This is a genomic window from Kitasatospora sp. MBT66 (genome assembly GCF_000710405.2).
Lineage (GTDB): Bacteria > Actinomycetota > Actinomycetes > Streptomycetales > Streptomycetaceae > Kitasatospora > Kitasatospora purpeofusca.
In genome coordinates this window covers 98280-146098 of the sequence record NZ_JAIY01000010.1, presented here as the reverse complement: position 1 = coordinate 146098, position 47819 = coordinate 98280, and the positions used below count along the sequence as shown (strand labels likewise).

Here is a 47819-nt window from a genome sequence, read left to right as displayed (position 1 = left end):
CCTCCTCGTGTCGCGGGGCGGCCCGGTCAGGCGTCGTAGCGGTCGACCTTGAACGGCCGGCTGCCCTGGGCCTCGGCCTTGAGGCCGGCCGCGCGGCCCTTGAAGGCGCGTTCGGTGTCGAGGTCGTGCTCGGCGAGGAACTCCATCGTCGCGGTGTGGACGGCGCCGATCACCGGGTGCGAGACATTGAGCGCGTTGTCGGCCATGGTGCGGGTGTCCCAGGGCTGGCCGGCCCAGATGTGCCGCAGGCCGAAGGGTTCGGGCAGGCCGAGGCCGCCGCCGAGCCAGGACAGCAGGCTCGGCATCCGGTAGAAGGGGGCGCGGACGGCCTGCCGGACGACCTCGTCGTTGTCGATCAGCGGGAGCTTGACCGTGCGCTCCTCCCAGAACCGCACGGTCTTGGCGACGGACTTCTCCTTGTCCTTGGGCTTGTCGAAGAAGTAGCCGTTGATCGGGCCGAGCGCGAAGGCCGCGACGGTGACGTTGAGGGTGTTGGCGAGCAGGGCGACGGTGACGGTGAAGGTCAGCACGAGCTTGCCGTCGTGGGTGATGAACTGGGTGGCGAGGTAGTGCCGGGGGCCGCCGCCGAAGGTCTGCTTGTCGGCGATGGCCTGGACGGCGAAGTCGCGCATGTGGTCGCCGTCCATGTCGGCGCTGCCGGGACGGCTGATCTCGTCGGCGTTCTCGCCGACCTCGAAGACCACCCACTGCTTGATCCGGACATCGGGGATGCCGCTGTTGGCGACCTCGCTGATGCCGAGGGCCTTGAGGTGGCCGGAGATCTTGCGGACGAGGTCCCAGGGGTGGAACTGGCGGAAGTCGATCTGGCCCTCGGCGGGGCGCAGGGTGTCGATGAGCTTCCACTCGCCCCAGCGGCGGCCGGCGCCGAGGATGCCCTTGGGTCCGGCGTAGTGGTGGACGTTGGTCTCCTGCTCGGACTCCAGCCGGCCGAGTTTGGCGCGCAGGTCGGCGGCCTTCTTGTCGAGGTCGTCGCGGGGGACGGCCATCGGGACGGTCGCGGCGACCGCGTTGCCCTCGACGAGCTGCAGCCAGCGGCCGCGCAGGTCGAGGGCGGTGCGGACGACGATGCGCTTGGCGAGGTACCAGCCGACGACCGGGGCCAGCATGACGATGCGCAGGTAGAGGCCGAGGATGCCGCCGGCCGGGGGCTTGATCGCGAGCAGCACGGCGACGGCGGCGGCGAGGAAGAGGACGACGCCCCCGTACACGCCGGCGTTCTTGGGGTTGTCGCGCTTGAGCCAGGCGCGGAGCTGGAAGGCGCCGAGCCAGATCAGGGTGCCGGGCAGGAAGAGCAGGCCGGTGACGACGGAGACGGTGGACAGCTGCCGGTCGCGGCCGCGGCGGATCTCCTCCGCGGCGAGGCAGTGCTCGACGACCTGGCGGGTGTCGACGCCGAAGGCGGGCACCAGGGGCTTGCGGTCGCCGTTGAGCGCACGGGAGATGAGCGCCTTGCTGAAGGCCTCGCCGAAGTTGGGCGCGAAGAGGGCGAAGCGGCCCTTCTTGGCGGTGGCCCCGTCGAGCTTCCCGGCGTCGCCCGTGAGTTCGGCGTCGCGGTACGCGGCCGAGGAGAGCGCCTGGGTGCCGGCGGTCTGCGGGCCGGCGTCGGTCCGGGGTATCTGCGCACCCGGGGTCATGTCGAGTGTGGTCACGGTGGCGTCCCCTCCTCCCCTTGTCCTGCGGCAGGGTACCGCGCCGGGGTACCGGTGCGCGGATGATCGTCTGAACTGGCGTCACGAACGGGCCACGTCGGGCCCGTGGGGCATGATGCCCACGTTTCGGCTGTTCGACGCGCCCCGGGGCCCTTCGGCCGGGAGGGATGGGGCACGATGGGCGGTATGGAGAGCGATGCGCTGACGGATCCGGTTCTGGTCTTCGACGGGGACTGCGCGTTCTGCACGACGTGTGCGACCTGGGCCGAGCGGTATCTGCGGCAGACACTGGCGTCGGGCGGCTGGGAGGCGGTGCCGTTCCAGTTCGCGGACCTGGCGGGGCTGGACGCCCTGGCCGGGGGGCGCGGCGAGGTGTCGTGGGAGCGCGCGGAGCGCGAAGTGCTCTGGGTGACGCCGGCCGGCCGGGTGTACGGCGGGGCGCAGGCGGTGGCGCGGCTGCTGATGCGTTCGGGCGGGGCGTGGGCGTACCTGGGCGGGGTGCTGGCGCTGGCGCCGGTGCGGCCGGTGGCGGGGCTGGTGTACCGCTGGGTGGCGCGATACCGGCACCGGATGCCGGGTGGCACGGCGGCCTGCGCGCTGCCCCGGAGGTGACGGCGGGGCGCTGACGGCGGGGCACCGGCAGCCGGGCCCCGGCAGTCGGCGGTTCAGTCGTCCTGGTCGGCGAAGCGGGCGGCGAGGGCGGCGGGCATGGGTTCGTGGCGCAGGTGGGAGCGGGCGAACTCGGCGGTGCCGTGGGTGAGCGAGCGCAGGTCCACGGGGTAGCGGGCGAGTTCGAGTTCGGGGACCTCGGCGCGCAGCAGGGTGAGGCCGGGGCCGGCGGTCTCGGTGCCGAGGACGCGGCCGCGGCGGGCGGAGAGGTCGCCGAGGACGGCGCCGAGGTAGTCGTCGGGCAGCAGGACGCGGACGGCGGCGACGGGTTCGAGCAGCCGGATGACGGCGTGTTCGGCGGCGTCGCGCAGGGCGAGGGCGGCGGCGTTCTGGAAGGCGGAGTCGGAGGAGTCGACGGAGTGTGCCTTGCCGTCGGTGAGGGTGACCCGGATGTCGACGAGCGGGTGGCCGGTGGCGACGCCCTTGGCGAGCTGGGCGCGGACGCCCTTCTCGACGGAGGGGATGAAGTGCTTGGGGACGGCGCCGCCGACGACGTGCTCCTGGAACTCGAAGCCGGAGCCGGCGGGCAGGGGTTCGACCTCCAGTTCGCAGATGGCGTACTGGCCGTGGCCGCCGGACTGTTTGACGAGGCGTCCGTGGCCGGCCGCGGCGGTGCCGAAGGTCTCGCGCAGGGCGACCTTGTGGGGGACGGTGTCGACGTGGACGCCGAGGCGGTTGCGGAGGCGGTCGAGGAGGGTCTCGGCGTGGGCCTCGCCGGTGCACCAGAGGACGAGCTGGTGGGTGTCGGGGTTCTGTTCGAGGCGCAGGGCCGGGTCCTCGGCGGCGAGCCGGGCGAGGGCCTGGGAGAGCTTGTCGTCGTCGGCCTTGCTGTGGGCCTCGACGGCGATCGGCAGCAGCGGGTCGGGGAGCGGCCAGGTGTCGAGTTCGACGGGGTGGCCGGGTTCCTGGACGGTGTCGCCGGAGCGGGCGGTGGTGAGTTTGGCGACGCAGACGAGGTCGCCGGCGACGGCGTGCGGGACGGGGCGCTGGAGTTTGCCGAAGGGGCTGGTGAGGGCGGTGACGCGTTCCTCGGCGTCCTGGTCGGCGGGGTGATGGGGGCCGGTGAGGCGGATCCGGGTGTCCGGGCGCAGGGTGCCGGCCCAGACGCGCAGCAGGCTGACGCGGCCGACGTAGGCGTCCCCGGTGACGCGGACGACCTGGGCGGCGAGGGGGGCGTCGGGGTCGCAGGCGGGGCCGGGGCGGGTGCGTTCGGTGGGGTCGGGGAAGGCGTCGGCGATGAGGTCGAGGAGTTCGGTGGCGCCGAGGCCGTGCTCGCTGGTGGGGACGGCGGGGTGGAGGGCGCAGCTGAGGACTTCGCGGCGCAGGCCTGCTTCGAGGGCGTCGGTGTCGAGGGTGTCGCCGGACAGGTACTGCTCCATGAGGGTGTCGTCCTGGCCGGAGATGGCTTCGACGAGGCTCTCGCGGGCGGGCCCGGTGTCGGGGAGGGGGTCGGTGCGGCCGTAGGTGTGGCCGTTGAGGAGGTCGACGCTGCCGTCGGGGCGGCCGTCGTGGTGGACCGGGAGGAAGAGCGGCCGGAGGGTGTCGGGGCCCAACTCGAAGGCGTCGTGGCAGGCGGTGAGGATCTCGTCGAGGCTGCCGCGGGCGATGTCGAGTTTGGCGACGGCGACGGCGCGCGGGATGTTCTCGGCGGCGCACTGCCGCCACAGGGCGCGGGTGGGGGCGGTGACCGGGTCGGTGGCGGAGACCACGAAGACGGCGGCGTCGGCGGTGTGCAGGGCGGCGTGCAGGTCGGCGGCGAAGTCGGGGTGGCCGGGCGGGTCGATCAGGTTGATCTTGACGCCGCGCCATTCGAGGGGGAGCACGGAGAGCTGGACGGAGCGCTGCTGCTGGTGCTCGAAGGGTTCGTGGTCGGAGACGGTGGTTCCGTCGGCGACCTTGCCGGGGCGGCCGACGGCGCCGGCGGCGAGGGCGAGGGACTCGGCGAGGGTGGTCTTGCCGACACCGGCGCAGCCGACGAGGACGACGTTGCGCAGGTCGCGCGGTCCGGTGACGGCGGGGGCCTGGCCGGCCCGGGCGGTGCTGCGGTCGGGCATCGGGGTCTCCTCCCGTCGCGCCGGGGGCTGTCGGTGAAAGTCTAGGGTCGACGGCGTCGGGGGGCGCGCGAGCGGTCGGTGGGCGGGGAGTGTCGGCGGGCGTGGCTACGATGGGTGCGCCGGGCGGGCTGATCCGTCGGGTCGTCTGCCGCATTCTCCGCCGCAGGCGGGTACCAGGGAGATCGGAGCGGTCGGGAAGGCCATGCTCAACAAATACGCGCGTGCCTTCTTCACACGTGTCCTGACCCCGTTCGCCGCGTTCCTGATCCGGTTGGGTGTGAGCCCGGACACCGTGACGCTGGTCGGTACGGCCGGTTCGGTGGCGGGCGCCCTGGTGTTCTTCCCGCGCGGGGAGTTCTTCTGGGGCACCATCACGATCACGCTGTTCATCTTCTCGGACCTGGTGGACGGGAACATGGCGCGGCAGCTGGGCCGGACCAGCAAGTGGGGGGCGTTCCTCGACTCGACGCTGGACCGGGTCGCGGACGCCGCGATCTTCGGCGGCCTGGCCATGTGGTACGCGGGCAAGGGCGACAACGACCTGCTGTGCGCGGTGGCGGTGTTCTGTCTGGCGAGCGGGCTGGTGGTGTCGTACACCAAGGCGCGGGCCGAGAGCCAGGGCCTGCCGTGCGACGTGTCGGGGCTGGTGGAGCGGGCCGAGCGGCTGGTGATCAGCCTGGTGGCGGCCGGTGTGGCGGGTCTCGCGACGTTCGGTGTGCCGTACGTGGAGTGGCTGCTGCCGGTGGCGCTGTGGCTGGTGGCGGCCGGCAGTCTGGTGACGGTGGTCCAGCGGATGGTGACGGTGCGCCGCGAGGCGTTCGAGGCGGACCGCGCGTCGGCCGGAAGCTGAAGGGGGCGGTGCCGCGGTGAAGGAACGAGTGGTGGACCGGCTGGTGTACTCGGCGTACGCGGCGGGCTGGGCGGTGCTGAGGCATCTGCCGGAGCCGGCGGCGCGGGCGCTGTTCGACCGGCTGGCGGACTCGGCGTGGCGGCGGCGCGGCAAGCGGGTGCTGCAGTTGGAGGCGAATCTGCTGCGGGTGTGCCCGGACGCGGACGAGGCCCGGCTGCGGGAGCTGTCGCGGGCCGGGATGCGTTCGTACATGCGGTACTGGCAGGAGTCGTTCCGGCTGCCGGTCTGGGGCCGCGCGCGGGTGCTGCGGGACGTCCGGGTGGACGGTTTCGAGGAGCTGCGGGAGGTGCTGGAGTCGGGGCGGGGCGCGGTGGTGGCGCTGCCGCACATGGGCAACTGGGACCTGGCGGGGGCCTGGGTGGCCTCGCTGGGGTATCCGTTCACGACGGTGGCGGAGCGGCTGAAGCCGGAGCGGCTGTTCGACCGGTTCGTGGCGTTCCGCGAGAGCCTGGGCATGGAGGTGCTGCCGCTGACCGGCGGCTCGGTCAACGTGGTGGGCACCCTGGCGCGCCGGCTGCGGGCCGGGAAGCTGGTCTGCCTGGTGGGGGACCGCGACCTGTCGGAGGCGGGCATCGGGGTGTCGTTCTTCGGTGAGGCGACCCGGATGCCGGCCGGTCCGGCGGCGCTGGCCCAGCGGACCGGGGCGGCGCTGATGCCGGTCTCGCTCTGGTACGAGGGCCGGATCCTGCGGGGCCGGATCCATCCCGAGGTGCCGGTGCCGGCGGAGGGCGACCGGGCGGAGAAGACCAGGGTGATGACGCAGGCGATGGCCGACGTCTGGGAGGAAGCGATCCGGGAGCACCCGGAGGACTGGCACATGCTGCAGCGCTTCTGGCTGGCCGACCTCCCGGTCCGTGAGACGGTGGAAGCGGGGCCGGCCCGCCCCGCGGCCCCGGTCGCCGCCGATCCGGTCGCCGCCGATCCGGTGGTCGCGGACCGGGCCGCCGAGGCCTCGGGGGCCTGAGGCCCTGCCCGTCGTCCGCGCCGCCCGTACCGCCCGCACCGTCCGCAGGATTTCGAGGAGACCCGTGAAGATCGGCATCGTCTGCCCGTACGACTGGGACGTCCCCGGTGGCGTGCAGTTCCACATCCGGGACCTCGCCGAGCACCTGATCGGCCTGGGCCACGCGGTGTCGGTGCTGGCGCCGGCCGAGGACGACGAGGCGCTGCCGCCGTACGTGGTCTCGGCGGGGCGGGCGGTGGCGGTGCCGTACAACGGTTCGGTGGCGCGGCTCAGTTTCGGGATCCTGTCGGCGGCCCGGGTGCGGCGGTGGCTGCACGACGGGCGGTTCGACATCCTGCACGTGCACGAGCCGGCCTCGCCGAGCCTGTCGATGCTGGCGGCCTGGTCGGCCTCGGGGCCGATGGTGGGCACCTTCCACACCTCGAACCCGCGCTCGCGGGCGATGATCGCGGCCTCGCCGATCCTCCAGCCGGGTCTGGAGAAGATGCGGGCCCGGATCGCGGTGAGCGAGTACGCGCGGCGCACCCTGGTGGAGCACCTGGGCGGGGACGCGGTGGTGATCCCCAACGGCGTGGACGTGGGCTTCTTCGCGGAGGCCGAGCCGGACGCGCGCTGGACCGGCGGGGCGGCCGACGGCGGGCCGGGGACGATCGGCTTCATCGGGCGGATCAACGAGCCGCGCAAGGGGCTGCCGACGCTGCTGGCGGCGCTGCCGCGGATCCTGGCGGAGCGGCCCGGGGTGCGGCTGCTGGTCGCGGGCAAGGGCGACGAGGAGGAGGCGGTCGCCGGGCTGGCGCCGGAGGTCCGCGCGCAGGTGGAGTTCCTCGGCATGGTGAGCGACCGGGACAAGGCCCGGCTGCTGCGCAGCGTGGACCTGTACGTGGCGCCCAACACCGGTGGCGAGAGCTTCGGGATCATCCTGGTCGAGGCGATGTCGGCGGGCGCGCCAGTGCTGGCGAGCGACCTGGACGCGTTCAAGCAGGTGCTGGACGGCGGGGACGCGGGCGAGCTGTTCCCGGTGGAGGACGCGGACGCGCTGGCGCGGACGGCGCTGCGGCTGCTGGGGGACCCGGGGCGGCTGGAGGAGCTGCGGAAGGCGGCGTCGCGGCATGTGCGGCGGTTCGACTGGTCGACCGTGGGCGCGGACATCCTGGCCGTCTACGAGACGGTGACGGCGGGCGCGGCGGCGGTGGTCGAGGAGGACGAGCGTAGCGGCCGGCGGGGCCGCTTCGGGCTGGCCCGGGACTGAGCCGGCGGCGGTGCGCGGATAGGGTCGGACGGTTGTCGCGTCGGATGTCCGGTGCGACGTCCGACGTCCTGTCCGCTGTCCCGACCGTGCCTCCGGAGGCCCCCGATGCCGCAGATCTCCGTCGACTACTCGCCGAGCCTGGCCGGCTCCTTCGACCGCCGTGAGCTGGGGGTGGCGATCAACCGGCTCGCGGTGGAGACCATCGGTGCGAAGCCGGAGGGCTGCAAGACGGTCTTCCGGCAGACCGACCCGGAGGTCGTGGTGGGCTTCGGCGAGCGGGCCGAGGCGCAGCTGTTCGTGCAGTTCCAGATCTTCCCGGGGCGGACCCCGGAGGCGAAGGCGGCGCTCACCGAGGCGGTGCTGGCGCTGCTGGCCGAGCGGGTGGCGCCGGCGCCGGGGGAGCGGCTGCAGCTCGCGGTGGACGTGCGCGACATCGACCGCGAGGCGTACCGGAACACGGCGGTCGAGGGGTGAACCGGAGGCACCCGGTAGCGTAGCGCCCCGTGACTACGTGGATCTGGGCCGGCGTGGCCGTGGTGCTGTTCGGTATGTACCTGAGTTGGACGGCCGGGAGGCTGGACCGGCTGCACGCCCGGATCGACGCCGCCCGGGCGGCGCTGGACGCGCAGCTGGTCCGCCGGGCGTCGGTGGCGATGGAGCTGGCGACGTCCTCGCTGCTGGACCCGGCGGCCTCGCTGCTGCTGCTGGACGCGGCGCACGCGGCCCGGCAGGCGGAGGACGAGCAGCGCGAGGTGGCCGAGAGCCAGCTGAGCCTGGCGCTGCGGGCGGTGTTCGCGGAGCCGGAGCAGGTGGCGGTGCTGGTGGCCGAGCCGGGCGGCGAGGAGGCGGTGCGGGACCTGACGGCGGCGGTGCGGCGGGTGCCGATGGCGCGGCGGTTCCACAACGACGCGGTGCGGGCGGCGCGGGCGGTGCGGGAGCACCGGCTGGTGCGGTACTTCCGGCTGGCGGGCCGGGCGCCGTTCCCGATGGCGTTCGAGATGGACGACGCGCCGCCGTCGGCGCTCACTCCGGAGGGCGCGCCGGCGTAGGTGCGTGGGCGCGGGGCGCGCGGCGGGGACCGGACGGGGCAAGTCCGGCACGGCCGGGTGGGGTGTGTCTCACCCGCTGCGGCGGGTGGGTCCGGATCCGGCCTGTTTGTCGTATCCCGTCACCCACGCTGGACTTGGTGGCGCATGGAGGGGCCGTTTCTTCCGCCTACCATAGGGCGATAGCACTGGTTCATCTTCGAGTGAGGTCTCACGTGTCCACCACCCCCACCACCGCAGACCAGCCGCAGATCGGTACCGCCCGGGTCAAGCGCGGCATGGCCGAGCAGCTCAAGGGCGGTGTGATCATGGATGTGGTCAACGCCGAGCAGGCGAAGATCGCCGAGGACGCCGGCGCTGTGGCCGTCATGGCCCTGGAGCGCGTGCCGGCCGACATCCGCAAGGACGGCGGCGTGGCCCGCATGTCGGACCCGAACATGATCGAGGAGATCATCGCCGCGGTCTCGATCCCGGTCATGGCGAAGTCCCGGATCGGCCACTTCGTCGAGGCCCAGGTCCTCCAGTCGCTGGGTGTCGACTACATCGACGAGTCCGAGGTGCTGACCCCGGCCGACGAGGTCAACCACTCCGACAAGTTCGCGTTCACCACCCCCTTCGTCTGCGGTGCCACCAACCTGGGCGAGGCGCTGCGCCGCATCGCCGAGGGTGCGGCCATGATCCGCTCCAAGGGCGAGGCCGGTACCGGCAACGTCGTCGAGGCGGTCCGCCACCTGCGCCAGATCAAGAACGAGATCGCCAAGCTGCGCGGCTTCGACAACAACGAGCTGTACGCCGCCGCCAAGGAGCTCCGCGCCCCGTACGAGCTGGTCAAGGAGGTCGCCGAGCTCGGCAAGCTGCCGGTCGTGCTGTTCTCCGCCGGTGGTGTGGCCACCCCGGCCGACGCCGCGCTGATGCGCCAGCTGGGTGCCGAGGGCGTCTTCGTCGGCTCGGGCATCTTCAAGTCGGGCGACCCGGCGAAGCGTGCCGCCGCGATCGTCAAGGCCACCACCTTCTTCGACGACCCGAAGATCATCGCCGACGCCTCCCGCAACCTGGGCGAGGCCATGGTCGGCATCAACTGCGACACCCTGCCGGAGACCGAGCGCTACGCCAACCGCGGCTGGTAATACGCCTCCCACGGCCCGCCGCACGGTGTGATCATCGGCGCGGCGGGCCGCTGCGCGTCGTCCGTTCGAGAGTCAAGAGGTACGAGAAGTGTCCACTCCAGTCATCGGCGTCCTCGCCCTGCAGGGCGACGTCCGTGAGCACCTGATCGCGCTGGCCGAGGCCGACGCGCTGGCCCGTCCGGTCCGCCGGGTGGAGGAGCTGGCCGAGGTCGACGCGCTGGTGATCCCCGGCGGGGAGTCCACCACGATGTCCAAGCTGGCGCTGCTGTTCGGCGTGATGGGCCCGCTGCGCGAGCGGGTGGCGGCCGGGATGCCGGTGTACGGGACCTGCGCCGGCATGATCATGCTGGCCGACAAGATCCTGGACGGGCGCGAGGACCAGGAGACGGTGGGCGGGATCGACATGACCGTGCGCCGCAACGCCTTCGGCCGCCAGAACGAGTCCTTCGAGTCGGGCGTCGCCTTCGAGGGTCTGGACGAGGCGCCGGTGCACGGGGTCTTCATCCGCGCCCCGTGGGTGGAGGCGGTCGGCGCGGGTGTCCAGGTGCTGGCCGAGCTGCCGGCCGCCGACGGGCCGGACAGCCGGATCGTCGCGGTGCGCCAGGGCAACCTGCTGGCCACCTCGTTCCACCCCGAGCTCACCGGCGACCACCGGGTGCACGCCTACTTCGTGCGGATGGTCGAGGAGCACCTCGCCGCCGCGTGACGGTGCGCGAACGACCGTGTGCGGGCGAGGACCGACCGCACCGGTAAGATCTCATCTGTTCATTTCCCATTGGCGACGTAAAGGAGCTGGCGATGTCCGGCCACTCTAAGTGGGCTACCACCAAGCACAAGAAGGCCGTGATCGACGCCAAGCGCGGCAAGCTCTTCGCCAAGATGATCAAGAACATCGAGGTGGCGGCGCGCACCGGCGGTCCCGACGTGGGCGGCAACCCGACCCTCTACGACGCCATCCAGAAGGCGAAGAAGAGCTCGGTCCCGATCGACAACATCAACCGCGCCGTCAAGCGCGGTGGCGGTCTGGAGGCCGGCGGCGCCGACTACCAGACCATCATGTACGAGGGCTACGGCCCGAACGGTGTCGCGGTGCTCATCGAGTGCCTCACCGACAACCGCAACCGTGCCGCCTCCGACGTGCGCGTGGCGATGACCCGCAACGGCGGCTCGATGGCCGACCCGGGCTCGGTCTCGTACCTGTTCACCCGCAAGGGCGTCGTGATCGTCCCCAAGGCCGACGGCGTGGACGAGGACAAGCTCTTCGAGGTCGTGCTCGACCAGGAGCCCGAGGAGATCAACGACCTCGGCGACTCCTTCGAGATCGTGTCCGAGGCATCCAAGATGGTCGCGGTCCGCACCGCCCTGGTGGACGCCGGCGTCGACTACGACTCGGCCGAGGCCAACTTCCTGCCGAGCATGCAGGTCGAGCTGGACGTCGACGGCGCCCGCAAGATCCTGAAGCTGATCGACGCCCTGGAGGACAGCGACGACGTGCAGAACGTCTTCGCCAACTTCGACATCAGCGACGAGGTCGGTGCGCAGCTCGACTCCGAGTGATTGCGCCCCCTCCCGGCCCGGCGGTCCCCAGGACCGCCGGGCCGGTGTCGTCGGTGGCGCTGTCGGTGGTGGACGGTAGCCTTCGCAGGTCGGAGCACGTGCAAGGTCGGGACGGGAAAAGGGGGAGCCTTGGTTCGGGTGCTGGGGGTCGATCCGGGGCTGACCAGGTGCGGGATCGGCGTGGTCGAGGGCGCGCCGGGCCGGCCGCTGCGGATGCTCGGGGTGGGGGTGGTGCGCACCCCCGCGGAGGCGGAGATCGGGCCGCGGCTGCTGTTGGTCGAGCAGGGCATCGAGGCCTGGCTGGACGAGCACGAGCCGGAGCTGGTGGCCGTCGAGCGGGTCTTCGCCCAGCACAACGTCCGCACCGTGATGGGCACCGCGCAGGCCAGCGCGGTCGCGATGCTCTGCGCCACCCGGCGCGGCATACCGGTCACCCTGCACACCCCCAGTGAGGTCAAGGCCGCCGTCACCGGCTCCGGCCGGGCCGACAAGGCCCAGGTCACGGCGATGGTGCAGCGGCTGCTGCGGCTCGACGCGCCGCCGAAGCCGGCCGACGCCGCCGACGCGCTGGCGCTGGCCATCTGCCACATCTGGCGCGGCGGCGCCACCAACCGCCTGGAGGCCGCGATCAAGGCGGCCGCCCGCACCACCCCCTCGCCCGGCCCGAAAGGAACCCTCCGATGATCGCCTTCGTGCAAGGACCCGTGGCGGCGATCTCCGCCGGCCTCGCGGTGGTGGAGGTCGGCGGTGTCGGCATGGCGGTGCAGTGCACGCCGGCCACCCTGGCCGGCCTGCGGCTGGGCGAGCCGGCCCGGCTGGCCACCTCGCTGGTGGTCCGGGAGGACTCGCTGACCCTGTTCGGTTTCGCGGACGACGACGAGCGCGCCGTCTTCGAGATCCTCCAGGCCGCGCCCGGCGTCGGCCCGAAGCTGGCGCAGGCCGTGCTCGGGGTGCACAGCCCGGACGCGCTGCGCGCCGCGGTGGCGAGCGGCGACGAGAAGGCGCTGGTGGCGGTGCCCGGCATCGGCAAGGCCAAGGCGGCCAAGCTGCTGCTGGAGTACAAGGACAAGCTGGGCGCGCCGCACGGCGCGGTGCCGGCGCAGAAGCCGGTCGCGACCGGGCCGGCGCCCTGGGGCGAGCAGCTGCACTCCGCGCTGGTGGGTCTCGGCTACGCGCCCCGCGAGGCGGACGAGGCGGTCGCCGCCGTCGCCCCGGAGGCGGAGGCCCAGTCGACGCCGGACGTCGGAGCGCTGCTGCGGCTCGCGCTGCGCGGCCTCAACCGTTCGCGCTGAAGCCAGCTGACGACCCGTCACTTTGTCGACACCGATGTGGGAGCCCCCGCCGATGAGCCCGTACGACTCCGAGCCCGCCGACCGGCTGGTGACCGCCGCCGCCGACGGTGAGGACCAGGCCGTCGAGGCGGCGCTGCGCCCCAAGCTGCTGGACGAGTTCATCGGCCAGGAGCGGGTGCGCGAGCAGCTGTCGCTGGTGCTCCAGGCGGCCCGCCGGCGCGGCTCCGCGCCGGACCACGTGCTGCTCAGCGGCCCGCCCGGGCTCGGCAAGACCACCCTGTCGATGATCATCGCGGCCGAGCTGGGAGCCCCGATCCGGATCACCTCCGGGCCGGCGATCCAGCACGCGGGGGACCTCGCGGCGATCCTCTCCTCGCTCGCCGAGGGGGAGGTGCTCTTCCTCGACGAGATCCACCGGATGTCCCGGCCCGCCGAGGAGATGCTCTACATGGCGATGGAGGACTTCCGGGTCGACGTGATCGTCGGCAAGGGGCCGGGCGCGACCGCCATCCCGCTGGAGCTGCCGCCGTTCACCCTGGTCGGCGCGACCACCCGGGCCGGTCTGCTGCCGCCGCCGCTGCGGGACCGGTTCGGCTTCACCGGCCACATGGAGTTCTACGCCCCGGCCGAGCTGCAGCGGGTGGTGCACCGCTCGGCGGCGCTGCTGGACGTGGAGATCGACCCGGCCGGCGCGGCCGAGATCGCCGGCCGCTCCCGGGGGACGCCGCGGATCGCCAACCGGCTGCTGCGCCGGGTCCGGGACTACGCGCAGGTGCGGCACGACGGCGTGGTGACCGCCGAGATCGCCGGCCGGGCGCTGGAGGTCTACGAGGTCGACGCCCGTGGTCTGGACCGGTTGGACCGCGCGGTGCTGGGCGCCCTGCTGAGGCTCTTCGGCGGCGGCCCGGTCGGGCTGTCCACCCTGGCGGTCGCGGTCGGCGAGGAGGCCGAGACGGTCGAGGAGGTCGCCGAGCCGTTCCTGGTCCGGGAGGGCCTGCTGGCCCGCACCCCGCGCGGGCGGATCGCCACCGCCGCGGCCTGGCAGCACCTGGGCCTCGTGCCGCCGGACCGGGCGGGCCGCGGCGCGGTGCCCGCCCAGCCCGAGCTCTTCGCGCCCGACGGGCCCCGGAGCCCCGAGGACTGAGCGCGGACCCGGGCGGGAGGCCGAACGGGTGAGGGCGGAGCGTGTGCGGAGCGTGTGCGCCCGCTGTCGGGGCAGGTGCGGGATCCGGGGGAGAAGTCCCGGGAAACTGTGCAGGCGCAGGCTCGCCACTTTCGGCGGCAGGATGCGATGCTTGGCGTTGTCCGATCAGTTCGGGGTCGCCTAGACTCCGCCGGACCGCCCCTCTCACCCGACGGGACGACCATTACCACACAGGCCGCCGGCCGGCGGCCCGTAAAGGACCCTGGCTGCAGTGAACCTCATCATCCTTCTCCTCCCGATCCTCGCGATCGTGCTCATGTTCCGGTCGCAGAAGAAGCGCCAGTCGCAGATGCAGCAGATGCAGACCGCGCTGGAGCCCGGGGCGGGAGTCCGGACCATCGGTGGTCTGTACGCGCGGGTGAAGGCGGTCAACGAGGAGACCGTCGAGCTGGAGATCGCGCCGGGCGTGGTCAGCCACTTCACCAAGAGCGCGATCGCGGCGGTCATGGACCCCGCGGACTACGACGCGATCATCAACGGCCGTCCCGCCGAGGACGAGCCGGTCGACGCCGCGGACGCCGTGGACGCCGAGATCGAGCCGGTCGCGGCCGAGCCGCTGTCGTTCACCAAGGACGACGCCGCCAAGGGCGACGCGAAGGCCGAGGCCGAGGGCGGCGCTCCCGCGAGCAAGTAGTACGGCTGGGCAACCCGCCCGGTCGCGCGGCGCATCGCCGCGAGCCCACAGGACTCAGGGCCGCAGTTCCGCCACACCCCGTCCAGCCACGAGCCGGGCGGGGTCCGGTGGGGGGAAGTGGCATGGACAGGGAGAAACGAGCAAGGTGGCAACACCCAAGTCGCGCCCGCGCGACGGCTACCCAGGGCGGGCGCTGGCCCTCATCCTGGTCGTCACCGTCGGACTGGTCGCCCTCATGTTCGGGACGGGCAACACCAAGCCCCGCCTCGGGATCGACCTCGCCGGCGGCACCAGCATCACGCTGAGTGCGAAGTCGAGCGACCCCAAGGCGATCAACAAGTCCAACATGGACATCGCCACCGGGATCATCGAGCAGCGGGTCAACGGGATGGGCGTCTCCGAGGCGGAGGTGCAGACCCAGGGTGACCGCAACATCATCGTGAACATCCCCAAGGGCGGGGACAAGCAGACCGCGGCCGACCAGGTCGGCACCACCGCGAAGCTGTTCTTCCGCCCGGTCCTCGCCCTCGCCCCGACCGGTGTCCCGGCCCCGACCCCGAGCGCGACCCCGTCCGCGGGCGCGACCGGCACCCCGGCGGCCGCCCCCACGGCGACCGGTACCGGTTCCGCCGCGCCGAGCGCCGCTGCCACCGCCGCCGGCACCGGCACGCCGAGCGCGAGCGCCACCAAGCAGGGCCGCCCGGCCGGTGAGGCCCTCGCGGCCGACAACACGCCGTCGCCGGTCGCCACCACCGGTGCCGCCGCCTCCGCCACGCCGAGCGCCCCGGCCGCCGCCGCGACCGGCACGCCGCCGGCCGCCGCCACCCCGCCGGCCACCCCCGACCTCTCCGCCGCGATGACCTCGGGCACCGTGCCGCCGGAGCTGGCCGCGCAGTTCGCCGCGCTGGACTGCAGCAAGCCGGACCAGCGGAACAAGAACTACCAGGGTGCCGACGGCGCGCCCACCGTCGCCTGCGCGCAGAAGGACGACCAGGGTCTGTACTACAAGCTCGCGCTCGGCCCCGTCGCGGTCGAGGGCAAGAACGTGACCAAGGCCCAGGCGACCATCGACACCCAGCAGGGCGGCGGCTGGCAGGTCCAGCTGCAGTTCGACGGCAAGGGCACCGACGCGTTCACCGCCGTCACCGGCCAGCTGGCCACCCAGCAGAGCCCGAACAACCAGTTCGCCATCGTGCTGGACGGCCAGGTCGTCTCCCACCCGCAGGTCCGCAGCGCCATCCCCGGCGGCTCGGCCGTGATCTCCGGCGGCTTCGGCCAGGAGGAGGCGCAGAACCTCGCCAACGTGCTGAGCTTCGGCGCGCTCCCGCTGGAGTTCCAGACCAGCGACGTCACCACCGTCTCCCCGCAGCTCGGCGGCGACCAGCTGAAGGCCGGCCTGATCGCCGGTCTGATCGGCATGATCCTGGTGGTCCTGTACTCGCTGGTCTACTACCGCGGCCTGGGCCTGGTCTCGATCGCCGGTCTGCTCGTCTCGGCGGCCCTGACCTACTCGATCATGAGCCTGCTCGGCGGCGGGATCGGCTTCGCGCTGAACCTGCCCGCGGTCTGCGGCGCCATCGTCGCGATCGGTATCACTGCGGACTCCTTCATCGTGTACTTCGAGCGCATCCGCGACGAGGTCCGCGAGGGTGCGCTGCTGCGCCCGGCCGTCCAGCGGGCCTGGCCGCGCGCCCGGCGCACCATCCTGGTGTCGGACTTCGTCTCCTTCCTCTGTGCCGCCGTGCTCTACGTGGTATCGGTCGGCAAGGTGCAGGGCTTCGCGTTCACGCTGGGCCTGACCACGGCGCTCGACGTCGTGGTGATCTTCCTCTTCACCAAGCCGCTGATCACCCTGCTGGCCCGCCGGAAGTTCTTCTCCGACGGCCACCCGTGGTCCGGTCTGGACCCGAAGCGGCTGGGCGCCCGTCCGCCGCTGCGCAGCACCCGTCGTCGCAACCCTTCGTCCTCCGCCGCCGTGAAGGGGGCCTGACACCGTGTCGCGCTTCTCCAATCTGGGCCACAAGCTCTACCAGGGCGAGGTCAGCTTCGACTTCGTCGGCCGCCGCAAGGTCTGGTACAGCATCTCCGGTGTGATCGTCCTGGTCGCCGCGATCGGTCTGGCGATGGGCCTGCACCTGGGCATCGAGTTCAAGGGCGGCTCGGTCTACACCGTGGCCAAGCCCGGGCTCACTGTCTCGCAGACCCAGGACGCCGTCGACAAGATCGTGTCCTCGCACCCGCTGGTGCAGTCGACCGACAACGGCAAGATCCGGATCCAGATCTCCTCCGAGGACAAGACCACCGCCTCGGAGTTCACCAGCAAGCTCGCCCCGGCGATCGGCGTCCCCGCCGCCGAGATCGACACCCAGGTGATCGGCCCCAGCTGGGGTGAGCAGATCTCCAACAAGGCGATCACCGGCCTGGTCATCTTCATGATCCTGGTGACGATCTACCTGGCGATCGCCTTCGAGTGGCGGATGGCGGTGGCCGCCCTGGTCGCCCTCATCCACGACCTCCTGATCACCATCGGCGTCTACGCCCTGGTCGGCTTCGAGGTCACCCCGGGTACCGTGATCGGCTTCCTGACCATCCTCGGCTACTCGCTCTACGACACGGTCGTCGTCTTCGACACCGTGAAGGAGAACGCCAAGGGGCTCACCAAGCAGAACAGGATCACCTACAGCGAGGCGGCCAACGCGGGCCTCAACCAGACCCTGGTCCGCTCGCTCAACACCACGGTGGTCGCCCTGCTCCCGGTGGCGGCGCTGCTGTTCATCGGTGGCGGTCTGCTCGGTGCCGGCACCCTGAACGACATCTCGCTGGCCCTGTTCATCGGTCTCGCCGCCGGTGCCTACTCCTCCATCTGCGTCGCCACCCCGCTGCTCGCGCAGCTCAAGGAGGAGCAGCCGGAGATGAAGGCCCTCGCCAAGCGGGTGGCCCAGCGCCGCGCCGCCGAGGCCAAGGCCGCCGCGGCGGCGGAGGCCGGCGACGGCGAGGAGATCGCGGACGAGGACCTGCCGGCGGGTATGGTCGGTCAGCGCGGCCGGGCGGCCGGCACCACGCGTGCCAAGGGCCGTCCGTCCACCAAGCGCTGATCCCCGCCGACCGTAAGGACCCTTCGTGACCACCGCCGACACCGCGCTGACCGAGCTGCTCACCAGCCGGATCCGGGACGTCCCGGACTACCCGAAGCCGGGCGTGCTGTTCAAGGACATCGCGCCGCTGCTCGCCGACGGCGTGGCCTTCGCCGCGCTCACCCAGGCGCTGGCGGAGCGGGCGCGGGAGCTCGGGGCCACCAAGGTGGTCGGTCTGGAGGCACGCGGGTTCGTGCTGGCGGCCCCGGCGGCCTTCGCGGCCGGGCTCGGCTTCGTGCCGATCCGCAAGGCGGGCAAGCTGCCCGGCGAGGTGTTCCGGCGCTCGTACGAGCTGGAGTACGGCTCGGCGACGCTGGAGGTGCAGTGCGACGCCTTCGCGCCCGGTGAGCGGGTGCTGGTGGTGGACGACGTGCTGGCCACCGGCGGGACCGTCGGTGCCTCGCTGGACCTGGTCCGGGAGGCCGGGGCCGAGCTCGCCGGGGTGGTGGTGCTGATGGAGCTGGGCTTCCTCGGCGGCCGCGAGCGGCTCGCCCCGCACCTGGGCGGCGCTCCGCTGGAGACGCTGGTCATGGTCTGACACGGTCGTGGTCCTCCGGTACCGGTCACGGTCCGAGGACGCACGACCCGGACGGGCGGCGGTCGGAATCATCCGGCCGCCGCCCGTCGTTGTGTCCGGGGTGTGTCCGGTCCGTGTGCGGGGCCCGGCCGACCGAACGGCCCGGCGCCAGGCTCGGTACCATGAAGATTCATCCCCTCCCGGTTGTGCGAGGCGCGGTTCGAGCCGCACGGCGCCCGCGGGGGGCAGGCCGAGTGCCCCGAGGAGTGTCCTTGCCCGACGAGGTTGTGCCCAAGGCCGCTGCGGCCGCCCCCGAGAACCGTCCCACGCCCTCGGGGGCCACCCCGGCCCGCCCGGCGCCGACCCCGTCCCGCCCGTCCGCGCCGGGCGGCCGGGCCCCCACCGCCGGCGGCATGCGCGCCCGCCTCGCCCGTCTCGGCGGCCAGCGCTCCAGCGTCCTCAACCCGGTGCTGGAGCCGCTGTTCCGCTCCATCCGGGCCAACGACCCCAAGGCCGATCCGGCGCTGCTGCGGGACATCGAGAAGGCGTACGCGGTCGCCGAGAAGTGGCACCGCGGGCAGAAGCGCAAGAGCGGCGACCCCTACATCACCCACCCGCTGGCGGTCGCCACCATCCTGGCCGAGCTGGGCATGGACGCCCCGACCCTGATGGCCGGGCTGCTGCACGACACCGTCGAGGACACCGACTACGGCCTGGAGACCCTGCGCAAGGACTTCGGCGACTCGGTGGCCCTGCTGGTCGACGGCGTCACCAAGCTGGACCGGGTCAAGTTCGGCGAGGCCGCGCAGGCCGAGACCGTCCGCAAGATGGTCGTCGCGATGGCCAAGGACCCCCGGGTCCTGGTGATCAAGCTGGCCGACCGGCTGCACAACATGCGCACCATGCGCTACCTCAAGCGGGAGAAGCAGGAGAAGAAGGCCCGCGAGACGCTGGAGATCTACGCCCCGCTGGCGCACCGGCTGGGCATGAACACCATCAAGTGGGAGCTGGAGGACCTCGCCTTCGCGATCCTCTACCCCAAGATGTACGACGAGATCGTCCGGCTGGTCGCCGAGCGCGCCCCCAAGCGGGACGAGTACCTGGCGACCGTCATCGACCAGGTCCAGGGCGACCTGCGCGGCGCCCGGATCACCGCCTCCGTCACCGGCCGACCCAAGCACTACTACTCGGTCTACCAGAAGATGATCGTCCGGGGCCGGGACTTCGCCGAGATCTACGACCTGGTGGGCATCCGGGTCCTGGTCGACACCGTCCGCGACTGCTACGCGGCGCTGGGCACCATCCACGCGCGGTGGAACCCGGTGCCGGGGCGGTTCAAGGACTACATCGCGATGCCCAAGTTCAACATGTACCAGTCGCTGCACACCACGGTGATCGGTCCCGGGGGCAAGCCGGTCGAGCTGCAGATCCGCACCTTCGACATGCACCGCCGGGCCGAGTACGGCATCGCCGCGCACTGGAAGTACAAGCAGCGGGCGGTGGCCGGCGCCTCCAAGGTGCGCACCGACACCCCGACCCAGACCCGCAAGGACGACAAGGCCGGCGCCGTCAACGAGATGGCCTGGCTGCGGCAGCTGCTGGACTGGCAGAAGGAGACCGCCGACCCGGGCGAGTTCCTGGAGTCGCTCCGCTTCGACCTGGCCAGCAACGAGGTCTTCGTCTTCACGCCCAAGGGCGACGTCATAGCGCTCCCGGCCGGCGCCACCCCGGTGGACTTCGCGTTCGCGGTGCACACCGAGGTCGGCTACCGGACCATAGGGGCCCGGGTGAACGGGCGGCTGGTGCCGCTGGAGTCGACCCTGGAGAACGGCGACACCGTCGAGGTGTTCACCTCCAAGGCGGAGAACGCCGGACCGTCCCGGGACTGGCTGGGCTTCGTCAAGTCGCCGCGGGCCCGCAACAAGATCCGGGCCTGGTTCTCCAAGGAGCGCCGCGAGGAGGCGATCGAGCAGGGCAAGGAGGCGATCGTCCGGGCGATGCGCAAGCAGGGCCTGCCGATCCAGCGGATCCTCACCGGGGACTCGCTGGTCACCCTGGCCCACGAGATGCGCTACCCCGACATCTCCTCGCTGTACGCGGCGATCGGCGAGGGCCATGTCGCGGCGCAGAACATCGTCCAGAAGCTGGTGCAGGCGCTGGGCGGCGAGGAGGGCGCCACCGAGGACCTCGCCGAGACGGCCACGCCCACGCACGACAACCGGCGCGCGGCGCGCCGCCGGGCCAAGGGCGACCCGGGCGTGATCGTCAAGGGCGTCGAGGATGTCTGGGTGAAGCTGTCGCGCTGCTGCACCCCGGTCCCGGGCGACGGCATCGTGGGCTTCATCACCCGCGGCAACGGCGTCTCGGTGCACCGCGCCGACTGCGTCAACGTGGAGGCGCTCAGCCAGCAGCCCGAGCGGATGATCGACGTCGAGTGGGCGGCCACCCAGTCCTCGGTCTTCCTGGTGGCGATCCAGGTCGAGGCGCTGGACCGCTCCCGGCTGCTCTCGGACGTCACCCGGGTGCTGTCGGACCAGCACGTCAACATCCTGTCGGCGGCGGTGCAGACCTCCCGCGACCGGGTGGCGATGAGCCGGTTCACCTTCGAGATGGGCGACCCCAAGCACCTCGGCCACGTCCTCAAGGCGGTCCGCGGCGTCGAGGGCGTCTACGACGTCTACCGCGTCACCTCGGCCCGCAAGTAGCGGCGGCCGACAGCGCGAAGGGCCCCCGGGGAGCGATCCCCGGGGGCCCTTCGCACGCTGTCAGTGGCCGGATCAGCCGCTGAACTCCTCCTGGCTGCGGTGGGCCTGCTGCAGCAGCTCCTCGACGCCGGCCAGCTCGGACTCCAGCTTCGCCGTCCGGGAGGCGTTGCCGGCCGCGCGGGCCTTGTCGAGGTCGGTGCGCAGCTTGTCGGCCTTGGCCTGGAACAGGCCGACCATGCCGGCCGCGCGGGCCTTGGCCTCCGGGTTGGAGCGCTTCCACTCGCTGTCCTCGGCCTCGCGGATCGCCCGCTCGACCGTGTTCAGCCGGCCGTCCAGCTTCGGGCGGACGTCGCGCGGCACGTGGCCGATGGCCTCCCAGCGCTCGTTGATCTCGCGCAGCGCCGCCTTGGCGGCCTTGAGATCGGTGATCGGCAGGATGGTCTCGGCCTCGGCCGCCAGCGCCTCCTTGAGCTTCTGGTTGGCCACCTGCTCGGCGTCACGCTCGCTGAACACCGCCGAACGCGCCTGGAAGAAGACGTCCTGGGCGCCGCGGAACCGCGCCCACAGCTCGTCCTCGATGTCGCGCTGGGCGCGGCCGGCGGCCTTCCAGCGCGCCATCAGGTCGCGGTAGCCGGCCGCGGTGTCGCCCCAGTCGGTGGACGAGGAGAGCGCCTCGGCCTCGGTGACCAGCTGCTCCTTGGTGAGCCGGGCCTGCTCGCGCTCGGCGTCCAGCGACGCGAAGTGCGACTTGCGGTGCTTGGAGAAGACCGAGCGGGCGTGCGAGAAGCGGTGCCACAGCTCGTCGTCGCTCTTGCGGTCCAGCCGGGGCAGGGCCTTCCAGGTGTCCACCAGGGCGCGCAGCCGGTCGCCGGCCTCCCGCCACTGGGTGGACTCGGCGAGCTGCTCGGCCTCGGCGACCAGCGCCTCCTTGGCGGTGCGGGTCTCGTCCTGGGCCTTGGCGCGGGCGGCCTTGCGCTCCTCGCGACGGCTGTCGATCTCGCCGGTGAGCGTGTCCAGGCGCTTGGCCAGCGCGGCCAGGTCGCCCACCGCGTGCGCCTCGGTGACCTGCTCGCGCAGGTGCTCCAGCGCGGCCTGCGCGTCCTTGGCGGCCAGGTCGGTGGTGCGCACCCGCTTCTCCAGCAGGCCGATCTCCACCTCGATGCCCTGGTACTTGCGCTCGAAGTAGGCGAGCGCCTCCTCGGGCGAGCCGGCCTGCCAGGAGCCGACGACGCGTTCGCCGTCCGCGGTCCTGACGTAGACCGTGCCCTGCTCGTCGACACGGCCCCACGGGTCGCTGCTCATAGCGCGTCCTCCACATGACGTCGCGCCCACCGCCGGGGCGGAAGGCGTCCGTCGTCCACAGTTGATGTGCGGCGGACCGATGAGTCCGCCGTCCCCGTCCGCCGTGTCCTGCTTGCCGAGGGTGACGGCCGGCGGGTCTGGGCACCCTATACAACGCCAACATAGGCGACCAGGCCCGGTGCTGTCCGCATCCGGGCCGGGCGATTTCGGGTCCGGGGCCGCCCGGCGGGCCGCGGGGGGCGCCGCCGGGCCGGTCCCGGGGTGGATCAACCCTTGGCGGCGGTCACCGAGTTGAGGGTGACGTCGGCCATCGGGTGGCCGTCCGTGCCGCCCTCCAGGGTGCCCGCGGCGGCGATCTTCTGGAGCACGTCCAGACCGCCGGTGATCTTGCCGAAGGGGGTGTAGTTCGGCGGCAGCTGGGTGTCCTTGTAGACCAGGAAGAACTGGCTGCCGTTGGTGCCGGGGCCGGAGTTGGCCATCGCCACGGTGCCGGCCGGGTAGGTCGCGCCGGTGAGGTTCTCGTCGGCGAACTTGTAGCCCGGGCCGCCGGTGCCGCCGGGGGCGGTCGCGCTGGCGGTCGGGTCGCCGCACTGCAGCACGAAGATGCCGTCGGTGGTGAGGCGGTGGCACTTGGTGTGGTCGAAGTACTGCTCGCCGGCCAGGAAGGCGAAGGAGTTGACCGTGTGCGGGGCCTTGGCGGCGTCCAGCGCCAGCGTCACCTTGCCGCAGTTGCTGTCCAGCGTCGCGGTGTAGGTCGCCTTGGCGTCCACGGTCATGGCCGGCTCGGCCTGCCACTGCTTGCCGTTCGGGGCGCCCGGGGCGGCCTCGCCGCAGCCCTCGACCGCCTTGCGGGTCGGGACCGACGGCTCGGTCGGGGTGGGCGCGGCCTGGGCGGCGGGGTCGCTCTTCTTCTTGTCGTCCGAGTCGAAGGCGCCGGTCGCGAACAGGGTGCCGCCGCCGGCCAGCACGACCACCGCCAACGCCGCGCCGAGCACGCTGTTGCGGCGCTTGCGCGCGGCCGCCGCGGCGGCCCGGCGCTCCGCCTGGCGTTCGTACTTGTCCCGGGCGAGCTGCCGCCGCCGCTGTTCGCTGGTGACCACCGGCTTTGTCTCCTACGGATGTGCTGGTCGCTGATGTGTGGGCCTCGTGTGTGCGATGCCGATGCGGATCATCGCACCCATCGGCGGCCAAGTGTAGGGACCGCGACCGTAAGAACGGGGTGAACCTGTCAGGTCGAAGTGAACCTGTCACCCGGATCTGGTTCGCAACCGGACCCGGACCGCCGGTAGGCTGCCCCTGCAGTCACAGCTTGTAGCAGCAGCCGGAGCCACCGCGGCGGCCGAAGCCCGAGAGACCGAGACCGAAGGACGCGCGTGTTCATCGCCGGATTCCCCGCAGGAGCCTGGGGCACCAACTGCTACCTGGTCGCGCCGGGACCGGGCGAGGAGTGCGTCATCGTCGATCCGGGCCACCAGGCCGCCGCCGGCGTCGAGGAACTCGTCCGCGAGCACCGGCTGAAGCCGGTCGCGGTGCTGCTCACCCACGGCCACATCGACCACGTCGCCTCCGTGGTCCCGGTCTGCGGCGCCAAGGGCGTCCCGGCCTGGATCCACCCCGAGGACCGCTACATGATGAGCGACCCCGAGCGGGCGCTCGGCCGCTCCCTGGGCACCCAGCTGATGGGCGAGCTCACCGTCGGCGAGCCGGACGACGTCCGCGAGCTGACCGACGGCAGCGTGCTGGAGCTCGCGGGCCTCTCGCTCACCGTCGACCACGCCCCCGGCCATACCGGGGGGTCGGTGACGTTCCGGACGCCCGGCGCCGAGGAACTCCCTCCGGTGCTCTTCTCGGGCGACCTGCTCTTCGCCGGCTCCATAGGGCGGACGGACCTCCCGGGCGGGGACAGCGAGGCGATCATGCGCTCGCTGGCCCGGGTGTGCCTGCCCCTCGACGACGCCACCGTGGTCCTCTCCGGCCACGGCGGACAGACCACCATCGGCCGCGAGCGCGCCACCAACCCCTACCTCCGACAGGCAGCGGGGGCGGACGGCGCCCCGGCCTTCCCGCGACGAGGAATGTGACGGAAGAGAAGTTGAGCACCTTCACCGCCCCCAAGGGCACCTACGACCTGCTGCCGCCCAGCTCCGCGACCTTCCTGGCGATCCGCGAGGCCATCGCCGCCCCCGCCCGCCGGGCCGGCTACGGGTACATCGAGACCCCGGTCTTCGAGGACGTCAAGCTGTTCTCCCGCGGTGTCGGCGAGTCCACCGACATCGTCTCCAAGGAGATGTACACCCTCACCACCAAGGGCGGCGACGAGCTCGCGCTGCGCCCCGAGGGCACCGCCTCCGTGCTGCGCGCCGCGCTCCAGGCCAACCTGCACAAGCAGGGCAACCTGCCGGTCAAGCTCTGGTACTCCGGCTCGTACTACCGCTACGAGCGCGCCCAGAAGGGCCGCTACCGCCAGTTCTCGCAGGTCGGCGCCGAGGCGATCGGCGCCGAGGACCCGGCGCTGGACGCCGAGCTGATCATCCTCGCCGACGACGCCTTCCGCGCGCTCGGCCTGAGCGACTACTCGCTGCTGCTCAACAGCCTCGGCGACAAGCAGTGCCGCCCGGTCTACCGCACCGCCCTGATCGACTTCCTGGCCGGCCTGGACCTCGACGAGGACACCCGCCGCCGCGCCGAGATCAACCCGCTGCGCGTCCTCGACGACAAGCGCGAGTCCGTGCAGGCCCAGCTCGTCGGCGCCCCGATGCTGCGCGACTACCTCTGCGAGGACTGCAAGTCCTACGACGAGAAGGTCCGCGAGCTGCTCACCACCAACGGCGTGGCCTTCACCGACGACCCCAAGCTGGTCCGCGGGCTGGACTACTACACCCGCACCACCTTCGAGTTCGTCCACAACGGCCTCGGCGCCCAGTCCGCCATCGGCGGCGGCGGCCGCTACGACGGCCTGTCCGAGATGATCGGCGGCCCCGCGCTGCCCTCGGTCGGCTGGGCGCTCGGCGTGGACCGCACCTTCCTGGCCCTGGAGGCCGAGGGCGTCGCCCTCGACCTGCCGGCCGCCACCTCCGTCTACGCCGTCGCGCTCGGCGAGGAGGCCAAGAACGTCCTGTTCGCCAAGGTGGTCGAGCTGCGCCGGGCCGGCGTCGCCACCGACCTGGCCTTCGGCGTCAAGAGCATCAAGAACGCCATGAAGTCCGCCGACCGATCCGGCGCCCGCTTCGCCCTGGTCGCCGGCGACCGGGACCTCGCGGAGGGCGTGGTCCAGCTCAAGGACCTCACCACCGGCGAGCAGAACCCCGTCGCCCTCGACGCACTCGTCACCACCCTGAAGGAGAAGCAGCTGTGATCCGCACGCACGACGCGGGCACGCTCCGCCCGGAGCACGCAGGCACCACCGTCACCCTGGCCGGCTGGGTCGCCCGCCGCCGCGACCACGGCGGCGTCGCCTTCATCGACCTGCGCGACGCCTCCGGCACCGTGCAGATCGTGGTCCGCGACCTCGACTCGGTGCACGGCCTGCGAGCCGAGTACTGCGTCAAGGTGGTCGGCGACGTCCGGGTCCGCCCCGAGGGCAACGAGAACCCCGACATCCCGACCGGCGCCGTCGAGGTCGTGGTCAGCGCGATCGAGGTCCTCTCCGAGGCCGCTCCGCTGCCGTTCCCGGTCGCCGAGTACGAGCCCGGCACGGTCAACGAGGAGGTCCGCCTCCGCTACCGCTACCTCGACCTCCGCCGCGAGGGCCCGGCCAAGGGCCTGCGCCTGCGCTCCAAGGTCAACAACATCATCCGCCGGGTGATGGAGGACAACGACTACCTCGACATCGAGACGCCGTACCTCACCCGCTCCACCCCCGAGGGCGCCCGCGACTTCCTGGTCCCGGTCCGCCTCCAGCCCGGCCACTGGTACGCCCTGCCGCAGTCGCCCCAGCTGTTCAAGCAGCTGCTGATGGTGGCCGGCATGGAGCGCTACTACCAGATCGCCCGCTGCTTCCGCGACGAGGACTTCCGCGCAGACCGCCAGCCGGAGTTCACCCAGCTCGACATCGAGGCCTCCTTCGTCGACCAGGAGGACATCCTGGCCCTCGGCGAGAAGATCATCGGCTCGATCTGGCGCGAGGTCCACGGCTACGAGGTCCCGAACCCGCTGCCGCGGATGACCTACGCCGACGCCATGGGCCGCTACGGCTCGGACAAGCCGGACGTCCGCTTCGGCCAGGAACTCACCGACCTCACCGAGTACTTCCGGGGCACCGAGTTCCGCGTCTTCCAGGCCCCGTACGTCGGCGCCGTGGTCATGCCCGGCGGTGCCTCGCAGCCGCGCAAGCAGCTCGACGCCTGGCAGGACTGGGCCAAGGCGCGCGGCGCCAAGGGCCTCGCCTACGTGCTCATCGACGCCGAGACCGGCGAGCTGCGCGGCCCGGTCGCCAAGAACCTCTCCGAGGAGCACCTGGCCGGCCTCGCCGCCGCCGCCGGTGCCAAGAACGGCGACGCGGTCTTCTTCGCGGCCGGCAAGGAGCGCCCCTCGCAGGAGCTGCTCGGCGCCGCCCGACTGGAGATCGGCCGCCGCTGCGAGCTGATCGACGAGTCCCAGTGGGCCTTCCTCTGGGTCGTCGACTTCCCGATGTTCGAGCCGATCGAGGACGACAAGGGCGCCTTCCAGGGCTGGCACGCGGTGCACCACCCGTTCACCGCCCCCACCGCCGAGTCGCTGGCGACCTTCGACACCGACCCGGGCAGCGCCCTGTCCAACGCCTACGACCTCGTGCTCAACGGCTCGGAGCTGGGCGGCGGTTCGATCCGTATCCACCAGCGGGACGTGCAGAAGCGGGCGTTCGACGCGATCGGCCTCTCCGAGGAGGAGGCCGCCTCGCAGTTCGGCTTCCTGTTGGACGCCTTCAACTACGGCCCGCCGCCGCACGGTGGCGTCGCCTTCGGCCTCGACCGGATCGTCACCCTGCTCGGCGGGTACGACACCATCCGGGACGTCATCGCCTTCCCGAAGACGTCCACCGGCGGCGACCCGCTGACCGGCGCCCCCACCCCGATCACCCCGGCGCAGCGCCGCGAGGCCGGCGTGGACGCCCAGCCGAAGGTCCGCGAGGACGCCAAGTCCGAGGCGCAGCCGAAGGCCTGACATTCCGTCGGCCGGCATCGGCTAACCTTTCACGGCCCCGGACAGCAACCGCGCTGTCCGGGGCCGGTCCACAACGGCGTGCGACAGAGAGAGGGATCCCCTGTGAAGGTCAGTACCAGAATCGAGTGTCCCGAGGACGCTCCTGCCACCAGACGAGTCCACATGGCCGCCTTCCCCGGCCCCGACGAGGCCGACCTGGTCGACGCGCTGCGCCGCGACCCGGCCTGGGTGCCGGAGCTGTCGGTGGTCGCCGTCGACGACACCGGGCTGGTCGTCGGCCACGCGCTGCTGTCCCGGCTGCGGGTCGGCGAGGGCGCCGGGTTGGCGCTCGCGCCGGTCGCCGTCGCGCCCGAGTGGCAGCGCAAGGGAGTCGGCGAGCTGGTGGTCCGGGCCGCGCTGGCGGCCGCCGAGGAGGCCGGCGAGAAGCTCGTCGTCGTGCTCGGCGACCCGGACTACTACGGGCGCTTCGGCTTCATCCCGGCCCAGCGGCACGAGGTGAGCGGCCCGTTCGAGGTGCCCGAGGGGTACTTCCAGACGCTCGCCCTGCCCGGCTACGACGGCTCCCCGAGCGGCCTGTGCCGCTACCCGGAGCCCTTCGAGGCCGTCTAGGACGTTCCGGGGCTCTCCGGGGCCTCCTGGGGCGCGTCCTGCGACGGGCCCGGCGGGGTGTCCCGAGCCCCCCGCCCGTCGACCCGGTTCCCGAGACCTACCGTGGCCCGGCAACTGCGCACGAACGCGGCCATGGCAGGTGTCGGCGTCCGGTCCTTGGGCCAGTACAGCCCGACCTGGCTCGGGCTCAACCCTCGCACCGGCCGGTACGCGACATCCTCGCGCGGTGCCAGCCGACTCATTGTCTCCGGGGCGAAGCCGACGCCCTGGCCGCACACCACCGCGGCCAGCCACTCGTCGGTGTTGTGCGCCACCGCGCCGATCCGCACCGGTCGCCCGCCCCGCTCCCGGACCGCCAGCCAGTAGTCCCGCCAGTGCCCGGACTCGTGCGGGATCGCCACGAAGGGCTCGTCGAGCAGCTCCTCGAAGTCGATCACCGCACGCCCGGCCAGCCGGTGCCCGGCCGGCAGCGCCGCGCAGCGCGGCTCCTCGCCCAGCACGGCCACGTTGTAGCGCCGGGCCAGCGAGGGCGGCGCGTGCCAGAGGGTCAGGTCGATCTCGCCGGTGGCCAGGCCGGAGGTCGGGTCGAACCAGTTGTTCTGCCGCAGCTCCACCTGCCAGCCCGGCATCCGCCGGGCGAAGTCCGCGACCGTGCGCCGGGTCATCAGGTTGATGATGCCGCCCTCGAAGCCCACCCGGAGCGTCGAGCCGTGCTCCGCCGAGGCCGCCCGGGTGGCGCGCAGCGCCTCCTCCCAGCCGGCCATCAGCGCGTCGGTGTGCGCGGCCAGCGCCAGGCCGGCCCGGGTCGGGGTCATGCCGTGCCGCGAGCGTTCGAACAGCTCGACCCCGAGCAGGGTCTCCAGCTGCCGGATCTGCTTGGTCAGCGCCGGCTGGGAGACCAGCAGCCGGGCCGCCGCCGCGGTCAGCTGCCCCTCCTCGCAGACCGCGGCGAAGCCGCGCAGCAGACGGGTGTCGACATCCATGCCCCCAGGTTATGGAACCGGCGATTGGACCCGTTCGGCAGGGCTGGGTCATGGTGGGTCGTTCGGTCTTCGGACCGGTCGACGGGGGAGCCCGGCAGCGACGGTTCAGGGGGCCGCCGGTGCCGGGCCGGAACCCTCCCGGCGCGCTGCCGCCGCCCGGCCGGGACCTGCGGGCGCCCGCCCCAGGACGTACGGTGAGGGATCATCAGCACCCCGCCGAACGGAGACGCCCAGGTGGCAGCCAAGGCCCAGCGCGAGCGGAGCGCCCCCGAGGGGCGGAGCACCCAGGACCGGCCGGCCGGTCCGGACGGGCCCGGCGGTCGGGCCGACAGGCTGGCGAGGAAGCCGTACGAGCGCGAACTGCTCCGGCTCCAGCACGAGCTGGTGAAGCTCCAGGAATGGGTGCGCGCCGAGGGCGCCCGGCTGGTGGTGGTGTTCGAGGGGCGGGACGCGGCCGGCAAGGGCGGTGCGATCAAGCGGGTGACGGAGTATCTGAACCCGCGCATCGCCCGGGTCGCCGCACTGCCCGCGCCGACCGAGCGCCAGCGCACCCAGTGGTACTTCCAGCGGTACGTCGAGCACCTGCCGGCCGCCGGGGAGATCGTGCTGTTCGACCGCAGCTGGTACAACCGCGCCGGGGTGGAGCGGGTGATGGGCTTCTGCAGCGAGGAGGAGTACTGGCAGTTCCTGCACCAGGCCCCGATCTTCGAGCGGATGCTCGCCGAGTCCGGACTGCTGCTGCGCAAGTACTGGTTCTCGGTCAGCGACACCGAGCAGGAGCGGCGCTTCCGGGACCGGCTGGCGGACCCGATGAGGCGCTGGAAGCTCTCGCCGATGGACGTCGAGTCGATCACCCGCTGGGAGGACTACTCGCGGGCCAAGGACGAGATGTTCCTGCACACCGACACCCCGGAGTCGCCCTGGCACGTGGTGGAGAGCGACGACAAGCGGCGGGCCCGGATCAACATGATCGCCCACCTGCTCTCCACCGTCCCGTACCGCGAGGTGGGCCCGCGGCCGATCGAGCTGCCGGAGCGCCCGGCCTCGCAGGGCTACCGGCGGCCGCCGCGGGACCTCCAGAAGTACGTGCCGGACCACGCGGCCCGGCTCGACGGGTAGCGCCGCTCCCGGGGCCGGGGGCGGCCGCCGTCGCGGTCGCGGTCGCCGCGGATCCGGGGCGGGCTGTCGGAGGGCTCGCATAGGCTTCCGGTGTGGACGAACCGGACCTCTTCACCGCCGCCGCCGAGGAACGCCAGGCCAAGGAGCCCGGACGGGCACCGCTCGCCGTGCGGATGCGCCCGCGCACCCTCGACGAGGTGGCCGGTCAGCGGAAACTGCTCAAGGACGGCTCCCCGCTGCGCCGGCTGGTGTCGGGGTCGCGCGGCCCGGCGGCGACCAGCTCGGTGATCCTCTGGGGCCCGCCGGGCACCGGGAAGACCACGCTCGCGCACGTCATCAGCCAGGCCGTCGAGGGCCGCTTCGTCGAGCTGTCCGCGATCACCGCCGGGGTGAAGGAGGTCCGCGCGGTCATCGACGGCGCCCGGCGCGCGGTCGGCATGAGCGGCCGGGAGACGGTGCTCTTCCTCGACGAGATCCACCGCTTCTCCAAGGCCCAGCAGGACTCCCTGCTCCCGGCGGTGGAGAACCGCTGGGTGACCCTGATCGCCGCGACCACCGAGAACCCGTACTTCTCGGTGATCTCCCCGCTGCTCTCCCGCTCGCTGCTGCTCACCCTGGAGTCGCTGACCGACGACGACGTCCGGGCGCTGCTGCGCCGCGCGGTCGTGGACGAGCGCGGTCTGGGGGGCGCGGTGGAGCTGACCGCGGAGGCCGAGGACCACCTGGTCCGGCTGGCCGGCGGCGACGCCCGCAAGGCGCTCACCACGCTGGAGGCGGCGGCCGGGGCGGCGCTGGAGCAGGGCGAGCCGGAGATCACCCTCGCCAGCACCGAGACCGCCGTCAACCAGGCGGCCGTCCGCTACGACCGGGACGGCGACCAGCACTACGACGTGGCCAGCGCGCTGATCAAGTCGATCCGGGGCAGCGACGTCGACGCCACGCTGCACTACCTGGCCCGGATGATCGAGGCGGGGGAGGACCCGCGCTTCATCGCCCGCCGGCTGATGATCTCGGCGAGCGAGGACATCGGCCTGGCCGATCCGACGGCGCTGTCGACGGCGGTGGCGGCGGCCCAGGCGGTGGCGCTGATCGGCTTCCCGGAGGCGCGGATCATCCTCTCCCAGGCGGCCATCGCGCTCGCCCTGGCGCCCAAGTCCAACGCCGCCTACCTGGCGATCGACGCGGCGCTCGCGGACGTCCGACAGGGCCTGGCCGGGCCGGTGCCGCCGCATCTGCGGGACGCGCACTACGGGGGCGCGGGCAAGCTGGGGCACGGCAAGGGCTACCAGTACCCGCACGACCTGCCGGAGGGCATCGCGAGCCAGCAGTACGCGCCGGACGCGGTGCACGGGCGGGCGTACTACCGGCCGACCCGGCGCGGCGGGGAGGCGCGGTACGCGGACGTCGTGGAGTGGACCAGGGGGCGGCTGCGGGGCGAGCCGGCCGGGCCGGCCAAGGCGGAGTCGAGGGGCGCGGCGAAGGCGGTACCCAAGGCGGTACCCAAGGCGGAACCCAAGGCAGAGCCGAAGCCGGAACCCGAGCCGGAGCCGAAGCCGGAACCCGAGCCGGAGCCGAAGCCGGAGAGCAAGGCGGACCCGAAGGCGGGATCGAAAGCGGCCCCGGAGAGTGTGACGGAGGGGGACCGGGAGGCCGGGTGAGGGGGCCGGTGATCTGCCGGTATACTCGGCCGGAGTGCCATGTCCCGGGACGGCGGTGGGGGAGACCCGACCGACCGGCCGCACCAGCGGGACATCGGCCGTAGACCCCCTCCGGGGGGTCCGCACCAGGAGCGTCGCGCACCGTCTCGGTGTCGCGGGCGACCGGTTCCCGGTCCGCCCGTGTGACCAGCACATTCGTGCCCGGCTCCGGAGAGCGGCTGATCGCACTGCCTCAGGGCGGTGGGGTTTTCTCCGGGCCGCGACATGCGACCTCCGTCAACACCTGGTGAAGCCGTAGTCGTCAGTAAGGAAGGTTTGGTTCATGGCGAACCAGAAGCGTCCCAAGGTCAAGATCGCGCGTGCGCTCGGCGTGCCGCTGACCCCGAAGTCCGTCAAGTACTTCGAGGCCCGCCCGTACCCGCCCGGCCAGCACGGCCGTGGTCGCAAGCAGAACTCGGACTACAAGGTCCGTCTGGTCGAGAAGCAGCGTCTGCGCGCTCAGTACGACCTGAGCGAGAAGCAGATGGCGCGCGCGTTCGACCGCGCGAAGAAGGCCGAGGGCAAGACCGGTGAGGCGCTCGTCGCCGAGCTGGAGACCCGCCTCGACTCGCTGGTGCTGCGTTCGGGCATTGCCCGCACCATCTACCAGGCCCGTCAGATGGTCGTCCACGGCCACGTCGAGGTCAACGGCGGCAAGGTCAACAAGCCGTCGTTCCAGATGAAGCCGGGCTTCGTGGTGACCATCCGCGAGCGCAGCAAGGAGAAGGTCCCGTTCCAGGTCGCCCGTGAGGGTGGCAACGCGGGCGAGGGCCAGACCCCGAAGTACCTCGAGGTCAACCTGAAGGCCCTGGCCTTCCGCCTGGACCGCGCGCCGCAGCGCAAGGAGGTCCCGGTGATCTGCGACGAGCAGCTCGTCGTCGAGTACTACTCGCGCTGACCCGCGAGCGGTATCACCTGCGGTACCCAGCGAGCCCCCGTCGCCCTTGTGGCGGCGGGGGCTCGCCCCTGTGCGGGGGAGGTTCTGCCTCGTACCGGGTGTACCGGGTTCGTCAGAGCTGCTCGCCGGTCATCGCGGCGACCAGCCGCAGGTGCGGCCGGGCCTCCTCGTGGCGGCCCTGGCGCTCCAGGGTGCGGCCCAGCATCAGCCGGGCGTAGTCCTCGGCCGGGTCGGCGTCCAGCACAAGGCGCAGCTCCGCCTCGGCCCGGCGGAGCTGGGCGGAGTGGAAGTAGCTGCGGGCCAGCAGCAGCCGGACCGACAGGTTGGCCGGCTCCTCGGCGAGCACTCCCTCCAGCATCCGGGCGGCGTCGGTGTACGCCTTGGAGTCGAAGTAGAAGTTCGCCATGCGGTACTCGTCGGCGAGGTTGGTGGCCACGGGGTGCTCCTTCCGAACGGGCCGGTTGTTCCGCCCCCTCCAGCAAGGGACAAGTTTCAACTATTCCCGGGGCGGTGCCGGGCACCCGCAGGCTTCACCGGGCACCCGCAGGGATCACCGGGATCACCGGCCCACCGGCGAGGGCTGCGGGGCCGGCGGCAGCGGCCCCGGTCCCGGCCGCGCCCCCGGGCCGCCCGGGTGCTCGCCGCCGCCCAGCGCGCGGTGCACGGCGGCGTCCAGGTCGAGCCGGGTGCCGGTGGTGAAGAAGTCGGCGTACTCCTGCTCGGTCAGCCCGGCGACGGCGCGCTCCTCGCAGGCCCGGTGCGGGCCGTTGAAGGTGCGGGAGCCGAAGAACGGCTTGCCGACCGCCTGCCAGATCCGGTGCGCCGCGCCCTGCAGCACCCGGGCCTCGCGCAGGTCCCCCGGCTCGCCCGGGCCGGCCGGCTCGGTCTCCAGCAGCGCCAGCAGGTCGATCGCCAGCACGATGCCCAGCAGGTCGTTGAAGAGGTGGTTGAGCCGGACGCTCTCCCGGGCCAGCGCCCGGGCCGGGCGGACCTCGCCGTTCAGCCAGTGCGAGTACGCGTATGCGTACAGCCCGTACGCGTACGCCCACTGCTCGCCGTGCTCCTCGCACAGCTCGCGGATCTGGGCGAGCCACAGCTCCCCGCTGTCCTGGTCGCCCTGGAACAGGTAGGCGATGCCCAGCTCGAACATCGCCATCAGGACGTTGCTGTTGAGCTCGCCGATGGTGCGGTAGTGCCAGAGCGCCTCCTCGAACAGCTCGGCCGCCCGGGCCGGTTCGTCGCCGATCAGCGCCGCGCAGCCCTGCCGGTGCACCGCGTAGGCGAGCGCGCGGTCGTCGCCGGTGGCCAGCGCCTGGCGGCGGCACTCCTCCAGCGCGGGCCGGGCGGAGACCAGGTCGCCCTGCAGGGTGGCCGTGTAGCCGGTCACCCAGAGCGCCTTGGCCCGGGCCTCGGTGGGCTCGGGGGCGAGGGCGAGGGCCCGGTCGAGCCAGTGCCGGCCCTCGCCGAGGTGGCCGCAGCCGACCCAGTAGAACCACAGCGTGCCGGCCATCAGCAGGGCGATCTGCTCCTCGCCCGGCTCGGCCAGGCAGAACTCCAGGGCGGCCCGCAGATTGGTGTGCGCCAGCTCGGTCCGCTCGGCGGTCTCGGCCTGCCGGGGGCCGAACCACTCGACCTCGCCCCAGGTGGCCACGCCCAGGTACCAGTCGCGGTGCCGGCACAGCAGCCGGTTCTCCTCGCCGGCCGCGCGCAGCCAGCGCAGTCCGTACTCGCGGAGGGTGTCCAGCAGCCGGAACCGGACGCCGAAGGGGCTGTCCTCGCGCAGCACCACGGACTTGGCGACCAGCTCGGTGAGCAGGTCCAGCAGCTCGTCCGGATCGACGCCCGCGCCGCCGCAGACGTACTCGGCGGCGTCCAGGTCGAAGCCGCCCGCGAAGACCGAGAGGCGCGCCCAGAGTAAACGTTCCTGCTCCGTGCAGAGCTCGTGACTCCAGCCGATCGTCGTCCGCAGGGTCTGATGACGCGGCAGCGCGGCCGGATCGCCGCCGGTCAGCAGCCGGAACCGGTCGTCCAGCCGGGCGCCGATCTGCTCCACCGACAGCGCCCGCAGCCGCCCCGCGGCCAGCTCCACCGCCAGCGGGATGCCGTCCAGCCGCCGGCACAGCTGGGCGATCCCCTCCGCGTTCGCGGCGGTGACCGCGAACGACGGCAGCACCGCCCGGGCCCGGTCCGCGAACAGCAGCACCGCGTCCGGCAGTGCCCCCGGGGCGATCGCGCCGGGGGCGCCGACCGGCAGCGGCGCCAGGTTCAGCAGGTGCTCCCCGGCCGTCCGCAGCGCCACCCGGCTGGTCGCCAGCACCCGCAGCCCCGGCAGCGCCCGCAGCAGCGCCACGGCCAGCTCGGCGCAGGCCGGCACCAGGTGCTCGCAGCCGTCCAGCACCAGCAGCAGCCGACGCCCGGCGAGCCGCTCGGTCAGCACCTCCACCGGGGCCCGCGTCGTCCCGTCGGTCAGCCGCAGCGCCTCCAGCACGGCGTGCCCGAGCAGCTGGCCGTCCTGCACCGGGGCCGCCTCGACCAGCCAGGTGCCGTCCGGGAACGCCCCGGCCGCCCGCGCGGCGGCCCGCAGGGCGAGGCGGGTCTTGCCGACCCCGCCCGGGCCGGTGACCGTCACCAGCCGCCGCTCGGCCAGCAGCAGGGCCAGCTCGGTCAGCTCGCGCTGCCGGCCGACGAAGCTGGTGACCTCCGCCGGGAGCCGCCCCGGCACCGGCCGGTCCGGCCGTGGTGTGGAATCCCGATCCAACCCCTGCTCCCCGTTTCGAGGCCCAGGCCGGTTCGGCCCGGGCGTCCGGCGCGGCCGCGTGGGTGGCGACCTGCCTGGCAGAACGAGGTGACCGGCGGGTAGGTTACGCGCGCGGATCGCACACCCGGTCGGTTCGCCGCGCGGCCCGCGGGGGAAACCCGGTCCGGAAACCCGGTGCGGTCGCGATAGGGTTCCCCCTGGGAAACAGCAAGGCGAGGGAGCGCGCAAAGGTGTCCGTGGGAGAGCTGGCCGGTCTGCTCGTCGCCGTGTTCTGGGCGGTCCTGGTCACCCTGCTCGCGGTCGTGCTGGTCCGGCTGTCGCGGGTGCTCAAGGAAGCCACCGTCCTCGTCTCCGCCGTCACCGAGCAGGCCGTGCCGCTGCTGACCGACGCCGGCGCCGCCGTGCGCAGCGCCAACGAGCAGCTGGAGCGGGTGGACGAGATCACCGCCAACGTGCAGGACGCGGCGGCCAACGCCAACGCGCTCTCCTCCACCGTCGCGGCGACCCTCGGCGGCCCGCTGGTCAAGGTCGCGGCGTTCAGCTACGGCGTGCGCAAGGCGGTCGCCAAGCAGCAGGGCACCGCGACGCTGCCCACCCAGCCGTCCGAGCGCGAGGAACTGGCCCGGCTGATCCGGGCCGAGGTCCGCGCCGCGACCGCGCCGAAGACCGGCCTGCTGTCCCGGGTCCGGCGCGCGGTGAGGGGCTGACGGCATGGTGCGACGCATCTTCTGGATGGCGGTCGGCGCCGGTGCCACCGTCTGGGCCATGAACAAGGCCAACGAGGCCGTGCACCGGCTCACCCCGGACAGCCTGTCCGGCACCGCCGCACGCGGCGCGCTGCACCTGGGCGACCTCGCCAAGCAGTTCGCCCAGGACGTCCGGAGCGGCATGACCGAGCGCGAGGAGCAGCTGCGCGAGGACCTCGGGCTGGACGGCACCGCCGTCGTCGAGCCGCGCCGCCGCGGAGCGCTGCGCGGCGAGCCCCAGTACCGAGCTATCTCGGCGGCGCCCGGTAGCCCGGCCGCCGCCCTGCCTCCGCCCAGCCGTGCCCGCGCCTCGTCCGAGGACGGTACGGGCACCACCCCCCAAGCCATCGAGAGAACGCCCCGGCGCGCGATTCCGCCGCGGGGCGGTACGAACCGGAAGGACCACTAATGGAGTCGGCAGAGATCCGCCGCCGCTGGCTGCGCTTCTTCGAGGAGCGCGGCCACACCGTCGTTCCGTCGGCGTCCCTGGTCGCCGACGACCCCACCCTGCTGCTGGTCAACGCCGGCATGGTGCCGTTCAAGCCGTACTTCCTGGGCGAGGTCAAGCCGCAGTTCTCGCGCGCGACCAGCGTCCAGAAGTGTGTGCGCACCCTGGACATCGAGGAGGTCGGGAAGACCACCCGGCACGGCTCCTTCTTCCAGATGTGCGGCAACTTCTCCTTCGGCGACTACTTCAAGGAAGGAGCCATCAAGTTCGCCTGGGAGCTGCTCACCACTCCCGTCGCGGACGGTGGCTACGGCCTGGAGAAGGAGAAGCTCTGGATCACCGTCTACAAGGACGACGACGAGGCCGAGCAGATCTGGCGTGACGTCATCGGCGTCCCGTCGGAGCGGATCCAGCGCCTGGGCATGAAGGACAACTTCTGGTCGATGGGCGTCCCCGGCCCGTGCGGCCCGTGCTCGGAGATCAACTACGACCGCGGCCCCGCCTACGGCGAGGAGGGCGGCCCGGCCGTCAACGGCGAGCGCTACCTGGAGATCTGGAACCTGGTCTTCATGCAGTACGAGCGCGGCCACGGCGACGGCAAGGACGGTTTCGAGATCCTCGGCGACCTGCCGAGCAAGAACATCGACACCGGCCTCGGCCTGGAGCGTCTGGCCGCCATCCTGCAGGGCGTCGACAACCTCTTCGAGATCGACACCAGCCGGATGATCCTGGACCGGGCCGCCGAGCTGACCGGCCACACCTACGGCGCCGACCACAAGTCGGACGTCTCGCTGCGCGTGGTCACCGACCACATCCGCACCGCGCTGATGCTGATCGGCGACGGCGTCACCCCCGGCAACGAGGGCCGCGGCTACGTGCTGCGCCGCATCCTGCGCCGGGCGATCCGCAACATGCGCCTGCTGGGCGCCACCGGCGTGGTCGCCAAGGACCTCACCGATGTCGCGATCAAGGCGATGGCCCCGCAGTACCCGGAGCTGGAGGCCGACCGCAAGCGCATCGAGACGGTCGTGGTCGGCGAGGAGTCGGCCTTCCTGCAGACCCTGAAGGCCGGCACCAGCCTGCTCGACGCCGCGGTCACCGAGACCAAGCAGTCCGGCGGCGCGGTGCTCTCCGGCGACCAGGCGTTCAAGCTGCACGACACCTACGGCTTCCCGATCGACCTGACCCTGGAGATGGCCGAGGAGCAGGGCCTCCAGGTCGACGAGGCCGGCTTCCGCCGCCTGATGCAGGAGCAGCGGGACCGCGCCAAGGCGGACGCCAGGGCGAAGAAGATGGGCCACGCCGACGTCGCCGCGTACCGCGAGGTCGCCGACAAGTCCGGCGCCAGCGTCTTCACCGGCTACACCCTCACCGAGGGCGAGGCCACCGTGGTCGGCCTGCTGGTGGACGGCGTCCCGGCGCCGGCCGCCTCCGAGGGGGACGAGGTCGAGCTCATCCTCGACCGCACCCCGTTCTACGCCGAGGGCGGCGGCCAGCTCGCCGACCACGGCCGGATCCGGCTGGACTCCGGCGCGGTCGTCGAGATCCGCGACGTCCAGCAGCCGGTGCCGGGTGTGGTCGTGCACTCCGGCGGCGTGCTGTTCGGCGAGGTCGTGCTCGGCGCCTCGGCGTACGCCACGATCGACGTGGACCGCCGCCGGGCGATCGCCCGCGCCCACTCGGCCACCCACCTGACCCACCAGGCGCTGCGCGACGCGCTCGGCCCGACGGCCGCCCAGGCCGGTTCGGAGAACGCCCCGGGCCGCTTCCGCTTCGACTTCGGCTCGCCCGCCGCCGTGCCCGGCAGCGTGCTGACCGACGTCGAGCAGAAGATCAACGACGTGCTGACCCGGGAGCTGGAGGTCACCGCCGAGGTCATGACGATGGACCAGGCCCGCAAGGCCGGCGCCATCGCGATGTTCGGCGAGAAGTACGGCGACGAGGTCCGGGTCGTCACCATCGGCGACTTCTCCAAGGAGCTGTGCGGCGGCACCCACGTCGGCAACACCGCCCAGCTGGGTCTGGTGAAGCTGCTCGGCGAGTCCTCGATCGGCTCCGGGGTGCGCCGGGTGGAGGCGCTGGTCGGCGCCGACGCCTACCGCTTCCTGGCCCGTGAGCACACCGTGGTCGCCCAGCTGACCGAGCTGGTCAAGGGCCGTCCGGAGGAGCTGCCGGAGAAGATCTCCGGCATGCTCGCCAAGCTCAAGGACGCCGAGAAGGAGATCGAGCGCTTCCGCGCCGAGAAGGTGCTCGCGGCCGCCGCGGGTCTCGCCGACTCGGCCGAGGACGTGCACGGCATCGCCGTGGTCGCCGCCCGGGTCGCCGACGGCGTCGGCGCGGACGAGCTGCGCAAGCTGGTCCTGGACGTGCGCGGCCGACTCGGCTCGCGCCCGGCCGTGGTCGCCGCCTTCACCGTGGCGAACGACCGCCCGCTGACCGTGATCGCCACCAACGAGGACGCCCGCGGCCGCGGCATCAAGGCCGGCGAGCTGGTCCGCACCGCGGCCAAGACCCTCGGCGGCGGCGGCGGCGGCAAGGACGACGTCGCCCAGGGCGGCGGTACCGACGCGACCGCGATCGACAAGGCCGTCGCCGCCGTGCGCGGCCTGGTCGCGGAGCGTGCCTCCTGATGGGGTCCGCGTTCTGATGGAGATCGAGGAGAAGCCCTTCCGGCGCGGGCGGCGGATCGCCGTCGACGTCGGGGACGCCCGGATCGGGGTCGCGTCCTGCGACCCCGACGGGGTGCTCGCCACCCCGGTGGAGACCGTCCCGGCCGGGGTGAAGTCGCAGGCCAGGATCGCCGCGATCGTCGAGGAGTACGGCGCGATCGAGGTGGTCGTCGGTCTGCCGCGCTCGCTCAGCGGCAAGGAGGGCCCGGCGGCGGAGAAGGTCCGCGGCTACGCGGTCCGGCTGGCCAACCGGCTCTGGCCGGTCCCGGTCCGGCTGGTCGACGAGCGGATGTCGACCGTCACCGCGACCCACGGGCTGCGCGCCTCGGGGGTCAAGGCCAAGAAGGGCCGCTCGGTGGTCGACCAGGCCGCCGCGGTGGTGATCCTGCAGACCGCCCTTGAGTCCGAACGGGTGAGCGGACGCCCGCCCGGTGAGAGCGTCGAGGCGGCGGGCTGACCGGCCTGTTCTAACGTCCCGGTGAGGGGTCCGTGCGGACGCGTCCGCACGGACCCCTCTGCCATTGCCGTCGTGCCGCACTCCGTGCGGACCGCCGAGGGGGCGTGCCGTGACCGACCTGGACCTCACACCCGGCCTGAGCCCCGGGCACCTCGGTGCGCCGGTGATCGAACCGGCGGGCTGTCCGCCGGGCCCGCCCGCCCCGCGCCCCGAACCGCCGGACCCGCACCGGCGGCGCAACGGACTGGCCTGCCTGCTGACCGCGCTGTCGCTGGTGGTCGTGTTCGGCGGGATCGGGCTGGCGGGCTTCAGCTGGCTGCAGGGGCAGCGCAAGCCGCCGGCCGCCGCAGACTTCACGGGCGGCGGGTCCGGGTCGGTGCAGGTCTCGGTGTCGGAGGGGGCCGGCCTCAGCCAGATCGCCTCCGCCCTGGTGCGCAACGGCGTGGTGGCCAGCTCGCTGGCCTTCACCCGGGCGGCGAAGGGCAGCGCGGCGGCGGCCGGGCGGATCCAGCCGGGCACGTACACCCTGCGGCAGCGGATGTCGGCGGCCGCGGCGCTCGCCGTCCTGGTCGACCCGGCCAACGCCAACGGTCTGACCATCCCCGAGGGCTGGCGCGGCAGCCAGATCTTCGCGGCGATCGACAAGAAGCTGCAGCTGGCCGCGGGCACCACCGAGCAGACGGCCAAGGACCAGGCCGCCGAGCTGGGCCTGCCGGAGAACGCCAACGGCACCCCCGAGGGCTATCTGTTCCCCGCGACCTACAGCGTCACCGAGGACACCACCGCCGCCGAGCTGCTGAAGCAGATGGTCGACCGGGCCGGGAAGGAGTTCGCCCGGGACGACGCGGAGGTCGTCGCGACCAATCTCGGGCAGAGCCTGTACGGGCTGGTGACCATCGCCAGCATGGTGCAGGGCGAGGCCGACAACTCCGAGGACATGGCCAAGGTCGCGCGGGTGATCTACAACCGGCTGGCCAAGAACATGCCGCTCCAGCTGGACTCCACCATCAACTACGCGCTCGGACGCTCCACGCTGAACACCAGCGTCACGGACACCCGGCTCGACTCCCCCTACAACACCTACAAGCACGCCGGGCTGCCGCCGACCCCGATCTCCAACCCGGGACGGCAGGCGATCATGGCGGCGGTGGACCCGGCGCTGGGGGACTGGCTCTACTTCGTGACCGTGAAGCCCGGGGACACCCGGTTCACCGACAGCTTCGAGGTGCAGCAGAAGAACGTCGCCGAGTTCAACGCGACCCGGGCCGCGAGCCCGTCCGCGACGGCCTCGGGTTCGGCCCCGGCGTCCGGCTCGTCCTCGGGCGCGTCCTCCGGGTCGGCGCCCGCGTCGGGCTCCGCCGGGGCGGGGGCGCCCTCGGGGGCGGGCGGTCACTGAGCGCAGCGGCTGCGGCCCCGGCCGGACGGCCGACTGCGGTACGGTAGCGTCTCCGTCCAGGTGTTGCGCTAGCACGCCGGTTCGACAAGCAGCCGGGACGCCGTCCCGGGCGACCGGGCCGATCCTCCGGTCGTCTCCGTCGGTATAAGGGGATCAATGACCGATCTGGGTCGGGGCTACGGCCCCCAGGGCTCCGAGCCGTGGCATCCGGGAGACCCCGGGTACGGCGGTCAGCAGCCGGTCCCCGGCCAGCAGGACGGGCAGTGGCAGCAGAATCCCCAGCAGCAGCAGCAGCAGCAGCAGCAGTACGGCGACGGCGGCCAGGGCATGGGGCAGCAGGGCTATCCCCAGCAGCAGGGCGTTCAGGGTCAGCAGCAGTACGGCGCCGGTCAGCAGGGGTACCCCCAGCAGCAGGGCATGGGCGGTCAGCAGGGCTATCCGCAGCAGCAGGGCGTCGAGGGCCAGCAGCAGTACGGTGGCCAGCAGGGTTACCCGCAGCAGCAGGGCTATCCGCAGCAGCAGCAGGGCATGGGCCAGCAGGGCTACCCGCAGCAGGGGATGGGTCAGCAGGGGTACCCCCAGCAGCAGGGCATGGGCGGTCAGCAGGGCTATCCGCAGCAGCAGGGCGGCCAGGGTCCGCAGCAGGGCGTTCAGGGTCAGCAGCAGTACGGCGGCGGCCAGCCGGGCTACCCGCAGCAGCAGATGCCGCAGCAGGGCACTCCCCAGCAGATGCCCCAGCAGGGCGCGCCCCAGCAGCAGTTGCCGCAGCAGGGTGCGCCCGGCGGCCCCGGCCGGGCCGTTCCGGCGGAGCAGAAGCAGCCGGCCGCCGCGCGGCCCGCGGGCCCCGGACCGGACGGCATCGACTGGGAGGCGGAGGCCGCCGCGCTGGAGGCCGGGGCCGACCCGGTCGGCGCCGGTGAGGAGGCCGGGCACGCCGAGGGCGAGTGGGACGGCCACGAGGACGAGTACGCCGAGGACGAGTACCGCGGCGACGGCTCCGACGAGGACGGGAACGGCTTCCTCGGCGAGGAGGACCAGTCCCGCGAGGCCAAGAAGAAGCGCAAGGAGAACGGCAAGAAGTCGGGCCGGCGCAACGGCGGCGCCTGCCTGGTGGTCGCCCTGGTGCTGCTCGGGATCATGGGCGGCGCCGGCTGGTGGGGCTACGGCTTCTACAAGGACCACTTCGGCCCGCCGCCGGACTTCCCCGGCCCGGGCAGCGGCTCGGTCAAGGTCGAGATCAAGCAGGGCGCGGCCGGCAGCCAGATGGGCCTGGCGCTGAAGCAGGCCGGCGTGGTCAAGAGCGTCGACGCCTTCAGCAAGGCCTGCGACAAGAACGTCAAGTGCACCACCATCCAGCCCGGCACCTACAGCATGCCGACGGAGATGTCCGCCGACGGCGCCGTACAGTTCCTGGTGGACGCCAACGGCGGTGAGAAGCTGATCGTCCAGGAGGGCCTGACCGCCGCGGCCACCTACGTCAAGATCGACGACAAGCTGAAGCTGGCCAAGGGCACCACCGCGGCCGTCGCCAAGGAGCAGGTGGCCACGCTCGGCCTCCCGCCGTACGCCAACGGCAACATCGAGGGCTTCCTCTGGCCGACCCGCTACTCGATCACCGAGGGCATGAAGCCCGAGGAACTGCTCAAGCAGATGGTCAAGAACGCCGTCGACCGCTACGCGAGCCTGGACGCCGAGGCGTCCAAGATCGGGCTGAAGACCGGCTACGAGGTGGTCATCGAGGCCAGCATCCTGCAGGCCGAGGGCAACAACCCCGAGGACTTCGCCAAGATGGCCCGGACCATCCAGAACCGGCTGGCCGACAAGGGCAAGGTCAACGGCAAGCTCGGCATGGACACCACGCTGCAGTACGCGCTGGGCCGCAAGACGCTGGACAAGAGGGACATCAACGACGCGTCCAACAAGTACAACACCTACTACAACGCCGGCCTGCCGCCGACCCCGATCTCCAACCCGGGCGACGCCGCGCTGAAGGCCACGCTGAACCCGGCGGACGGCAAGTGGCTGTACTTCATCGCGATGTCCCCGACCCAGACGCTGTTCGCCGACACGGACGCGGAGCACGCCAAGAACGTCGAGTCCTACTGCCTGGCGGCGGGGCAGAAGTTCGACGCAGCCTCCGTCCACTGCACCACCAAGTGACGACCGCCGGGAGGCGACGGAGGAAGTGAGCAGCGTGACCAGCAAGCACCGGGCGGCCGTCCTCGGCTCGCCGATCGCCCACTCGCTCTCGCCCGCCCTGCACCGGGCCGCCTTCGCGGCGCTCGGCCTGGACGGCTGGCGCTACGACCGGTTCGAGGTCGACGAGGCCGGCCTGCCCGGCTTCGTCGCCGGGCTGGACGAGGCCGAGTGGGCCGGCTGCTCGCTGACCATGCCACTCAAGCGGGCGGTGATGCCGCTGCTCGACGAGGTGAGCGGGACCGCCCGGACGGTCGACGCGGTGAACACCCTGGTCTTCACCGCCGACGGCCGGCGCGAGGGCCACAACACGGACGTGCCCGGCCTGGTCAACGCGCTGCGCGAGCGCGGCATCACCGAGGTGCCGGCGGCGGCGGTGCTCGGCGCCGGGGCCACCGCCTCCTCGGCGCTGGCCGCGCTGGCCCGGCTCGGCGCCCGCGAGGTGACCGTCTACGTCCGCACCCCCGAGCGGGCCCGGGAGATGGCCGCGCTGGGCGAACGGCTCGGCGTGGCGGTGCGCACCGCCGACTGGGAGCGCGGCGCCGACGCGCTGGCCCACCCGCTCACCGTGGCCACCACCCCGGCCGGGGCCACCGACGCCTTCGCGGCGCGCCTGACCGCCGGGCCGGGCGCGCTGTTCGACGTGCTGTACCACCCGTGGCCGACCGCGCTGGCCGCCGCCTGCGCGGACCGCGGGGCGACCGTGCTGGGCGGCCTCGACCTGCTGGTGCACCAGGCGGTGCTGCAGAACGAGCTCTTCACCGGGCACACCCCCGGTCCGCTGGCGGCGGTCCGCGCGGCCGGCGAGGCGGCGCTCGCGGCGGGCTGACCGCCGTCCGCACCGTGGGTGGTGCACGGACGGTGTGCGTCCGCGGTGCGCCCACCGTGTCCGTACTGTGCCCGGGGCGTGGTGGTGTCCCGCCGGCCGGCCGACGGCCGCGCGGTGACCGGCCATTCCCGTCCGCCGGTCGGCCGAATGATGTCCGGTGATCGGACTCCAGGTCCGGTCGGCCGTCCGGCATGAAAGGATTCGGGGAGAGAAGGCACGCCCGGACGGGTGCGGCAGCCCCGCGCCGGTCCGCTGATGAAGGAGCTCCGTTGGGTACGTTGCGCTGGCTGACGGCGGGGGAGTCGCACGGCCCCGCACTCGTCGCGACTCTGGAGGGCCTGCCCGCCGGTGTACCGGTCACCACCGCGGTGGTGGCCGACGCCCTGGCGCGCCGCCGGCTCGGTTACGGTCGCGGCGCACGGATGAAGTTCGAGCAGGACGAGGTGACCTTCCTCGGTGGCGTCCGGCACGGGCTCACCATGGGCAGCCCGGTGGCCGTCATGGTCGGCAACACCGAGTGGCCCAAGTGGGAGCAGGTCATGTCGGCCGACCCGGTCGACCCCGAGGTGCTGGCCGGTCTCGGCCGCAACGAGGCGCTGACCCGCCCGCGCCCCGGCCACGCGGACCTGGCCGGCATGCAGAAGTACTCGATCGACGAGGCCCGCCCGATCCTGGAGCGCGCCAGCGCCCGGGAGACCGCCGCCCGCGTCGCGCTCGGCGCCGTCGCCCGCTCCTACCTCAAGGAGACCTGCGGCATCGAGATCGTCAGCCACGTGGTCGAGCTGGCCGCCGCCAAGGCCCCGGCCGGGGTGCTGCCGCTGCCCTCCGACGAGGCGAAGCTGGACGCCGACCCGGTGCGCTGCCTGGACGCCGACGCGTCGAAGGCGATGGTCGCCGAGATCGACCAGGCCCACAAGGACGGCGACACCCTCGGCGGCGTCGTCGAGGTCCTCGCCTACGGCGTCCCGGTCGGCCTCGGCTCGCACGTGCACTGGGACCGCCGCCTCGACGCCCGGCTGGCCGCCGCGCTGATGGGCATCCAGGCGATCAAGGGCGTCGAGGTCGGCGACGGCTTCGACCTCGCCCGCGTCCCCGGCTCGCAGGCGCACGACGAGATCGTGCCGGGCCCCGACGGTGCCAAGCGCGTCTCCGGCCGCTCCGGCGGCACCGAGGGCGGCCTGTCCACCGGCGAGCTGCTGCGGGTGCGCGCCGCGATGAAGCCGATCGCGACCGTCCCGCGCGCGCTGCGCACCGTGGACGTCCGCACCGGCGAGCCCGCCAAGGCGCACCACCAGCGCTCCGACGTCTGCGCGGTGCCGGCGGCCGGCATCGTCGCCGAGGCGATGGTGGCCCTGGTGCTCGCCGACGCGGTGAACGAGAAGTTCGGTGGCGACCACGTGTCGGAGACCCGGCGCAACGTGCAGAGCTACCTCGACAACCTGATCGTCCGATGACCGCTCCGGTCCTCGTGCTGGTCGGTCCGCCCGGCAGTGGCAAGTCCACCGTCGGGCGGGCCGTCGCCGAGCGCCTCGGAGTGGACTTCCGGGACACCGACGCCGATATCGAGGCGCGGGCCGGCAAGCCGATCCCGGACATCTTCGTGGACGAGGGCGAGCCGCACTTCCGCGAGCTGGAGCAGGCCGCCGTGCGCGCCGCGGCCGGGACCCACACCGGGGTGCTGGCGCTCGGCGGCGGCGCGGTGATGGCCGGGCCGACCCGTGAGCTGCTGCGCGACCTGCCGGTGGTGTTCCTGGAGGTCCCGCTCGCCGACGCGGTCAAGCGGGTCGGCCTGGACGCCCCGCGCCCGCTGCTGGCGGTCAACCCGCGGGCCCGCTGGCGCGAGCTGATGGAGGCCCGCCGCCCCCTCTACCTGGAGGTGGCCACCGCCGTCGTCGACACCGCCGGCCGCACCCCCGAGCAGGTCGCGGACGCCGTAATGGAAGCACTGGAGCTGAAGACCCCCCATGACTGACACCACCGTCAGGATCCACGTCGCCGGAAGCGCCGGCCACGACCCGTACGACGTGCTGATCGGGCACCAGCTGCTCGGTGAGCTGTCCCCGCTGATCGGGACCAGGGCCAAGCGGGTCGCGATCATCCACCCGGAGGCGCTGTCCGCCACCGCCGACGCCATCCGCGAGGACCTGGCCGGCGAGGGCTACGACGCCATCGCGCTGCAGGTGCCGAACGCCGAGGAGGCGAAGAGCGCCGAGGTGGCCGCGTACTGCTGGTCGGTGCTCGGGCAGACCGGGTTCACCCGCAGCGACGTCGTCGTCGGTCTCGGCGGCGGTGCCACCACCGACCTGGCCGGCTTCGTCGCCGCCACCTGGCTGCGCGGGGTGCGCTGGATCTCGATGCCCACCACGCTGCTCGGCATGGTCGACGCGGCGGTCGGCGGCAAGACCGGCATCAACATCGCCGAGGGCAAGAACATGGTCGGCGCCTTCCACCCGCCGGTGGGCGTGCTGGCCGACCTCGGCACCCTGGAGACCGTGCCCAAGCACGACTACGTCTCCGGGCTCGCCGAGGTCATCAAGTGCGGCTTCATCGCCGACCCGGTCATCCTCGACCTGATCGAGGCCGACCCCGAGGGTGCCAGGAGCCCGGCCGGGCCGCACACCGTCGAGCTGATCCGCCGCGCCATCCAGGTCAAGGCCGACGTGGTCTCCGGGGACCTCAAGGAGTCCGGGCAGCGCGAGATCCTCAACTACGGCCACACCCTCGGCCACGCCATCGAGCGCAACGAGCGCTACAAGTGGCGGCACGGCGCGGCGATCTCGATCGGCATGGTGTACGCCGCCGAACTGGGCCGCCTGGCCGGCCGGTTGGACGACGCGACGGCCGACCGGCACCGCTCGGTGCTGGCCTCGGTCGGCCTGCCGCTGACCTACCGGGCGGACGCCTGGCCGAAGCTGCTGGACGCGATGAAGATCGACAAGAAGTCGCGCGGCGACCTGATCCGCTTCATCGTGCTGGACGGCCTCGCCAAGACCTCCGTGCTGGAGGGCCCCGACCCGTCCCTGCTGGTCGCCGCCTACGCGGAGGTGTCCGCGTGACCAGGGTGATGGTGCTCAACGGCCCCAACCTGGGCCGGCTGGGCAGCCGCGAGCCCGACGTCTACGGCGCCACCTCGTACGCCGGGCTGGTCGAGCGCTGCACCGCGCTCGGCAAGGAGTTCGGCTTCGAGGTCGAGGTGCACGAGACCAACTCCGAGCAGCAGATGGTGGAGTGGCTGCACGAGGCCGCCGACGGCCGGGTGCCGGTGGTGATCAACCCGGGCGCGTTCACGCACTACTCGTACGCGATGCGGGACGCCGCCGCGCAGCGCACCGCGCCGCTGGTCGAGGTGCACATCTCCAACCCGTACGCCCGGGAGACCTTCCGGCACACCTCGGTGATCGCCGCGGTGGCCTCCGGCACGATCGCCGGGTTCGGGATCGGCTCGTACGAGCTGGCCCTGCGGGCGCTCGCCGAGCAGCTCGCCGCGGGCTGACGCCGGGCCCGGTGGGTGACCGGCGGCGGTGCGGCGGTGGGCTGTGTCCACCGCCGCACCGCCGTGTAGTGTCCCGCTGAAGGAAGTCGGGAGGTGCCGTGACGCAGTACGCCGGGGGTGGATCCGTCCCCCCACGTCCCGTCGCTCCGCCGGTGCCGGGGTATCCGGTGGCGGCCGGGACGGTGCCTGTGCCGACGGTCGTGCCACTGGTCGTTCCGCTGCCTGCTGCGGTGCGTGCTGCGGTGCCTGCTGCGGTGGCCGTCGCGGGCGACTCCTCGGGGCCGCCGACCGTTCCGCTGCCGGTGCTGCCGTCCCCTCCGCCCGGACCGGTGCCCGCCCCGGCGC

At 72.8% G+C, this 47819-nt stretch carries 41 protein-coding genes and 1 pseudogene; 35 read left to right on the top strand and 7 right to left on the bottom strand.

The genetic code is table 11. The annotated features are described in order from the left end of the window. Window positions 1-26 precede the first annotated feature (26 nt). Window positions 27-1670 carry a hypothetical protein gene (locus BI06_RS51165; RefSeq protein WP_051741816.1) on the bottom strand — a complete coding sequence of 548 codons (1644 nt, stop codon included), beginning with the start codon at window positions 1668-1670 and terminating at the stop codon, window positions 27-29. 186 nt (window positions 1671-1856) lie between these two features. Here BI06_RS51165 and BI06_RS25235 point away from each other — a divergent pair, with 186 nt between their 5' ends. Continuing rightward, the gene (locus BI06_RS25235) at window positions 1857-2282 is read left to right on the top strand and encodes a thiol-disulfide oxidoreductase DCC family protein (RefSeq protein WP_030396020.1); all 426 of its coding nucleotides are present in this window, start codon (window positions 1857-1859) and stop codon (window positions 2280-2282) included. A gap of 53 nt (window positions 2283-2335) precedes the next feature. On the opposite strand, the gene BI06_RS25230 is transcribed toward BI06_RS25235, so the two are convergent. Beyond that, window positions 2336-4393, bottom strand: a complete 2058-nt coding sequence (locus tag BI06_RS25230; protein WP_030396021.1) for an elongation factor G-like protein EF-G2 — start codon at window positions 4391-4393, stop codon at window positions 2336-2338. 202 nt (window positions 4394-4595) lie between these two features. On the opposite strand from BI06_RS25230, the gene pgsA reads away from it, so the two are divergent. The 16 genes from pgsA (at window position 4596) to BI06_RS25150 (ending at window position 20732) form a co-directional block, all read left to right on the top strand. Then, complete coding sequence (pgsA, locus tag BI06_RS25225) at window positions 4596-5243, top strand: phosphatidylinositol phosphate synthase (RefSeq protein WP_030396022.1); 648 nt, start codon at window positions 4596-4598, stop codon at window positions 5241-5243. Between the two features lie 16 nt (window positions 5244-5259). After that, window positions 5260-6267: a phosphatidylinositol mannoside acyltransferase gene (locus BI06_RS25220; protein ID WP_233290288.1), complete on the top strand. Its 1008-nt coding sequence runs from the start codon at window positions 5260-5262 to the stop codon at window positions 6265-6267. A 64-nt stretch (window positions 6268-6331) separates the two neighbouring features. Next, window positions 6332-7516, top strand: a complete 1185-nt coding sequence (locus BI06_RS25215) for a glycosyltransferase family 4 protein (RefSeq protein ID WP_030396024.1) — start codon at window positions 6332-6334, stop codon at window positions 7514-7516. Window positions 7517-7621: 105 nt separating this feature from the next. After that, on the top strand, window positions 7622-7990 hold the full coding sequence (locus BI06_RS25210; protein ID WP_030396025.1) for a 5-carboxymethyl-2-hydroxymuconate Delta-isomerase: 369 nt from the start codon (window positions 7622-7624) through the stop codon (window positions 7988-7990). 74 nt (window positions 7991-8064) lie between these two features. Next, on the top strand, window positions 8065-8565 hold the full coding sequence (locus BI06_RS25205) for a hypothetical protein (protein ID WP_045938307.1): 501 nt from the start codon (window positions 8065-8067) through the stop codon (window positions 8563-8565). Between the two features lie 212 nt (window positions 8566-8777). Beyond that, window positions 8778-9689: a pyridoxal 5'-phosphate synthase lyase subunit PdxS gene (gene pdxS, locus BI06_RS25200; protein ID WP_030300161.1), complete on the top strand. Its 912-nt coding sequence runs from the start codon at window positions 8778-8780 to the stop codon at window positions 9687-9689. 88 nt (window positions 9690-9777) lie between these two features. Continuing rightward, on the top strand, window positions 9778-10395 hold the full coding sequence (pdxT, locus tag BI06_RS25195) for a pyridoxal 5'-phosphate synthase glutaminase subunit PdxT (protein ID WP_030396027.1): 618 nt from the start codon (window positions 9778-9780) through the stop codon (window positions 10393-10395). Window positions 10396-10487: 92 nt separating this feature from the next. Further along, window positions 10488-11246 carry a YebC/PmpR family DNA-binding transcriptional regulator gene (locus tag BI06_RS25190; RefSeq protein ID WP_030396028.1) on the top strand — a complete coding sequence of 253 codons (759 nt, stop codon included), beginning with the start codon at window positions 10488-10490 and terminating at the stop codon, window positions 11244-11246. Window positions 11247-11375: 129 nt separating this feature from the next. Beyond that, the gene (gene ruvC / locus BI06_RS25185; protein WP_030396029.1) at window positions 11376-11930 is read left to right on the top strand and encodes a crossover junction endodeoxyribonuclease RuvC; all 555 of its coding nucleotides are present in this window, start codon (window positions 11376-11378) and stop codon (window positions 11928-11930) included. Continuing rightward, window positions 11927-12538 (top strand): Holliday junction branch migration protein RuvA, encoded by a 612-nt coding sequence (ruvA, locus tag BI06_RS25180; protein WP_043471837.1) that lies wholly within the window; start codon window positions 11927-11929, stop codon window positions 12536-12538. Before ruvC ends, ruvA begins: the two co-directional genes overlap by 4 nt. Before the next feature lie 52 nt (window positions 12539-12590). Then, a complete protein-coding gene (gene ruvB, locus BI06_RS25175; RefSeq protein ID WP_043471834.1) occupies window positions 12591-13682 on the top strand; it encodes a Holliday junction branch migration DNA helicase RuvB in 1092 nt (363 codons plus the stop codon). Between the two features lie 271 nt (window positions 13683-13953). Further along, window positions 13954-14376: a preprotein translocase subunit YajC gene (gene yajC, locus BI06_RS25170; RefSeq protein ID WP_051741811.1), complete on the top strand. Its 423-nt coding sequence runs from the start codon at window positions 13954-13956 to the stop codon at window positions 14374-14376. Between the two features lie 145 nt (window positions 14377-14521). Further along, window positions 14522-16366, top strand: a complete 1845-nt coding sequence (gene secD / locus BI06_RS25165) for a protein translocase subunit SecD (RefSeq protein WP_043471831.1) — start codon at window positions 14522-14524, stop codon at window positions 16364-16366. Between the two features lie 4 nt (window positions 16367-16370). Beyond that, window positions 16371-17471 carry a protein translocase subunit SecF gene (gene secF / locus BI06_RS25160; protein WP_043471828.1) on the top strand — a complete coding sequence of 367 codons (1101 nt, stop codon included), beginning with the start codon at window positions 16371-16373 and terminating at the stop codon, window positions 17469-17471. Window positions 17472-17496: 25 nt separating this feature from the next. Further along, on the top strand, window positions 17497-18048 hold the full coding sequence (locus BI06_RS25155; protein ID WP_043471826.1) for an adenine phosphoribosyltransferase: 552 nt from the start codon (window positions 17497-17499) through the stop codon (window positions 18046-18048). Window positions 18049-18209: 161 nt separating this feature from the next. Beyond that, window positions 18210-20732 carry a bifunctional (p)ppGpp synthetase/guanosine-3',5'-bis(diphosphate) 3'-pyrophosphohydrolase gene (locus tag BI06_RS25150; protein ID WP_051756223.1) on the top strand — a complete coding sequence of 841 codons (2523 nt, stop codon included), beginning with the start codon at window positions 18210-18212 and terminating at the stop codon, window positions 20730-20732. Window positions 20733-20804: 72 nt separating this feature from the next. On the opposite strand, the gene BI06_RS25145 is transcribed toward BI06_RS25150, so the two are convergent. Both BI06_RS25145 and BI06_RS25140 read right to left on the bottom strand, forming a co-directional pair. Then, on the bottom strand, window positions 20805-22034 hold the full coding sequence (locus BI06_RS25145) for a DUF349 domain-containing protein (protein ID WP_043471824.1): 1230 nt from the start codon (window positions 22032-22034) through the stop codon (window positions 20805-20807). 266 nt (window positions 22035-22300) lie between these two features. Beyond that, window positions 22301-23134 carry a peptidylprolyl isomerase gene (locus BI06_RS25140; protein ID WP_030396038.1) on the bottom strand — a complete coding sequence of 278 codons (834 nt, stop codon included), beginning with the start codon at window positions 23132-23134 and terminating at the stop codon, window positions 22301-22303. A 273-nt stretch (window positions 23135-23407) separates the two neighbouring features. Between BI06_RS25140 and BI06_RS25135 the strand changes: the two genes are divergently transcribed. The 4 genes from BI06_RS25135 (at window position 23408) to BI06_RS25120 (ending at window position 27785) form a co-directional block, all read left to right on the top strand. Next, entirely contained in the window at window positions 23408-24115 is a 708-nt protein-coding gene (locus BI06_RS25135; protein WP_030396039.1) for an MBL fold metallo-hydrolase, read from the top strand. An 11-nt stretch (window positions 24116-24126) separates the two neighbouring features. Further along, a complete protein-coding gene (hisS, locus tag BI06_RS25130) occupies window positions 24127-25389 on the top strand; it encodes a histidine--tRNA ligase (protein WP_043471822.1) in 1263 nt (420 codons plus the stop codon). Next, complete coding sequence (gene aspS / locus BI06_RS25125; protein WP_030396041.1) at window positions 25386-27176, top strand: aspartate--tRNA ligase; 1791 nt, start codon at window positions 25386-25388, stop codon at window positions 27174-27176. The genes hisS and aspS overlap by 4 nt, the downstream gene beginning before the upstream one ends. 162 nt (window positions 27177-27338) lie before the next feature. Further along, complete coding sequence (locus BI06_RS25120) at window positions 27339-27785, top strand: GNAT family N-acetyltransferase (protein ID WP_078880309.1); 447 nt, start codon at window positions 27339-27341, stop codon at window positions 27783-27785. On the opposite strand, the gene BI06_RS25115 is transcribed toward BI06_RS25120, so the two are convergent. Continuing rightward, a complete protein-coding gene (locus BI06_RS25115; RefSeq protein ID WP_030396043.1) occupies window positions 27782-28768 on the bottom strand; it encodes a LysR family transcriptional regulator in 987 nt (328 codons plus the stop codon). The two genes, BI06_RS25120 and BI06_RS25115, sit on opposite strands and share 4 nt — an antisense overlap. A gap of 333 nt (window positions 28769-29101) precedes the next feature. Here BI06_RS25115 and ppk2 point away from each other — a divergent pair, with 333 nt between their 5' ends. The 3 genes and pseudogenes from ppk2 to rpsD all read left to right on the top strand — a co-directional run bounded on the left by ppk2 (window position 29102) and on the right by rpsD (window position 32482). Further along, window positions 29102-29887 (top strand): polyphosphate kinase 2, encoded by a 786-nt coding sequence (gene ppk2, locus BI06_RS25110; RefSeq protein ID WP_030396044.1) that lies wholly within the window; start codon window positions 29102-29104, stop codon window positions 29885-29887. A gap of 92 nt (window positions 29888-29979) precedes the next feature. Then, window positions 29980-31326: pseudogene (locus tag BI06_RS25105) on the top strand (replication-associated recombination protein A); the annotation flags it as partial. Between the two features lie 541 nt (window positions 31327-31867). Next, a complete protein-coding gene (rpsD, locus tag BI06_RS25100) occupies window positions 31868-32482 on the top strand; it encodes a 30S ribosomal protein S4 (protein ID WP_030396046.1) in 615 nt (204 codons plus the stop codon). 112 nt (window positions 32483-32594) lie between these two features. Here the strand turns inward: rpsD and BI06_RS25095 are convergent, their stop codons facing one another. Continuing rightward, the gene (locus BI06_RS25095) at window positions 32595-32888 is read right to left on the bottom strand and encodes a tetratricopeptide repeat protein (protein ID WP_051742183.1); all 294 of its coding nucleotides are present in this window, start codon (window positions 32886-32888) and stop codon (window positions 32595-32597) included. Window positions 32889-33041: 153 nt separating this feature from the next. Next, the gene (locus BI06_RS51160; RefSeq protein ID WP_051741807.1) at window positions 33042-35240 is read right to left on the bottom strand and encodes a hypothetical protein; all 2199 of its coding nucleotides are present in this window, start codon (window positions 35238-35240) and stop codon (window positions 33042-33044) included. 230 nt (window positions 35241-35470) lie between these two features. On the opposite strand from BI06_RS51160, the gene BI06_RS25085 reads away from it, so the two are divergent. The 11 genes from BI06_RS25085 to aroQ all read left to right on the top strand — a co-directional run bounded on the left by BI06_RS25085 (window position 35471) and on the right by aroQ (window position 47474). Continuing rightward, window positions 35471-35947: a DUF948 domain-containing protein gene (locus BI06_RS25085; protein ID WP_030396049.1), complete on the top strand. Its 477-nt coding sequence runs from the start codon at window positions 35471-35473 to the stop codon at window positions 35945-35947. Window positions 35948-35951: 4 nt separating this feature from the next. Next, window positions 35952-36395: a DUF6167 family protein gene (locus BI06_RS52535; protein ID WP_063764301.1), complete on the top strand. Its 444-nt coding sequence runs from the start codon at window positions 35952-35954 to the stop codon at window positions 36393-36395. Continuing rightward, complete coding sequence (gene alaS, locus BI06_RS25075) at window positions 36395-39064, top strand: alanine--tRNA ligase (protein ID WP_030396051.1); 2670 nt, start codon at window positions 36395-36397, stop codon at window positions 39062-39064. Before BI06_RS52535 ends, alaS begins: the two co-directional genes overlap by 1 nt. 16 nt (window positions 39065-39080) lie before the next feature. After that, window positions 39081-39560 carry a Holliday junction resolvase RuvX gene (ruvX, locus tag BI06_RS25070; RefSeq protein WP_043471820.1) on the top strand — a complete coding sequence of 160 codons (480 nt, stop codon included), beginning with the start codon at window positions 39081-39083 and terminating at the stop codon, window positions 39558-39560. 109 nt (window positions 39561-39669) lie between these two features. Next, the gene (mltG, locus tag BI06_RS45565; RefSeq protein WP_063795020.1) at window positions 39670-40956 is read left to right on the top strand and encodes an endolytic transglycosylase MltG; all 1287 of its coding nucleotides are present in this window, start codon (window positions 39670-39672) and stop codon (window positions 40954-40956) included. A gap of 156 nt (window positions 40957-41112) precedes the next feature. Continuing rightward, window positions 41113-43116 (top strand): endolytic transglycosylase MltG, encoded by a 2004-nt coding sequence (gene mltG / locus BI06_RS45560; RefSeq protein WP_082558672.1) that lies wholly within the window; start codon window positions 41113-41115, stop codon window positions 43114-43116. Between the two features lie 34 nt (window positions 43117-43150). Beyond that, window positions 43151-43981: a shikimate dehydrogenase gene (locus BI06_RS25050; protein ID WP_043471819.1), complete on the top strand. Its 831-nt coding sequence runs from the start codon at window positions 43151-43153 to the stop codon at window positions 43979-43981. Between the two features lie 269 nt (window positions 43982-44250). Next, a complete protein-coding gene (aroC, locus tag BI06_RS25045; protein ID WP_078880310.1) occupies window positions 44251-45435 on the top strand; it encodes a chorismate synthase in 1185 nt (394 codons plus the stop codon). Continuing rightward, window positions 45432-45953, top strand: coding sequence for a shikimate kinase (locus BI06_RS25040; protein WP_030396057.1), 522 nt, complete (start codon window positions 45432-45434; stop codon window positions 45951-45953). Before aroC ends, BI06_RS25040 begins: the two co-directional genes overlap by 4 nt. Then, window positions 45946-47037, top strand: coding sequence for a 3-dehydroquinate synthase (gene aroB, locus BI06_RS25035; protein WP_043471817.1), 1092 nt, complete (start codon window positions 45946-45948; stop codon window positions 47035-47037). Before BI06_RS25040 ends, aroB begins: the two co-directional genes overlap by 8 nt. Window positions 47038-47045: 8 nt before the next feature. Continuing rightward, window positions 47046-47474: a type II 3-dehydroquinate dehydratase gene (gene aroQ / locus BI06_RS25030; RefSeq protein WP_030396059.1), complete on the top strand. Its 429-nt coding sequence runs from the start codon at window positions 47046-47048 to the stop codon at window positions 47472-47474. Window positions 47475-47819 lie beyond the last annotated feature (345 nt).

Bases quoted from the DNA above. Each gene is read 5' to 3' on its own strand.
- BI06_RS25145 (WP_043471824.1), bottom strand. From the start codon at position 22,034: ATGAGCAGCGACCCGTGGGGCCGTGTCGACGAGCAGGGCACGGTCTAC.
- pgsA (WP_030396022.1), top strand. From the start codon at position 4,596: ATGCTCAACAAATACGCGCGTGCCTTCTTCACACGTGTCCTGACCCCG.
- BI06_RS25115 (WP_030396043.1), bottom strand. From the start codon at position 28,768: ATGGATGTCGACACCCGTCTGCTGCGCGGCTTCGCCGCGGTCTGCGAG.
- BI06_RS25210 (WP_030396025.1), top strand. From the start codon at position 7,622: ATGCCGCAGATCTCCGTCGACTACTCGCCGAGCCTGGCCGGCTCCTTC.
- BI06_RS25120 (WP_078880309.1), top strand. From the start codon at position 27,339: ATGGCCGCCTTCCCCGGCCCCGACGAGGCCGACCTGGTCGACGCGCTG.
- BI06_RS52535 (WP_063764301.1), top strand. From the start codon at position 35,952: ATGGTGCGACGCATCTTCTGGATGGCGGTCGGCGCCGGTGCCACCGTC.
- BI06_RS25235 (WP_030396020.1), top strand. From the start codon at position 1,857: ATGGAGAGCGATGCGCTGACGGATCCGGTTCTGGTCTTCGACGGGGAC.
- ruvB (WP_043471834.1), top strand. From the start codon at position 12,591: ATGAGCCCGTACGACTCCGAGCCCGCCGACCGGCTGGTGACCGCCGCC.
- BI06_RS25190 (WP_030396028.1), top strand. From the start codon at position 10,488: ATGTCCGGCCACTCTAAGTGGGCTACCACCAAGCACAAGAAGGCCGTG.
- ruvA (WP_043471837.1), top strand. From the start codon at position 11,927: ATGATCGCCTTCGTGCAAGGACCCGTGGCGGCGATCTCCGCCGGCCTC.
- BI06_RS25095 (WP_051742183.1), bottom strand. From the start codon at position 32,888: ATGGCGAACTTCTACTTCGACTCCAAGGCGTACACCGACGCCGCCCGG.
- BI06_RS25205 (WP_045938307.1), top strand. From the start codon at position 8,065: ATGTACCTGAGTTGGACGGCCGGGAGGCTGGACCGGCTGCACGCCCGG.
- aroB (WP_043471817.1), top strand. From the start codon at position 45,946: ATGACTGACACCACCGTCAGGATCCACGTCGCCGGAAGCGCCGGCCAC.
- alaS (WP_030396051.1), top strand. From the start codon at position 36,395: ATGGAGTCGGCAGAGATCCGCCGCCGCTGGCTGCGCTTCTTCGAGGAG.
- rpsD (WP_030396046.1), top strand. From the start codon at position 31,868: ATGGCGAACCAGAAGCGTCCCAAGGTCAAGATCGCGCGTGCGCTCGGC.
- BI06_RS25040 (WP_030396057.1), top strand. From the start codon at position 45,432: ATGACCGCTCCGGTCCTCGTGCTGGTCGGTCCGCCCGGCAGTGGCAAG.
- mltG (WP_082558672.1), top strand. From the start codon at position 41,113: ATGACCGATCTGGGTCGGGGCTACGGCCCCCAGGGCTCCGAGCCGTGG.
- ruvX (WP_043471820.1), top strand. From the start codon at position 39,081: ATGGAGATCGAGGAGAAGCCCTTCCGGCGCGGGCGGCGGATCGCCGTC.
- aroQ (WP_030396059.1), top strand. From the start codon at position 47,046: ATGGTGCTCAACGGCCCCAACCTGGGCCGGCTGGGCAGCCGCGAGCCC.
- BI06_RS25150 (WP_051756223.1), top strand. From the start codon at position 18,210: ATGAAGATTCATCCCCTCCCGGTTGTGCGAGGCGCGGTTCGAGCCGCA.
- BI06_RS25230 (WP_030396021.1), bottom strand. From the start codon at position 4,393: ATGCCCGACCGCAGCACCGCCCGGGCCGGCCAGGCCCCCGCCGTCACC.